Below are 55,893 nucleotides of genomic sequence, written 5' to 3'. Positions count from 1 at the left end.
GTCAGCGACGGTGCCGGATGCCGACGAGGAAGTATGCCGCGGGGCCGATCCAGTTCACGAGGATCGCCGGGATCCACGCCGGCTTCGGGCCGCGCACGTCGTCCTCGTCGCGCCAGGCGAGGTCCCAGAAGGCGAGGAACGCGAACGCGACCTGCACGATGCCGAGGATGCCCAGCCCTACCTTCGCGGGAGCCGAGAGGTGCGTCACGGTCTTGGCGGCCTCAGCGGCCTTCGCGACACCGGCGATCTTGGTCACGGTCTTGGCGCCCTCGACGAGGCGGTCACTGGTCTTGGTCATCTCGGTCCTCCGGTTGTACTAGAGCCATGAAGTGGGTCCCACGCTAGTGCGCCGTCCGGTCCGCCCGAAGGGGTTGCCGCAAGGAGCTGCGGTCCGGTTCAGACCCCCGGCCGGATCGACAGGTCGGTGATCTGGGCGTCGCGGGGCAGGTCCAGCACGGTCACGATGCTGGTGGCGACCGAATCCGCGTCGATGAACGCGGCGGCGTCGTACTCCTTGCCCTCCTGCTGATGGACACGCGCCTGCATCGGGGTGGCGGTCCGCCCCGGGTACACGGAGGACACCCGCACACCGTGGGGTGCCTCTTCTGCGCGCAGCGCGTCGGCGAGGGCCTTGAGTCCGTGCTTGGATGCCGCGTACGCCGCCCATTCCGGATTCGCACGGAGGCCTGCGCCGGAGTTCACGAAGACGATCTGTCCCTTCGACATCCGCACGAGCGGGAGGAGCAGCCGGGTCAGCTCGGCCGGCCCGACGAGGTTCACGCTGAGCTGCGATTCCCAGATCGCGGCCGGCAGATCCGCCACCGGCCCGAGGTCGACGACGCCGGCGACGTGGATGAGCGAATCGATCCGTGCCGGAAGCTGCTGCTTCGACAGTGCCCACGACAGTCGTCCCGGCGTGGCGAGGTCGGCGACGACTGTCTGGGCGCCTGGGAAGGCGGCTTCCATCTCACGCGCTCGGCCGGGGTTCCGGGCGAGGAGGACCAGGTCGTCACCGCGGGCGTGCAGCCGCGCGGCGAGCGCGGCTCCGATACCGGAACCGGCGCCGGTGAGCAGATGGAGGGGCATTCCCCCATCGTCGCACGAGGGGGCGGCGTCTCACCGCGTCCCCTCCGGGCGGGTGCCGGCGCGCGTGCCGCATCCGAAGCGCGCGGGTCCGGACCTCACCGTCCCTCGGCCCCCGGCCACCCACACGGCACGCCCCTGGGACAGGTCGTCGACGCGGGCCATCAGCGAGGCGGCCCGGTCCTCGGGCAGCTGAACCGTGAGCTCCACGTCCCCGCCGTGGCGCACGTCCTCCAGCGTCGCAGCGTGCGCCTCGAACTCGCGCCGGAGCGCCCCCTCGACCGCGTACGGCACCCTGACCCGAAGGGTCCGCATCCGGATGAGGGGCACCCGCTCGGCACCCAGCAGCGCCTGGGCCACGCAGTCCGTATAGGCGCGGACGAGCCCGCCGGCGCCGAGCTTCACGCCGCCGAAGTACCGGACCACGGTCGCCAGCACGCCCTCGAGCTCCTGGTGCCGAAGCACGTCCAGCATCGGACGGCCCGCCGTCCCGCTCGGTTCACCGTCGTCGTTCGCCGCGGAGTGTCCCCCGGCCATCAGTGCCCAGCAGACGTGCCGGGCCCCCGGATGCTCGGCGCGCAGTTCGGAGACCCTCGCGACGGCCTGCTCGCGCCCGGTGACCGGCTCCACGCATCCGAGGAAGCGGCTCTTCTTGATGACCTGTTCGCTGTGAACGGGTGCGGCGAGGGTGAAGGGCATGGATGCGGCGGCTCAGCGTGCGACCGGGCGTTCGGCGACCTGCGCCGCCCAGTGCCGGACCAGGTCGTGCACGGCATCCGGGGCGTCGATCTGGATGTTGTGGCCGGCGCGATCGAGCACCGCATAGGTGGCGCGGGGCAGGCGCTGTGCGAGCGCCCACTGATCCTGGTACCCGACGACGGCGTCCTGTCGGCCGGTGACGATGAGCACCGGCCGCTCCAGAGAGGCGAGCCGATCATCGGGCAGGGCGGGCAGGGCGTAGTCCTTCGCCAGGTGAGCCATCGCCCGGATGTCGGCGGCGCGCAGGCCGGGGAGCACCGAGCGGCGGAATCGTTCCCAGTTCTCCGGGGACTGCACCACCGCCAGTTCCGCGTAGGCGGCGGCGTCCTCCGTCGTCAGATCGGAGATGAGCGCGGCGTTTTCGACGAGCACGACGGACGGCGGCAGCGTCCGGTTCTGCTGCACCGGATCGACGACCGGAGCGAGAAGGGCGATGCCGAGGCACTGATGGGGACGTCGCGCGGCGAGCTCGCGCGCCAGGAGACCCCCGAGCGACGAGCCCACGACGGCGAAGGGCGTGGAGCCGAGGAGCTCACCGGTCATCCGGTCGAGCCAGTCGGCCAGCTCAGGCAGCCCGCCCGGCGCGTCGAGCCGGGGCGTCCGGCCGAAGCCGGGCAGGTCGAGGTAGACGCGTTCCCAGTCGGCGCCGTCGAACGCGTCGTCCAGCTCGAGCATCGAGCGATGGTCGACGCCGTTGCCGTGGACGAAGAGCACCGGCGTGCCGGCGCCACGGCGCTCGAGGTGTGGGGTCGGGGTCACGGTGCTTCCTCGTCGGGATGGTGGGACGCGCGGGATTCCACCTCCCAGGCTACGCCGACACCATCCGCCCCGGCGGGCGGTCCTCAGCTCCGGCCGGCGCGGCGAAGCGTCGTGCCGGAGACCAGGAAGAGCGCACCGAGCCCCGCCGCGAGCGCGCTCACGCCGTACGCGAGCACCGAGGTCATCAGCGAGGTGCGGAGGGATGCGGCGGTCGAGAGGGCGGAGCTCTGCCCGCGCAGTCGGCGCTCCTCGTCACTGCCGGACTCCACACTGCGCAGCGCGTCGCTGATGTCGGCGAAGGTGCGCCCGCCCGCACCCCGCTCGGCGTTGCGCTTGATCACGAGCGCCTCGACGTAGGCGGTGGCCGGACCCTGGACCGGCTTGCCCGCGAGGGCCGGCGCGTTGCCCGGCACGGTGATCTTCTCCTCGCGCAGCTGCTTCGTGACGGTGAGCCAGGCCGCGGTGCCCCCGGCGAGGAGAAGCGTCCCGGCGGCGGTGGCGAGGCGTCCGACGCGGACGACTGCGGATGCGCTCGGCAGGGAGGTCATGTGGGGTCCTTTCGGGTACGGAACAGCTCGACAGCATCCTGCTACAGATGACGCCCGGTCCGTTCACCGTGTGACGGGCGCGGGTCGTGTTCCGCCACCCCGCGGACGGCGCTGCTCACGCCCCGCGCAGTACTTTCTCCATCGCCTTTCCCCGGGCGAGCTCGTCGACGAGCTTGTCGAGGTACCGGATCTTCTGCATGAGCGGATCTTCGATCTCCTCGACGCGCATGCCGCAGATAACGCCCGTGATGCGGTCCGCCGCGGGGTTCAGGGTGGCCGCTGCGAAGAAGTCCGCGAACGTCGTCTGCGCGTCCAGGTGCCGCTGCAGTTCAGCGCGGTCGAAGCCCGTGAGCCACGCGATCACCTCGTCGAGCTCCTCCTGCGTGCGACCCTTCTTGGCGAGCTTGGTCACATACAGCGGGTAGACCGATGCCACGGGCATCCCGAAGATCCGGTGCATGCGCCCAGGTTACGCCCCCGTCCCCCCGTCCCCCCGTCCCCCCGTCCCCCCGTCCCCCCGTCGTTTCGCCGACCCACCCCTGTAGGGCCGAGCCATCCCTCTGGTGGCCGCTGCGAAAGGGGTGGCTGGGCGGTAACGGGGTGGTTCGGCGAGTGGGAAGGGGGGCGGGGGGCAGCACGTGGGGTGGGGGACGAGCGGGATGGTGAACCCTCCCGAGAACAGCACCGCGCCCAGGCCGACGACGGCCAACCCCACGAGCATCGCGTACGAGACCGTCCGTACCCATCCCACTGATCGACCCGCCCGCGCGATGAGGAGCAGAACCACGGTCGGCACGATCAGACCCCCGACCAGCGCGCAGGAGCGACCCGAACGTCAGGAGCGGGGCGCGGATTCGCCAGCGCGCACAGCGTCGGAACGCCCTGAGCGCGCCACATGAGCAGCCAGCAGCGGTTCGACGAGCAACCTGGGAGCATGGCCGCCGTTCGTCACGGGCGTGGTGCTGGAAGGATGAATCCATGGCTCTCCCCGACCGCTACGAACTGATCTGCGGAGCACCCGATGTGGATGCGTACCTCAGGCTGCGCGCAGACGCAGGGCTCTCACCCAAGACCGCCGAGCAGGGTGCGGCCGCCATCACCGGAACCTGGTTCTTCTGCCATGTCCGTGAGCGCACCACGGGGAGGGTGGTGGCGATGGGACGCGTGATCGGCGACGGGGGCTGGTACTTCCACATCGCGGACATCGCGACCCATCCGGAACACCAGGGTGCAGGCCTGGGACGCATGGTGTTGGACGCGCTGATCGAACGCATCCGCGCGGTGGCTCCGCCGGATCCGTACATCACCCTCATCGCGGACCCGCCCGGACGGCGACTGTACGAGAAGACCGGCTTCGTCGACACCGACCCGTCGGTGGGCATGCGCCTGGCTACCTCCGCCTGACGCCCGGCGCGCCACCCGCCACATCCGCCGACCCACCCCTGTCGCGCCGCCCCACCCCTCTAGCCGCCCCCGCGAAAGGGGTGGCTCGGCGACAAAGGGGTGGTTCGGCGGGAAGGGAGAGCAGGGCTACACGGTGAAGCGGAACTCGACCGGGTTACGTTCCGAGCAACCTCTGCCAGCGATGCCCACCAGTTGTGTCCCGACGTCGTGAGGTCGCTGCCTGACAAACTAGGTTCCATGCCGGCAGACCTCAAACAATGGGAAGCCTCCGTCACGGACCTCTGGGCCAACTTCGACTCCCTCAGCCGCGACGAAGGGGTCAAGGCCATGCGGGAGTTGGCTGACGCGTGCCCGGCGCGCGACGGCCGGGGCGCATTCGAGCTCGCGAGCATGTACGACTCGATGGGATTCGAGGCTGAGGCAGGCGCGGAGTATGAGCGCGCGCTCGAACTCACCCTCGATGACGCTCGGCATGCTCAACTCGCGGTGCAGTACGGATCCACTCTGCGCAACCTCGGCCGACTCGATGAAGCCATCGCCGTCTTGAGCGCCGCCCCGACCCACGAATCGACAGGCTCGGCACCTCGTGTCGTGCTGGCTCTGGCGCTGCATAGCGCGGGCCGCAAAGATGAGGCGCTCCGGGTAGCCATCGAGGCCCAAATCGAGGCATTGCCTCGATATCAGCGCTCGATGCGCAACTACGCCGCAGCGCTAACCGAGCCAGCGACTCCAGACGACCCGATTACACGTTGAAGCGGAACTCCACGACATTCCGTCACCGATGAGCATCATGCGCCAGGCTCTTTGAACCACGACATGCTGCCGAGTCGACGGGCGGAGTTGCACCCGGCCCGGGTCGTGATCGGACGGGGCGTATGGTTCGGCGCCAACGTGACGGTGTTGCCGGGAGTGACGATCGGCGACGGCGCGTGGTGGGCGCGGGTTCCGTCGTCACGACGGACGTACCGGCGGATGCCGTTGTCCTCGGGGTGCCGGCAAAGCAAGTGGGCACGGTTCCCGAGGGCTGACTCTCGGACATCTGCAAGAGTTGCACACTGGACTCATGACACCGAGGTGGGGAGATCTACCGATGACCTCCGGGGCGACGACGAGGATCGCCGATCCTGAGCTAGCGGACTGGCTTGCCAGCATCCAAAGCCAGGAATACGCCGCACCGTCGATTTCGCGGGCCCGTGAGAAGAGATCCCGTCCTGCAGGACCCGAGATCTCCGTGGTTCGAGATGAGGTGCTGGCTGCAGAAAACGCCGTTCCTGTCCCTGTCCGCGTCTACCGGCACGACGCCGAAAAGACCCGCACCACCTGTGTCTACGTACACGGCGGCGCATTCGTGTTCGGTGACCTCGACTCCCACGACCGCGCGTGCCGACGACTCGCCGCCCTCGGGAGAATCGACGTCGTCGCTGTCGATTACCGACGCGCGCCCGAGCACCCCTTCCCCGCAGCCATCGACGACGTCCGCACCGTCCTCGCTGCCGTGCGTCACAGCATTGGTAGCGATCAACCCCTGGGCCTCGCCGGAGATTCTGCGGGAGCCCTCATAGCTTTCTCGGCAGCGGAGGCGCCGGACATCGCCGTCGATCGCCTTCTCATGGTCAACCCCAACGTGGACCTCACTCTGTCGATGCCCAGCGTTGAAAGCTGGGGCACAGGATGGGGCCTGGACGCCCGGGATCTCGAGTGGTTCGTGTCAAAGTGGGCACCGACGTCCGCAATACGTGGAAGCTCGACACTCGACCCACTACGGCGCGCACCCCTCGCGACCCCGATGACGACGATCATCACCAGCGAGTACGACCCACTCCGCGACGAAGGGCTCGCGCTGGCCGAGCATCTGCAACGTGCGGGAAGGCTCACGAGACATCATCATCTGGATGGCATGGTCCACGGCGTGATCAATCTGGATACCGTCTCCCCCACAGCCCGACGCTGGGGCGACTGCTTCCTGACCGAGTTCGCAGAGGAACTCATCAACTCCAGAGGTTGAATCGGTGCGCGGCTAGACGTTGAACCGGAACTCGACCACGTCGCCGTCGAGCTTGAAGGTACCGTCGTCCGATCGAAAAGCGGGTTCGCGTGCGCCCGAACCCGGGCCCACTGACGTTCACCGGGGTTCTGCTGCCGGACCCACCTGGTACAGCATCACCTGCGCTGTGGAGTTCTTCCCGTCCGTCGATGGCAGTGTGACGGGGAACCCCAGTTCCGTGTCCCCCAAGAACGTCAACTCATGACCCTCGGCGCGCTCGGCAGCAAGCGTGTCCCCTATTCGCACCAACGCGAGCGTGAGCGCCTGGACCGCATCGACGCCGCCGACTCGACTGGACCAGATCACCTCATCGTCTTCGTCCACCAAGCGAACATCGACATACCAATCAGCGCCCGCATCGTCGAATGGCCGCGGGCGCAGGACGATCACGCGTGCAGGCTTCCCATCGCGCACGAGCACACGCCGCGCCACCATGTCGTCACCGAGGATCATCAATCACACTCCACACGGGCCATAAACCGACATTGCACCCCGACCCACGGCCAAGGCTATGTCGATCCGCCAGAGGCGTCACACGTTGAAGCGGAACTCCACCACGTCGCCGTCCTGCATGACGTAGTCCTTGCCCTCGAGGCGTGCCTTGCCGCGCGCGCGGGCCTCCTGCACCGAGCCCGCGGCGACCAGGTCGTCGAACGAGATGACCTCGGCCTTGATGAAGCCCTTCTCGAAGTCGGTGTGGATGACGCCGGCCGCCTGGGGAGCCTTCCAGCCCTTCCCGATCGTCCAGGCGCGCGCCTCCTTCGGGCCGGCCGTGAGGTAGGTCTGCAGTCCCAGCGTGTCGAACCCGATCCGGGCCAGCTGGTCGAGACCGGACTCCTCCTGACCCGTCGAGGCGAGCAGTTCGGCGGCATCCTCCGGGTCGAGGTCGATCAGCTCGGACTCGATCTTCGCGTCCAGGAACACCGCCTTGGCAGGGGCGACGAGCGCCTCCAGCTCGGCCTTCCGCGCGGGATCCGTCAGCACGGCCTCGTCGACGTTGAACACGAAGATGAAGGGCTTGGCGGTGAGCAGCCCGAGCTCCTTGATGGGCTCCAGATCGATGCCGGATGCCGAGAGCAGCACCCCGCGCTCCAGCGCATCCTTCGCGGCCACAGCCGCCTCGAGCACGGAGGGGTCGAGCTTCTTGCCGCGCACCTCCTTCTCGTACCGGGCGATGGCCCGCTCGAGCGTCTCGAGATCCGCGAGCTGGAGCTCTGCGTTGATGGTCTCCATGTCGTTCTTCGGGTCGACGGCGCCGTCGACGTGCACGACGTCGGAGTCGGCGAAGCCGCGCACGACCTGAGCGATCGCATCCGCCTCCCGGATGTTCGCGAGGAACTTGTTGCCCAGCCCTTCGCCCTCGCTGGCGCCGCGGACGATGCCCGCGATGTCGACGAACGAGACCGCGGCGGGCAGGATCCGCTCGCTGCCGAAGATCTCGGCGAGCGTGTCGAGGCGCGGGTCCGGCAGGTTCACGACCCCGACGTTCGGCTCGATCGTGGCGAACGGGTAGTTCGCGGCGAGCACTGAGTTCTTGGTCAGCGCGTTGAAGAGCGTCGACTTGCCGACGTTGGGAAGACCGACGATTCCGATGGTAAGAGCCACGGGAGACCAGTCTAGATGGCCGGGCCGGGGAGCACCGCCCGATACGCCCGGGTCACGTACGGCATCGCCACGGTCGCGTCGCCGGCCGCGCCGATCTCGTCGCAGAGGTCGGCGACGCCTCGCTCGATCCGCGCCCGCTCGGGTGCGTCCGCAGTGATCACGTAACTGCGGGAGCGCACCATGGCCAAGAGGTCCTCGCGCGTCATGGGACGCGACCACGACCAGTCGCCCGTCTCGAGCCCTCGGAACGGCTCCGCGACCGGCGGAGCGCCGGCGGCGAGCATCTTCTCCGCGTTGCTGCCGTGCATGATCCCGGTGAGACGGGCCACCCACGGCACGGTCTCGTCGCGGATGTTCCAGATCAGCCCCAGCACCCCGCCCGGCCTCAGCACCCGTCCCGCCTCGCGCGACGCGGCCACCGGATCCACCCAGTGCCAGGCCTGGCCGAGCACGACCGCGTCGCACTCGTCATCGGCCAGCGGCAGCTGCTCCGCGGTGCCCACCAGGGTCGGCACGCCGGGAACGGCGGCGGCGAGAGCGGCGAGCATGTCCGCATCCGGATCGACGGCGACGACGTCGGCTCCCCCGGCGGCGAGGATGCGGCTCAGCTTGCCGGTGCCCGCCCCCACGTCCGCGACACGCAGCCGCCGGCCGGCGCTCTGCGCCGGCGCGGTCAGCCATGCCACCGCAGCGGCCGGATAGTCCGGGCGGCCGCGCTCGTAGGCGCTCGCCTCGCGGCCGAAGGACGTGGACATCTCATGGTCGGAGGACATGCCCCGACCCTATGTGTCCGCCCCTCGATCGGCGCGCCTGTGCCGGGAACCGGAAGCGGCGGGCGAGGGTGGAAATCGTGCCATTGGAATTCACCGCGATCGATTTCGAGACGGCGAACGCCTCCAGCGCGTCCGCCTGCAGCGTGGGTCTGGCCCGGGTCCGTGACGGACGCGTGGTGGAGACCGCCGGATGGCTCATCCGTCCGCCGGCGGGGCACGACCGCTTCTTCGAGATCAACGTCGGCATCCACGGCATCGAGGAACACCACGTGGCGACGGCGAAGACCTGGAGCGAGCAGCTCCAGGACCTCGTGGCCTTCGCCGGAGACGACGTGCTGGTCGCGCACAACGCCGGATTCGACATGGCCGTGCTGCGCCGGGCGTGCGAAGCGACCGGCGATCCGTGCCCGCCGTACCGCTACGCCTGCAGCGTCCAGGTCGCCCGCCGCACCTATCAGTTGCCGTCGTACCGTCTGCCGATCGCGGCCGCCGCAGCCGGGTTCACCGACCTCGTGCACCACGAGGCGACGTCGGATGCCGTGGCCTCGGCGCACATCATGATCGACGCGGCCCGCCGGTGGGACGCGACCTCCATCCTGGACCTCGCCACGCTGAGCGGCGTGCGGATCGGCGAGATCGCCCCCGCCGAACTGGCCGTGACCGCCGCGGCGTGACCGGGATGTCGGTGGTCTGCGCGATGCTGGCCGGATGGACTTCCTGACCCTCGCGCTCGCCCTGCTGTGCCTCCTGGTCGGCGCCGCACTCGGATGGTTCGCCGCGCACTCCCGCGCCGCTGCCTCCCGTTCCGTCGTCTCGGCGCGCGCGGCCGCCGCCGAGTCCGCCGCCGCGGCCGCCCGCGCGGAGCTGGAACGTCAGGGCGACCTGTATCGCGAGTTCGTGGAACGCGACCGCGCTCAGCAACGAGCCCGGGACGAACGCGACCGTCGCGAGCAGTCCGTCCTCCAGGCCCTCTCCCCCGTGCGTGAGTCGCTGACCCAGATGCAGCAGAAGGTCGACGAGCTCGAACGCGAGCGGCACGCCCAGTACGGCGCCCTTGCGGAGCAGCTGCGGCGCGCGCAGCAGTCCGACGAGGCGCTGCGGGCCACGACCGAATCCCTCTCCAGCGCCCTGCGCTCCTCCAGCACCCGTGGGGTCTGGGGTGAGACGCAGCTGCGGCGCGTCGTCGAAGCGGCCGGTCTCACGCGGCACGTGGACTTCGACGTGCAGTCGTCGATCACCTCGGATGCCGGTGCCGGACGGCCGGACATGATCGTGCGGTTGCCGGGCGGCAAGGCCATCGCGGTCGACGCGAAAGTCCCTCTGGACGCCTATCTCGAAGCGAGCGCGATCCCGGAGTCGGCTCAGGGCGAAGAGGCCGCACGACGCCGCGCCCTCCGCGAACGCCATGTGAAGGCGCTCCGCGCGCACATCGACGCACTGGCGAAGAAGCGGTACTGGCACGGACTGGAGACCAGTCCCGAGTTCGTGGTCTGCTTCGTCCCCATCGAGTCGCTGCTGGCGTCTGCCCTCGACGACGACCCTGCGCTGCTCGACCACGCGTTCCGCCAGCGGGTCGCCCTCGCCTCACCGGTGAACCTCTGGGCGGTGCTCAAGACCGTCGCCTACACGTGGACCCAGCAGGCGGTGTCCGACGAGGCGCGGGAGCTGTTCACCCTCGGATCCCAGCTGTACGAACGGCTGAGCGGCCTGGCCGGGCACGTGGACGAGCTCCGTCGGGGGATCCAGCGCACCGTGGACGGTTACAACAAGTTCGTCGGGTCGCTCGAGTCCCGCGTGCTCGTCAGCGCACGACGCTTCCCCGGCATCGACGAGACCAAGCTCGACACGACCGCCGCGCCCGCGCTGGTCGAGGTGTCCCCGCGTGCGCTCAGCGCGCCGGAATTCACCGCGGCGCTCTCCGCGGTCCGTGCGGCGACCGACGGAAACTCCCCCGCGGAGGAGACCGACACGCCCACCACAACCCTCGCGGAACCGACCATGTCGGATCCCCGGGCCTGATCGGTCCGCCGCGGGACGGCGCTCGGAGCTACCGGATCAGGCCCCGCCGGGCACGAAGCTGAAGAGCACGAGCACGATCGCGGAGACACCGACGAACGCGCCGATCATCCACCAGGGACTGGTTTGCTGTCCCTCTTCCCGGCGGACCCGGAAGAGGACATCCGGGCGTCGCGCCGGATCGTTCGAGACGACCGCGTTCGCCACGACCGCCTGAGCGCCGGTGGGCGGATTCGAGCCGGATGCTGGAGAGGACATCGTTCATCCCTTTCGTTCTCGCTGAATGAGATCGACATCAACGGTGACTCGACGCCCCCATTGTGCCAGACCCCTCTGAGAACGACCGGGGCGACGCGGCGCCGTTCCGGTCAGTGTCCGGTCACAGCCACTTCGAGGTGAGGTGCTCCGACGTGATGCGGCGGAGGGTCCCCGACGCACCGCGGAGGACCACGCTCTCGGTGTACACGTACCCGCCTTCGCGACGCACGCCCGCAACCAGCTGACCGTCCGTGACCCCCGTGGCCACGAACAGCGTGTTGCTCCCGGTGACCAGCTCGTCCGCCTCGTACACGTGGCCGTCGAACTTGAGTCCGGCGTCGATGCCGCGCTGCTTCTCATCGTCGTCCAGGGGCGCGAGACGGCCCTGGATGTGACCGCCGAGCGCCTTGATCGCGCACGCCGTGACGATGCCCTCCGGGCTGCCACCGATGCCCACGCACATGTCGGTACGGGCGTTGTGCCGCGCGGCGTTGATCCCGCCGGCGACGTCGCCGTCGCTCATCAGGCGGGTACCGGCGCCGGCTTCGCGGATCTCCTCGATCAGCCGGTCGTGGCGGTCGCGGTGGAGCACCGAGACGACGAGCTCGTCGACGGGCTTGCCGAGCGCCTTAGCGAGACGCCGGATGTTCTCCCCGATGGGCAGGCGGATGTCGACGACGCCGACACCGGCCGGACCGGTGACGAGTTTGTCCATGTAGAAGACCGTCGAGGCGTCGAGCATCGTGCCGCGGTCGGAGACGGCGATCACGGACAGGGCGTTGTTCCGCCCGGCGGCGGTCAAGGACGTGCCGTCGATCGGGTCGACCGCGACGTCGCACTGCGGGCCGCGACCGGTTCCGACACGCTCTCCGTTGAAGAGCATGGGCGCGTTGTCTTTCTCGCCCTCGCCGATCACGATGACGCCGTCGAAGTTCACGGTGTCCAGGAACGCACGCATGGCGTCGACGGCGGCGCCATCCGCCTCTTCCTTGCGACCGCGGCCGATGAAGGGCACCGACCGGATCGCGGCCGCTTCGGTCGCGCGGACCAGTTCGAGTGCGAGGTTCCGGTCCGGATGCAGCGGACTCATGTCCGCGGTAAGGCTCACCATGCCCGCCAGCCTAGCCACGCTCCGAGAGGCAGACAGGAGATCACGGCGCGGCGCAGGCGAAGTTTTCCCCATTCTTTCCGGCCCGGAATTTCCAGGAGCCGGAAAGCCCCGCTCAGGCGGTCCGGACCTGCTGCGGGCGGGGCCGCTTCGCTAGAGTTGCGGAGAACCCCACGCATCGAGCAAGGAGCAGACAATGCCCGTCGCCACCCCAGATCAGTATGCCGACATGCTGGACCGCGCGAAGGCCGGCGGTTTCGCCTACCCGGCCATCAACGTGTCCAGCTCGCAGTCGATCAACGCCGTCCTGCAGGGGCTCACCGAGGCCGGATCCGACGGGATCATCCAGGTCACCACCGGCGGGGCGGACTACTTCGCCGGCCACACCGTGAAGGCGCGCGCCACCGGCGCCCTCGCATTCGCGCGGTTCGTCACCGAGGTCGCCAAGAGCTACCCGATCACCGTCGCGCTGCACACCGACCACTGCCCGAAGCCCGCGCTGGCCGACTTCGTGTACCCCCTCATCGAGGCCTCCGAGGAGCAGGTCCGCGCCGGCGGCGAGCCGATCTTCCAGTCCCACATGTGGGACGGTTCCGCCGTGCCCCTGGACGAGAACATCGAGATCGCAAAGGAGCTCCTCCCCCGCCTGAAGAACATCAACGCCATCCTCGAGATCGAGGTCGGCGTGGTGGGCGGCGAAGAGGACGGCGTTCAGCACGAGGGCAGCAACGAGGCCCTCTACACGACGGTCGGTGATGTGACGAAGGCCGTGGAGGCGCTCGGTCTCGGCGAGAACGGCCGCTACATCTCCGCACTCACCTTCGGCAACGTGCACGGCGTGTACAAGCCCGGCAACGTGAAGCTCCGCCCGGAGCTCCTGGGCGAGATCCAGGAGGGCATCGCGGCCAAGTTCGGCACCGGCCCGAAGCCCCTCGACCTCGTCTTCCACGGCGGCAGCGGCTCGACGTCCGAAGAGATCGCCCTCGCGGTCGCGAACGGCGTCGTGAAGATGAACATCGACACCGACACCCAGTACGCGTTCACGCGCTCGGTCGCCGGCTTCATGTTCAGCAACTACGACGGCGTGCTCAAGGTCGACGGCGAGGTCGGCAACAAGAAGGCGTACGACCCCCGCGCCTGGGGCAAGATCGCGGAATCGGCGATGGCCGCCCGTGTCGTGGAGGCCACGCAGCAGCTCGGCTCGGCGGGCAAGTCGCTCGGCGTCTGACCGATCGGATGACGGATGCCCCGGCCGATGGCCGGGGCATCCGTGTTCTCAGGACCAGCCCGCGAAGACGTCCAGGATTGTGGGCGCAGCCTCCGGACGCGAGAGGACGACGATCTCGTCGCCGGCCTGCGCGTCGCCGGAACGGACGACCCGGAAGTACGGGCCGAGCCGACGCTCGTCGGCGAACCGCTTGACCCAGCCGCGCTCATGCGGAGCGCCGAGCCAGCGTGCGAACGTCGCACAGGGGGTGCGCGGCGACGTCACCTCGAGGATCAGCCGCTCCCCCACCTGCCACTGCTCCCCCACGACGACCGCGTTCACGTCGATGCCCTCGGTCCGCAGGTTCTCGCCGAACAGGCCGGGCGGGACCGCGCGGCCCAGCTCCTGCTCCCAGAACTCGGCGTCCTCCTGTGCATAGGCGTAGACGGCCTTGTCCAGTCCGCCGTGATGCCTGCGACTCGCCTGCACGTCCGCGCGGACGCCGTATGGGCCCACGCGCACGGGTCCGTCGAGAGGACGCTTGTCGATCCCGGTCACCCCGACCGGCCCGGCGTCCGGATGCAGTTCGTGCACCGCGCAGACCGCGAGGACTCGAGGCATCGCGGTTATCAGCCGACCTGCGCGGTGAGCGCGTCCTGCAGCGCGGACCAGACGGCCGGATCCGACATCAGCGGCACGACGAGCAGAACGGAGGACACCATGTTGAAGACGATCCCGCCGACGAGAGGGATCCAGAAGCTGATCCGCCGGGCGCGCACGCTCATCCAGGACAGGCCGAAGGTGGCGACCCAGCCGATGCCGAGGACGAGCGCTGCGGCCAGTCCCCAGCCCCGCGCGCCGGCCGGATCGGCCAGCTCCTGGTCCACCCCGAAGACACCGAGGAAGGTCGAGGCGAACTGGGCGTAGTCGGTCGCCGCCGGGATGGAGCCCAGCACCGTGAAGAGTCCGTAACCGAGCAGGCCGAACGTGATGATCCGGTCGGCGAGGCGAGGCCCGGACATGGCCTTCACCGCGCTGGCGCGGCCGGCCGGCGCGGTCGGCGGCACGGATGCCGGGGCCGCGGCGGCCGGGACCGTCTCCGGCGTCACGGCGAACGCCGGATCCGGCTGGCGGATGCGCGCGCGCTGTTCCTCCGGCGTCGCGTACTCGCCGTACTGCGGGCGGGGGCGCTGCTGGCCGGTGGGGTCACTCATGCGCCGCTCCGATCCGTCGTCGAGCGACCGCCCCGACGGTCGGCGGTGTCCTGGCGGAGTTCCTTCGGCAGGGAGAAGATCAGATCCTCTTCGGCCGTGCGGACCTCTTCGATGTCGCGGTATCCGGCATCCGAGAGCGCCTCCAGGACCTCCTGGACGAGCACCTCCGGAACCGACGCCCCGCTCGTGACGCCCACCGTCTCGACGCCCTCGAGCCATTCCTGGCGGACCTCGTCGGCGTAGTCGACCCGATAGGCCGCCTTCGCTCCGTGCTCCAGCGCGACCTCGACGAGCCGAACGCTGTTGGACGAGTTCGCCGATCCGACCACGATCACGAGATCCGCGCCGACAGCGACCTTCTTGATCGCGACCTGGCGGTTCTGCGTGGCGTAGCAGATGTCGTCCGAGGGCGGATCCTGCAGGTGCGGGAAACGCAGCCGCAGGCGGCGCACCGTCTCCATGGTCTCGTCGACCGACAACGTCGTCTGCGACAGCCAGACGACCTTCTCCGGATCGCGGACCTCGACGGTGTCGGCATCCGCGGGTGAGTTCACGATCGTGACGTGGTCGGGCGCCTCGCCCGCGGTGCCTTCCACCTCTTCGTGCCCCAGGTGACCGATCAGCAGGATCTGGAAATCGTCCCGCGCGAACCGGACGGCCTCGCGGTGCACCTTCGTGACCAGCGGGCAGGTCGCATCGATCGCCTGCAGGCCACGGTCGGCCGCGGCGGAGACGACGGCCGGCGACACCCCGTGGGCGCTGAAGACGACGTGGGCGCCGGCCGGCACCTCATCGACCTCGTCGACGAAGACGGCCCCCTTGGCCTCGAGCTCGGTGACGACGTGGATGTTGTGCACGATCTGCTTGCGCACGTAGACGGGTGCCCCATAGCGGTCCAGAGCTTTCTCGACCGCGACGACGGCACGGTCCACCCCCGCGCAGTATCCCCGGGGAGCGGCGAGCAGGACCTTCTTGTGTCCGACCACGGGGATATCCTGGAGGCGGCCGCGGCGCCCCGGGATTCGGGGAACGGGCAGATGCACAGCGGTGGAGGTCACCCCCCGATTCTACGGGCGTACCCCTGGACACCGGCCGATGGCTCACGTGAGGAACAACGCATGACGAGGTTTGCACCGGATCCCGTTCCCGGACAGGCCCCGCCCGCCGACTCCGTGCACCCCCGGGAGGCCACGAAGGACGCCCCCACATCGGTCGCCCGATTCAACGAGACCATCCGCGCATTCGTCTCCGGATGGGGCTCGGTGTGGGTCGAGGGCGAGATCACCTCGTGGAACGTCCGCGGCGGCAACGTGTACGGGCGACTCAAGGACCTGACCGCCGACGCGAGCGTCGGGTTCCGCATCTGGTCCTCGACCGTGCAGCGCCTCCCCGACGACCTCAAGATCGGTGACCGCGTCATCGCGAGCGTCAAGTCCGACTACTTCGTGAAGACGGGGGACTTCACGGTCCTGGTCGCGGCGATGCGCCACACCGGGCTGGGCGACCAGCTGGAACGGCTGGAACGGTTGCGTGCCGCACTGCGCGCGGAGGGGCTCTTCTCCCCCGAGCGGAAGAAGCCCCTGCCGTTCCTGCCGCACGTGATCGGGCTCATCACGGGCGAGCGGTCGGACGCAGAGAAGGACGTGCACCGCAACGCCGAACTGCGCTGGCCGCATGTGGAGTTCCGCACGGTGCACGCCGCCGTGCAGGGCGATCGCTGCGTGCCGGAGACGATCGCCGCGCTGAAGACGCTCGACGAGGACCCGGACGTCGACGTGATCATCATCGCCCGCGGCGGCGGGGACCCGCAGCATCTGCTGGGTTTCAGTGACGAACGCCTCCTGCGCGCGGTGGCTGCCGCATCCACCCCGGTGGTCTCCGCGATCGGTCACGAGAACGACCACCCGCTGCTCGACGACGTCGCCGACCTGCGGGCATCCACGCCCACGGATGCCGCCAAGCGTGTCGTCCCGGACGTCTCGGAGCAGCGTGCGCTCGTGCGTCAGCTCCGCTCGCGGCTCGGCTCCCGTCTTGCGATGCGGGTGTCGCACGATATCGCCCAGCTCGAACAGCTCCGCTCGCGGCCCGTGCTCCGCACGCCCGAATCCACCGTCGAACGCCGCTCACACGAAGTCGAGCTCCTCGCCGCCCGAGGCCGCGACACCCTCGAGCGCCGACTCGCCCGCGCCTCCCGCGAGACCGCCGAGCTGCGCGCCTCCCTGCGCGCCCTCTCCCCCGGGGCGACGCTCGCCCGCGGTTACGCGATCGCGCATCTGTCGGGTGGCCTGATCATCCGGGATGCCGCCCAGGCCCCCGACGGGACGGAGGTCGTCGTCAGCGTGGGCCGCGGCTCCTTCGGTGCCCGTTCCGCCGGCGAGGTGTCCGAGGCGACGTCCGGCGACGCGTCGGAGCCCGCCTAGAATGGAAGCCATGTCCGCGCCGCAGGAGAACACCGCCGACGTGGCCTCCCTGTCCTTCGAACAGGCCCGCGACGAGCTCGTGACCGTCGTCGCGGAGCTCGAGCAAGGCTCGCCCACGCTTGAACACTCCCTCGCTCTCTGGGAGCGTGGGGAAGCCCTCGCCGCCCGCTGCGAGGAGTGGCTGCTCGGGGCCAAACGGCGCCTCGACGCCGCCCGCAGCGCGGTGGAGGGCGACGCCTGATGGCGAACCGTGCCCCGCGCGTCGTGGCTGAGCTCGGGCGCCCCGAGACGCCCAGCGAGACCGCCAGCCGCAAGGCGGAGTCCTCGCGCATCTATCGCTCCAGCCAGACCTTCCGGAACCTGATCGCCGCGCTGCTGGTCACCCTCGCCGTCGTCGCGGTGGTCGTCCTGGGCGTTCCCCGCGGAGACGTCGCCACGCCCCCCGACATCGACGTGGCCGAGGTGGCCGCCGGACTCGGCGAGGTCTATGGCCGCACCGTGATCTCCCCCGACGTCCCCGACGACTGGCGGGTCAACGCCGCGAAGATGGAGGGCGACAGCGTCAAGGCGTTCACCGCGGTCTACGTCCCCGACGACACGAGCTTCATCCGGGTGTCGCAGGCCTTCGATCCCGACCCGTCCTGGGCCTCACGCACCCTTTCCGGAGAGGTTCCCGACGGCACGGTGACCATCGATGGAATCACCTGGGACGAGTACCGCATCAGCGACTCCGCCCGCGCGGGGAACATCTCGTATGCGCTGGGCACCCAGGCCGGAACCGACCAGATCCTGATTTACGGCACGGCGGATGCCGAGACGGCCGCGACCGTGGCCGCCGGTCTGACCGACCAGATCACCATCCGCGCGAAGGAGACCCCGTGACCGACACCTCGCTGACCCCGCGCCGCGTGTGGGCGGAGATGCTCGAGGGGAACGCCCGCTTCGTCTCCGGCACTCCGCGCCACCCCCGCCAGGACGTCGAGCGACGGCACGAACTCGCCGGCGGACAGCGTCCGCGGGCTGCGCTGTTCGGATGCTCGGACTCGCGCCTCGCCGCGGAGATCATCTTCGACGAGGGGCTCGGCGACCTGTTCGTCGTGCGCAACGCCGGTCAGGTCATCTCGGACTCCGTGGTCGGAAGTCTCGAATACGCCGTCGAGGTCCTCGGCACGCCGCTCATCGTCGTGCTCGGTCACGACGAATGCGGAGCGGTCCGCGCCGCGATCGACAGCACCGACGTCGACTCGCCTCCGCTGCCCGCGCGCATCTGGCGGCAGATCGCCCCCATCGTGCCGGCCGTCCGCCGCGTCCAGGTGTCCGAGGGCACCGACGCGAAGACCGTGGACGCGGAGCACGTCGGACGTGAGCATCTGCGCGACACGGTCAACGAGCTGCTGCATTCGTCCGAGCTGATCAGCGCCGCCGTCGCCGACGGACGCGTCGCGATCGTCGGCGTGAACTACCGCCTCGCCGAGGGCACGGCCGTGCCCGACTTCATCGTGGGCGCCGCGACCGACGCGGACGCCTGACACCCCCCACCCGCCGACCCGTCAGAGGAGACACCCGTGGCTGAGATCGAATACCGCATCGAGCACGACACGATGGGCGAGGTGCGCGTCCCCGCGTCCGCGCTCTACAGCGCACAGACGCAGCGTGCCGTCGAGAACTTCCCGATCTCGGGCGACTCACTGGACCCGGCGCAGATCGTCGCGCTCGCGCGCATCAAGAAGGCGGCGGCGCTCGCGAACAAGGCGCTCGGCACCCTCGAGGGCCGCATCGCCGACGCGATCGCCGGCGCGGCCGACAAGATCATCGCCGGCGAGCACGCCGATCAGTTCCCCATCGACGTGTACCAGACCGGCAGCGGCACGTCCTCGAACATGAACATGAACGAGGTGCTCGCCACCCTCGCCACGACCGCCCTCGGCGACACGGTCCACCCCAACGACCACGTCAACGCCTCGCAGTCGTCGAACGACGTGTTCCCCACCTCCGTGCACATCGCCGTGACGCAGGAGCTCATCGACGATCTCATCCCGGCGCTCGATCACCTCGCCGTCGCGCTCGAGGAGAAGGCCGTCCTCTGGAAGGACGCGGTCAAGTCCGGACGCACCCACCTGATGGACGCCACCCCGGTCACACTCGGCCAGGAGTTCGGCGGATACGCCCGGCAGATCCGCCTCGGCATCGAGCGCGTACAGGCCGTCATCCCGCACGTCGCGGAGGTCCCGCTGGGCGGCACGGCCGTGGGCACCGGTATCAACACCCCGATCGGTTTCCCGCAGAAGGTGCTCGAACTCATCGTCGCCGAGACGGAGCTGCCCATCACCGAGGCGAAGGACCACTTCGAGGCCCAGGCCAACCGGGACGCCCTCGTGGAGACCTCCGGCGCTCTGCGCACCATCGCCGTCTCGCTCACGAAGATCAACAACGACCTGCGCTGGATGGGGTCGGGACCCAACACCGGGCTCGGCGAACTGCACATCCCGGACCTGCAGCCGGGCTCGTCGATCATGCCCGGCAAGGTCAACCCTGTCGTCCCGGAGGCGACGCTGATGGTCTGTGCGCGCGTCATCGGGAACGACGCGACGATCGCCTGGGCCGGCGCTTCCGGTTCGTTCGAACTGAACGTCGCCATCCCGGTCATGGGCACCGCCCTGCTCGAGTCGATCCGGCTGCTGGCCAACACGGTGCGCGTCCTCGCCGACAAGACCATCTCCGGCCTCGAGGCGAACCTCGAACGTGCCGCCGCCTACGCGGGCATGTCGCCGTCCATCGTCACCCCGCTGAACAAGCTGATCGGCTACGAGGCGGCCGCCAAGATCGCGAAGTACTCGGTCGCGAACGGTAAGACGATCCGCGAGTCCGTCGTCGAGATGGGCTACATCGAGCGCGGAGAGCTGACGGTGGAGCAGCTGGACGAGAAGCTGGACCTGCTGTCGATGACCCACCCGGGCTGAGCCGTACGGCAAACGGGCCCGATCAGGCGATAATCGGAGGGTGAAGCAAACGCCGAGAATGCTCTCGGCGCGCGTCAAGACACTGGGGGCGATCCTCCTTGTGGCGTGCGCCGGGCTGATCATCGCGGGCGCCATCACCTTCTCGATCCAGTACGCCCGCTCCATCGACGCGGTCGACGATCGCCTGCACTCCAAGGTCGAGTCGTTGCGCCCCCTTGCGGATGCGGAGTCGGTCGAGGCCTACCTCGACCTGATCGTCTCCGGATACCTCGGCGCACAGAACGAGGGCGTCGTCGGACTCGTCGACGGCGCCCCCGTCGTGCACCCTGACGCCGGCAACCAGTTCGTCGACATCGACGACCCGGCACTGGTCTCCGCAGCGCTCGCCTCCCTCGCGAGGTCGTCGGGCAGCGGACCGGTCCTCGGGACTGTTCCGACGGACACCGGCGACGTCCGCTACATCGCACAGGGCCTCCGGGTACCCGGGGATCCCGCCGAAGGGGTGTATCTGCGCGCCGTCGACCTGGACGTCGAACTCACCCCCGTCGCCGCCGCGATCACGACCTATGTGCTGTCCGCCGTCGCGGTGATGGCGGCACTCGGTTTCGCGAGCTGGTTCCTCACCGGACGGCTCCTCTCGCCGCTGCGCCAGCTGCGCGAGGCCGCGGACGCGGTCTCCTTCGACGACCTGGGCACCCGGGTACCGGAAGAGGGCGACCACGAGATCGCCGATCTGTCCCGGACGATGAACTCCATGCTCGACCGCTTGGAGACCTCCGTCAGCAGCCAGCGGCAGTTGCTGGACGACATCCGGCACGAACTCAAGACGCCCATCACCATCATCCGCGGACACCTGGAGATGATGGACGTCGAGGATCCCGCGGATGTCACCGGCATCCGCGAGATGGGGATCTCGGAACTCGACCGGCTCACCCGCCTGGTGGACGACATCGACCTCCTCTCCTCCGCCCAGGGCGACCAGTTCGAGATGCGACCGATCGACGTGGGCCTGCTGACCGAACGCGTCGGCGAGCTCACCGCGGGTCTGCCCGGCCATCCCTTCTCGATCGTGCATCGCGCCCGCGGCGTGTTCATCGGCGACGCCGATCGGCTCACGCAGGCCTGGCTCCAGCTCGCGGAGAACGCCGCGAAGTACACGCCGGCGGGCTCACCTGTGGAGATCGGCAGCGAGCTGGACGGGAACGAGGTGCGGCTGTGGGTGCGCGATCACGGCGCCGGCATCCCGCCCGCGTCGCGCCGACGCATCTTCCAGCGCTTCGCCCGGGTGGACACGAGCCGCAGCATCGGCGGCTCCGGTCTCGGCCTCGCAATCGTCGAGGCGATCGCGCATGCGCACGAAGGGTCCTGCGACGTCACGGACACCCCCGGCGGCGGTGCCACCTTCACGATCCACGTACCGGCGGGGCAGTATCCGGCCCCCGCCGTCCCCACCCCCGTGCGCGCCGGCGACGTCGTGCTCCAGCGAGAGGCCACCACATGACACTCATCCTGATCGCGGAGGACGAACCCCGGATCTCGTCCTTCGTGCGGCGGGGCCTGGAGTCCGCGGGATTCTCGGCGGAGGTCGTCGAGGACGGCGGGGTCGCCCTGGAGCGTGCCCTCGCCGGGGACGTCGATCTCCTGCTGCTCGATGTCGGTCTGCCCGGCCTCGACGGCTTCGAGGTGCTCCGGAACCTGCGCGGGCAGGGTTCCACCCTGCCGGTCATCATGCTCACCGCCCGCAGCAGCACGCGGGACACCGTCGACGGGCTGAACGCGGGCGCGAACGACTACGTGCCCAAGCCCTTCAAATTCGACGAGCTGCTGGCCCGGGTGCGTTCCCGGCTGCGTGAGAACACCACGGCGGGCAGTATCGCCATCGTGCACCGGGACGTCACCCTCGACGTGCTCTCCCGGCGGGCGACCGTCGCCGGCCGGGAAGTCGACCTCTCCGCCCGGGAGTTCGCCCTCGCCGAGCAGTTCCTGCGCCACCCGGGCCAGGTGCTCAGCCGCGAGCAGCTCCTCAGCCGCGTCTGGGGCCTCGACTTCGACCCGGGTTCGAACGTCGTCGACGTGTACGTGCGCTACCTGCGGGCAAAGTTCGGCGCCGATCGCATCTCGACCGTCCGCGGAGCCGGCTACCGCTGGGAGTGACCAGGCGCGTTCGCCCGCGTCCGAGACCATCCGTGCGGACGAAGAAGCCCCCGGCGCTGGGGGACGCCGGGGGCTGCAGAGAATCACGAGACCCGAACTCGTGACCGTCCTCGCATACCGGGGGGAATGGCGAGACGTTTTCTCTCTTCAACGCCCGTGTCGATCTGGGGGAATCGGACAGGCGGACGAGCGACATGTCCCGTCGCTCGTACGACCATCCTGCCGGGACCCGGCGAGAGCGCAAGGAACGACTCGTGAGAGATTTCTCATGCACTCACCGGGGTCCCCTCAGGACAGTTCCGCGGCCTCCAGCAGATCCGTGACCAGCGCGGCGATCGCCGACCGCTCCGAGCGGGTCAGCGTGACGTGCCCGAACAACCCGTGCCCGCGCAGCGTCTCGATGACGGAGGCGATACCGTCGTGGCGACCGACCCGCAGGTTGTCGCGCTGAGCCACGTCGTGGGTGAGGACGACCCGCGAGTTCTGACCGATCCGGCTGAGCACGGTCAGCAGGACGTTCCGCTCGAGGGACTGCGCCTCGTCCACGATCACGAAGGCGTCGTGCAGCGATCGGCCCCGGATGTGGGTCAACGGCAGTACCTCGAGCAGTCCCCGCTCCAGGACCTCCTCCAGGACGTTCCCGCTGACCACCGAGCCCAGCGTGTCGAACACCGCCTGGCCCCAGGGACTCATCTTCTCCTGCGCGTCCCCCGGCAGATACCCGAGCTCCTGCCCGCCTACCGCGAACAACGGGCGGAACACGATGATCTTCCGCTGCTGCTGCCGCTCCAGCACCGCCTCCAGACCCGCGCACAGGGCCAGCGCGGACTTACCCGTGCCCGCCCGCCCACCCAAGGACACGATGCCCACCTCGGGATCGAGCAGCAGGTCGATGGCGATACGCTGCTCAGCCGAGCGCCCGTGCAGTCCGAACACCTCGCGGTCGCCGCGGACGAGCCGGAACTGACCTTCACCGGTGATCCGGCCGAGGGCGGAGCCGCGTTCCGAGTGGATGATCAGCCCCGTGTTCACGGGCAGTCCCACGACGTCCGGGCTGATGGCCACCTCGCTCTCGTACAGGTCGCTGATCTCGTCGCCGGACAGATCCACGTTCGCGATGCCGGTCCAGCTCGAGTCCGCGGCCTGCTCGGCGAGGTACTCCTCGGCAACGATGCCCAGGGACGCGGCCTTCACCCGCATCGGCAGGTCCTTCGAGACCACCGTGACGGCGTGCCCCTCCCGCATCAGGTGCATCGCGACCGCGAGGATGCGGGTGTCGTTGTCGCCGAGCCGCATCCCGATCGGCAGCACGCTGGGATCGGTGTTGGTGAGCTCCACCCGGAGAGTCCCGCCCTCCCCGACGGGGACGGGGAAATCCAGCCGGCCGTACTCGACGCGCAACTCGTCCAGGTGACGCAGCGCCTGCCGTGCGAAGTAGCCGAGTTCGGGGTCGTGACGCTTCGCCTCGAGTTCTGTGATGACGACGACCGGGATCACTACGGAGTGCTCCGCGAAACGGAAGAACGCCCGGGGATCGCTCAGCAGCACCGACGTGTCCAAAACATAAGAGCGCAGGTCAGTCTCCTGATCTGCGCTCTCGAGGACGTCCGCCCGCTGCCGCTGCTGTGGTGCTCGTGTGGTCACAACCCGCTCCCACCCCGGGCTCTCACCCGGTGTCACTCGCGTCGACCGTGGGTTGCGAGTCGCTTCCTGAGGCCGACCCGACCGGGCGCCGTGCCCGATGTGATGAACGTACGACGCGGCGGGCGCGCCACGCCACCTTGCGGTCGGGCGTGTCGTGTTAACAACCCGTGAACGGTGGCGTCCGGCGCACTCAGCCGCCGAAGCGGCGGTCCCGCGATGCGTAATCGCGGATGGCGCGGAGGAAGTCGACCTCGCGCAGGTCGGGTCCGAGCGCCTCGACGAAGTAGAACTCGCTGTGCGCCGACTGCCACAGCAGGAAGTCGCTCAGCCGCTGCTCCCCCGAGGTCCGGATCACGAGATCGGGGTCGGGCAGCCCGCCGGTGTACAGATGCTCACCGATCTGCTCGGGGGTGAGGCTGGCGGCGAGCTCCTCCAGGGATCCGCCGCGCTCGTCGTGCTGCGTGATGATGCTGCGCACCGCATCGACGATCTCGCTGCGGCCGCCGTAGCCGACGGCGAGGTTCACGTGCATGCCCGTGTGCCCGGCGGTCCGGGCATCCGTGTCCGCCAGCACCCGCGCCAGATCCGCCGGTAGGAGGTCCGCCCGCCCGACGTGCTGGACGCGCCAGTCGCGTTCGTGCGAGAGCTCGTCGGCGAGTTCGGCGATGATCTGGATGAGGTCGGCGAGCTCCTGCGAGTCGCGCTTGCTGAGGTTGTCGGTGGACAGCAGGTACAGCGACACGACCCGCACACCCAGGTCGTCGCACCAGCGCAGGAACTCGCGCATCTTCGCCGCGCCGGCGCGGTGACCGTGCGCGGCCGTGTCGTACCCGAGCTGCCGGGCCCAGCGGCGGTTCCCGTCGATCATCATCGCGACGTGCCCGGGGACGTTCTCGGCGGGGATGCGGCGACGCAGCCGATTGCTGTACAGCCGGTAGAGGGGGCCCAGGCCCTCACTCGCACGTCCGCTGGTCACCCCCCTACGCTACTCCGCCGATGACTTCGCTCATGCTCCGGATCATGTCCACAGTCCGGAATATGTGCAGCCTGGGGCATGCCTCCCGCCCTACGCTGGACGTATGGCAGCCCGCTCACGCGACGAGGACGTTCCCTCACTCCCCCTGCTGCAAGAAGCGACCGACGACGCGCACGTCGATATCAAACCCACCTGGCGCGGCTGGATCCACGCCGGGACCTTCCCGGTCGCCATCGTGGCCGGGGTGGTCCTCATCGGCGTGGCGGACGGTACCGCCGCCAAATGGGCAGCGGCCGTGTTCATGACGACGTCTCTCCTGCTCTTCGGCAACTCGGCGCTCTACCACCGCTTCGACTGGGGCCCGCGTACGCTGGCGGTGCTCAAGCGCATCGACCACGCCAACATCATGCTGCTGATCGCGGGCACCTACACCCCGCTCGCGGTGCTCGCTCTGCCGCCGTCGAAATCCGTGCTCCTGCTCTCGCTCGTCTGGGGCGGGGCGCTGGTCGGCATCCTGTTCCGCGTGTTCTGGATCAACGCACCCCGGTGGCTGTACGTCGCGCTCTACCTCGCCTTGGGCTGGGCGGCTGTGATGTACATCGGTGACCTGCTCGCGGCGAATGTGGCGATGATGTTCCTCGTCATCGTCGGAGGCCTGCTCTACACCGGCGGGGCCATCGTGTACGCGATGAAGCGGCCGAACCCCTGGCCGGGCGTGTTCGGGTTCCACGAGATCTTCCACGTGTGCACCGTGCTCGCGTTCCTCTGCCACTGGGCCGCGTGCCTGCTCATCTGCCTGCACCCGGCCTACAACGGCTGACTCAGCGTCGGGGATCGTCCGCGGGATCGATGTCCTGGTCGTCCGTGTCCGAGTCGCGGGTCGCGGCAGCGCCCTGCTCGGCGGAGAGCTCCTCCGCGTCGAGCATCTCGCGCACCTCGGCGCGGTAGCGTCCCCGGCGGATGCGGCGCAGCATGTCCCAGACCAGGAGCGCGACGGCCACGCCGACGAGGGCGATCACCGCGAAACCCCAGGGGCCGGGCGTCACGAGGTTCGGGTCCACCGTGCCCTCCACCGGTGTCGGCGTCGTGCTCGCGGCCAGAAGCCACCACCCGTACTGCATCCGTGTCCCCTGTCCCGCGCGAGAGCGCATAGCCTGGAAGTACCAGCCTAATTCCCGATCAGAGACGTGATGACGACCCAGCAGATTCTCGATGACCGATACGGCCGTTCCACCCGTGTGCGGGGCACCCGGTTCTGGACGGTCGTGGCCACCATCGCCATCGCGGCCGCGGTCGGCGTCGCCGCCTGGTACGCCTTCGCTATCCCCGCCAACACCGTCAGCGTCGACACCACGGCGTACGAGTTGGTCGACGAGCACACCGTGTCCGTGTCGTTCCAGGTCTCGGCTCCGACCGGCGAGCCCCTGGCCTGCGCCCTGGAAGCACAGGACGAGGAACACGGCATCGTCGGCTGGCGGGTCGTCGAATACCCGGCGGGGGACGCCCACACGCGGGCGTTCCGGGAGACGATCCCGGTCACCGCGCCCGCCACGACAGGTTTTGTCAACACCTGCTGGGTGCCGTAGTCTGTCCGCACGAGATGACGCCCTGGCGAACTGCCGGGGCGTCTTGGCTTTGGCGCGCGGGTACCCCCACGCCCCGGATGAAGGAGACACCCATGTCCACTGACGCATCGGTGAGCTTCCTGACGCAGGAAGCATACGACCGGCTCGTGGCCGAACTGGAGCACCTGTCGACCACGGGTCGCGAGGAGATCGCCAAGCGCATCGAGGCCGCCCGCGAAGAGGGCGACCTCAAGGAGAACGGCGGCTACCACGCAGCCAAGGACGAGCAGGGCAAGCAGGAGGCGCGCATCCGCACCCTGCAGGCGATGCTGAAGACCGCGAAGGTCGGCGAGGCCCCCACGTCCACCGGCGTCGTCGAATCGGGCACCGTCGTGACCGCGATCGTCGCCGGGGGCGAAGAGGTCTTCCTGCTCGGCAACCGCGAGATCGCGGTGGGCAGCGACATCGACGTGTACAGCGAGGCGTCCCCGCTCGGGTCGGCCATCCTCGGCCTCAAGGAGGGCGAGAAGACCTCCTACACCGCTCCGAACGGCCGCGAGATCGCGGTCGAGGTCGTCAAGGTCGACACCTACACCGGACAGTGACCACCGAGCCGGGTCGCCCCGCCGTCAGTCTCGGACGACGGTCGGGGTGAACCCGGCGGCGGACAGCACCTGCATGACCTCCGCACGATGCTCCTCGCCGCGGGTCTCGACGCTCAGTTGCAGGATCACCTCGCTGATCTGCAGTCCCTGACCGTGACGGGTGTGCAGCACCTCGATGACGTTCGCCCCCACCTGCGCGAGCAGCTCGGACACCCGGGCGAGCTGTCCGGGACGGTCGGGCAGCGGGATCTTCAGGTTCATGAAGCGGCCGGACGCGGAGAGCCCGTGGGCGACGACGCGCTGCAGGAGCAGCGGGTCGATGTTACCCCCGGAGAGCACCGTGACCGTCGGCCCTGAGGCCTTCACCTGACCGGTGAGGATGGCTGCGACGCCGACCGCCCCGGCCGGTTCCACCACGAGCTTCGCCCGCTCGAGCAGCATCAGGATGGCTCGGGCGATGTCGTCGTCGGACACGGTCACGACCTCGTCGACGAGCTCGTTGATGATCTCGAACGGCAGGTCGCCCGGCCGCGCCACCGCGATGCCGTCGGCGATCGTGGGCGTCGTCGCGACCTCCATCGGGAAGCCGGCGGCGAGGGAACTCGGGTACGCGGCGGAGTTCGCGGCCTGCACCCCGATGATCCGCACCGTGCGCCCGACCGCGGCGGCGCGCGCCTTGATCGACGCGGCGACGCCCGCCATGAGACCCCCGCCCCCGATTCCCACGATCACGGTCTCGAGATCGGGTACGTCGTCGAACAGTTCCAGACCGAGCGTCCCCTGTCCGACGATGATGTCGCGGTGGTCGAAGGGGTGGATCAGTACCGCGCCGGTACGCTCGGCGTACTCCGCGGCGAGCCGAAGCGGGGTCTCGACCGTCGCGCCCTCCAGGATCACCTCGGCGCCGTAGCCGCGGGTCGCCAGGAGTTTCGGCACCGGCACCCCGAGCGGCATGAAGATCGTCGCCGGGATGCCGAGGCGCTGCGCGGCCAGGGCGACCCCCTGCGCGTGGTTGCCGGCGGATGCCGCGACCACGCCGCGCGCACGCTCCTCGGCCGTCAGACGGGAGAGCCGGTACGCGGCGCCGCGGATCTTGAACGACCCGGTGCGCTGCAGGTTCTCCATCTTCAGCATCACCGGAACGCCGAGCTTCTCGCTGAGCACGTGGGATTCGTCGATGGGCGTGCGGGTGATGAGGCCGGTCAGAGTATGCGCGGCATCCTCGAATTCGGCCAGCGTGGGCAGGTTCACGCCCGGTTCCTCCTCGGTCGGGGGACAGTACTCCAGATGAGATCGCCCGGCTCGGGTCTTCGCCCGGTCTCCCAGGCGCGTCGCGACAGGTAGACCGCCACGACGTTCACGAACGCGGCGAGCGGCACGGCGAACAGCGCCCCGGGGATACCGGCGATCACCGCTCCCCCGGCGACCACGAGGACGACGGCGAGCGGGTGCACCTTCACGGCGGAACCCATGAGCAGCGGCTGCAGGATGTGCCCCTCGATCTGCTGCACGGCCAGCACGACGATCAGCATCCAGAAGGCGATCCAGGGGCCGTTGTAGACGAGCGCGAGGAACACCGCGACCGCACCGGTGAGCACCGCGCCGACGAACGGGATGAACGCCCCCAGGAAGACCAGCACGCCGATCGGGATGGCCAGCGGCACGCCGAGCAGGAACGCCCCCAGGCCGATGCCGATCGCGTCGATCGTGGCGACGAGCAGCTGGGTGCGCGCGTAGTTGATGACGGTGACCCAGCCGGCACGGGCGGCGCCGTCGACCGCGGGGCGCGCCGCTGCGGGGAACAGCCGGGTCGTCCAGCGCCAGATGCCGCCGCCGTCCGCGAGGACGCACAGCAGGATGAAGAGGGTGAGGAGCGCGCCGGTGGCGACGTGGCCGACGGTCGAGCCGAGCGCGAGCGCGCCGGACAGGAGCAGCTCCGCCTGCTGTCGGGCCAGCTCGAACCCCTGACCGAGCAGGTCGTCGATCTGTTCGCCGGTGAGGTGCAGCGGCCCCTCGATGAGATAGTCGCGGAACTGTACGACCGCCTCCACCGTGCGGTCCTGGACCGACTGCCACTGACGCGTGATCTGCCAGATCGCGAGCCAGACCAGGCCCGTGATGATGGCGATCGTCCCCAGCACGGAGACGACGATCGCGAGCCAGCGCGGGACCCGGTGGCGCAGCATCCAGGTGAACGCCGGCCACACCAGCGCCGTGATGAGGATGGCGACCAGCAGCGGGATGACGAGGATCTTCAGCTGGATGACGATCCAGATGGCGACCCCTACCGCCGCGGCGATGACCAGGAAGCGCCAGGCGTACGCCGTGGCCGTGCGCAGCCCTCGGGGCAGGGTCCCGGCGATCTCCGTGGAGATGGTCCGATTCCGCAGGGCGTCGAGGAACGAACCGCGAGGCTTCTCGTCGGATTCGCTCATTCCGTCAGTCTAAGGCGCGCTGCGACCGGTGTCCGACGTCGCCGTTACGCTGGCGCGGTGCGAGAACGATTGAGCCGTGCCGAGGCGCGCAGGGTGGCGCTGCGGGCGCAGGGATTCGGTCCGGCGACCGCGGGGGCACCGTCCTCGCGGCGGATGGCGCACGAGATCCGCCGCATGGGCACGCTGCAGATCGACTCGGTCAACGTGTTCGCCAGATCGCACTACCTGCCGCTGTTCTCGCGGCTGGGCGACTACGACACGGCACGGCTGGACCGCCTGCTGTTCGCACCCCACGCCCCTTTCGTGGAGTTCTGGGCGCACCAGGCGTCGTTCATCCCGGTGGAGGACTGGCCACTGTTCGATTTCCGGATGCGGGCGAACCGGGACCGGCACGAACGCACCGGCTGGTTCGGGGTCGACCGCCCCACGGTCGAGTGGGTCCGTGCGGAACTGCGGGATCGCGGGCCCCTGCGCCCCGCCCAGATCGAGGACGACGCCGCGAAGGCGCAACGGGGGCCGTGGTGGGATTGGAGCGGGGTCAAGCGCGCGCTGGAGTACCTCTGGTTCACCGGGGACGTCGCGATCGCCGGGCGCCGCGGGTTCGAGCGGGTGTACGGGCTGAGCGAGCACGTCCTGCCGTCCCACGTGCTGGGTCGCGCGCTCCCGAAGGACGAGGCGGTGCGCCGCCTCGTGACCAAGGCGGCCCGCGCGTACGGGGTCGCCACTCTGGCGGACCTCGACGACTACTGGCGGTTGCGGGAGCAGCGGACGGTCGCCCGGGTCGTGCGCGAGCTCGAGGACGAGGGCGTGCTGGTGCCCGTCCGCGTCGAAGGCTGGGAGCGCGGCGGCCGGCCGATCCCCGCCTGGCTGCACCGCGACGCGGTCGTCCCGCGTGCGGTGGACGTCCAGGCGCTGCTGACGCCGTTCGACCCGGTGGTGTGGTTCCGCGACCGGGCGGAGCGGCTGTTCGACTTCGCGTACCGCATCGAGATCTACACCCCCGCCGCGCAACGACGGTTCGGGTACTACTCGCTGCCCGTCCTGCTGGGCGACGACGTGGTGGGCCGCGTCGATCTGAAGGCGGACCGTGCCGGATCGGTCTTGCGGGTGCAGTCCGCCTGGTGGGAGGAAGGCCGCCCGGTGGGCGCCCCCGCATCCGTCGCGGCCCTCCTCCGGCGCGCGGCAGAGTGGCAGGGACTGGCGGATGTCACGGTGTCGCGCTGGGGCGACGCGACGGATGGGATCGCCGCGGAACTGGGTGCGGCCCGGCACCGCTCCAGCGCCGAACCGGTGGCTACGACCGACGACGCGGTGCTCTAGCCGCCGTCAGAACTGGATGCGCGGCGGTTCGGCGATGGCGGCGCCGTCGACGACCTCGAAGAACTCCCGCTCGTGGAAGCCGAGCCGGCGGGCGAACAGGTTGTTGGGGAAGACCTTCACCTTGGTGTTCAGCTCGCGGACGCCGCCGTTGTAGAAACGCCGGGACGCCTGGATCTTGTCCTCGGTGTCGACGACCGACTGCTGCAGCTGCAGGAAGTTCTGGCTCGCCTGGAGCTGGGGGTAGGCCTCCGCGACCGCGAACAGGGACTTCAGCGCCTGCTGCATGTGGCCCTCGGCGATCCCCGCATCCGCCGGCCCCGATGCCGCGATCGTCTCGGCACGGGCCTGGGTCACGTTCTCGAACACGGCCTTCTCATGGCCGGCGTATCCCTTCACCGTCTCGATGAGGTTGGGCAGCAGATCCGCTCGGCGTTTGAGCTGGACCGTGATGTCGCTCCACGCCTCGTCCACGCGCACGTTGAGCTGGACCAGCGAGTTGTACGTCGCCCACAGGTAGATTCCGACGACCGCCACGAGGACGACAAGGATGAGGACCGGGATCAGCCATTCCCACATTGAAAGGTGCTCCGTTCGCGTTTTGCCTCATCTTAGTGCGACGGACATATCCGTCTCGGCTACTGCGCCGGACTCTCAGACACTCCTCATCCGAGGACCCGGTCCAGGTAGGTGTTGCGGAAGATCCGCTGCGGGTCCAGCCGATCGCGGACGGCGAGGAAGTCGTCGAAGCGCGGGTAGGCCTGCCGCAGCTGCGCGGAGTCCAGGGTGTGCATCTTGCCCCAGTGCGGTCGGCCGCCATGGGCGAGCATGATCTCCTCGACCGCCGCGAAGTAGGCGGTCGGATTCTCCCGCCAGTAGCGGTGGACGGCGATGTACCCGGTGGGCCGTTCGTGGGCCGTCGACATCCAGAGCGGGTCCGGTGCCGCGAACCTCACCTCGACCGGGAACGAGATCCGCCACCCCCTCTCGTCGATCAGCGCGCGGACCGCCTCGAACGCCGCGCCCACGCGGTCGGCCGGGACCGCGTATTCCATCTCGCGGAATCGCACCGTTCGGCGGTGGGTGAACACGCGGGGCGAGCGGTCGGTGAACTCCCGGTCGCCGACGGTGCGCGCACCGAGCCGGGAGATCGCGGGCACCGCTGCGGGGACCACCGTCCCCGCCATGCAGAGGGCGCGGTAGGCCGCGTTCGACAGCAGGGTGTCCTCCACCCAGCGCGACACCGGCGGCAGGGGCCGGCGGCGAGCGCTCTCCGGCAACCGCGTGTTCGTCATGGTGAGGGCGACGTCCGTGTGCGGGAACCAGTAGAACTCGAAGTGGTCGGCCTCCGCCGCGCGGTTCGGGAGCTCTTCGAGCACCTGCGCCAGGGGTTCGCGACGTTCCCGCGCGTGCAGGAGGAAGGCGGGGACGCACTGCAGCGTGACCTCCACCAGCACACCGAGCGCCCCCAGCCCGAGCGCGACGGCCGGGAGCAACTCGGCGTTCTCGCTCTCGTCGACGCGCAGCAGCTCGCCCTCCCCCGTCACGAGCGTGACGCCGACGACCTGCGTGGCGAGACCTCCGAAGCCGGCGCCGGTGCCGTGCGTCCCGGTGGAGATGGCCCCTGCGATCGACTGCCGGTCGATGTCCCCGAGGTTCGGCATCGCGAGGCCATAGGGTGCGAGCAGCCGTGGGATCCGGTGCAGCGGCGTGCCCGCGCGCAGACTCACCCGGGCGCGCTCCCGGTCCACCGCGACCAGGCCGCTGAGGTCCCGCAGATCCAGCAACGCCCCCGGCGCCACGGCGATGCCGGAGAAGCTGTGTCCCGCGCCGACGGGCTTGACCGCCATCCCCCGTGCCGCCGCGGACTGCACCGCACGCTGCACGGCGGCAGTGCTCGCGGGGAACTCCACCCGCTGCGGGCGCACTTTCGCGGTGCGCCCCCAGTTCTGCCACACTCCGCCGGGCCTGGTCATAGGAACGCCTTCCCCTCGCCGCGGTAGGTCGCTGTCTCGCCCACCCGTTCGCCGCCCTGGATGAGGTGGAACCGGTCCACCCGCTCCGAGAGCTCGCCGCTCTTGGCATGGCGGAACCACACCCGGTCCCCCGCGCCCATCGCACGCGCGCCCGATCCCTGCAGCGGTGTCTGCACTTCGCCGGCGCCCTCACGGGCGAGGGTGCGCAGTCCAGCGGGCCACACCGGGGCCGGCTGGCGGGACGCGACGGGCGGGCCGGACGCGATCCAGCCGCCGCCGAGGACCGTCACGATGTCATCGGTGGGCTTGCGCACCACATCCAGCGCGAAGGCCGCCGCCGGCGCCGGCTGGAACGAGCGGTAGCGGGAGAAGAGATGCCCGGCGAAGAGGCCGCTGCCGGCGGTCAGCTCGGTGACGGATTCGTCGGCCGCCGTCCGCTCGAGCGATCCCGTACCCCCGCCGTTGACGAACTCCAGCGCGGCGACCTCCCGGAGCGCGGCCACGATCGCGCCGCGGCGATCGGCGAGCTCCGCGGCGGATCGGCGCTGCATCCACCGGATCACGGAATCGCCGGGCCCCTCCGCATCCGGCTGGCCCGCGATCTGCGCCTCGTACATCATGAGGCCGACGAGCTCGAAGCCCGGGCGCGCAGCGACCATGCGAGCGAGCCGCACGACCTCGGTGACATCGTGCACGGGGGAACGGCGCACGCCCACGTGGCCGAGGCCCGCGGACCGCCACGAGGCGTCGGCGTCGATCGCGACCCGCAGCGTCGCCCGCTCGGCGGGTCGCGCGACCGCGTCGATGAGATCGAGCTGTGCCGGATCGTCGACCATCAGCGTGATGCGCGCGGCCGCCTGTTCGTCGCCGGCGAGCCGGGCGATGGCCGGACGGTCCGTGCTCGGATACCCCAGCACGATGTCGTCGTGCTGGTCGGCGAGCCAGAGCGCCTCGGGCAGGGTGAACGCGAGGATGCCGCGATAGCCCGGGATGGCGAGAAGGGCCGCCAGCGCCTCGCGCGAGCGCAGCGACTTGCTCGCCACGCGGATGGGGACCCCGCCGGCCCGCACCAGCATGTCCAGGGCGTTGAAGCGGAGGGCCTCCATGCCGAGGACCGCGACCGGCGCCGGGATGTCCCGCACGGCTCGGGTCATGGCTCCCCAGTACGAGCGCGGATCCGTCCACGGTTGTCCGGGCGGCACTGCCCGCAGGTCGATGGTCACGGCGTTCTCCCCCGGTACGCGCTCATGGGCTCAGCCTACGATGACCACCGGTCCGCCCCAGGACCGCCCGCTCCGCTCACGCGAGGCTCAGCGGGAGCGCTCGGATTCCTTGGCCTTGCTGTGGGAGCGGCCCCAGTTCGCCAACAGGAACAGCACGACACCCACCACGAGGAGGATGGCGGCGAACAACCACACGACCGGGCGCTGCTGGGTCATGAGGAGGATGCAGGAGGCGATCCCGAGGACCGGGATGAACGTCCAGACCCGGAAGTGCGGGTGATCCACCGAATCGCGGCGGAGCACGAGGACCGAGACGTTGGCACTCAGGAACACGAACAGCAGGAGGAGCACGACCGTCTCCGCGAGCGTGGCGAGGTCCCCGACCAGCGTCAGCAGCATCGCGACGACCGTGGTGGCCACGATCGCGACCCACGGTGTCTTCCTTCGCGGGAGCACCCGCGCCAGCACACCCGGCAGCAGCCCCTGCTCCGCCATCCCGTACGTCAGCCGGCTCGCCATGATCATCGTGAGCAGCGCCCCGTTGGCCACCGCGATCAGGGCGATGAGGCTGAACAGCCACGACGGGATGCCGACGCCACTGGCCTCGACGACGTCCAGCAGAGGCCCGCTGGATTCCTCGAGGTCCTCCGGAGCGACCGCGATCGCGCTCGCCAGCCCCACCAGCACGTACACCACGCCGGCTGTCGCGAGGGCGGCGAACAGCGCCCGCGGGTAGGTGCGGGACGGCTCCTTCACCTCTTCGATGATGTTGGCCGACGTCTCGAAGCCCACGAACGAGTAGTACGCGATGATGGCACCGGCGAGGACCGCACCGGCGACCGGCGCTCCCTCCGGCGGTTGCACGACCCGCGAGACGTCGCCGCCGCCGCCGGAGACGAGAACGGCGACGACCGCGATGACGATCACCAGACCGCTGAGTTCGATGACGGTCATGACCAGGTTGGCGCCCATGGATTCCCGGATGCCGCGGGCGTTGAGCAGCGCGATCACCGCCAGGAAGACCATCGCCACCGGGATGACCGGCAGGTCCACGAAGGTGCGGAAGTAGTCCCCCGCGAACGCGAGCGACAGTCCCGCGGCGCTGACCACGCCCGCCGCGAGCATGCTGAAGCCGACCAGGAACGACACCAGGCGGTTCTTGAACGCCCGCTCGGCGAACACCGCCGCCCCGCCGGCGCGCGGATACTTCGTCACCAGCTCGGCATACGATCCGGCCGTCAGCAGGGCGAGCAGCAGCGCCACCAGCAAAGGGGCCCACAGCAGGCCGCCCACGCGACCGGCCAGGACCCCCATGAGCGCGTAGACCCCCGCGCCGAGCACATCCCCCAGGATGAAAGCGAAGAGGAGCAGGCCGGTGATCCCGCGCCGAAGGCGTGTGGGCTCGTTCGTTCCAGTCGTCACGCGTTCACGTTAGGAGCCACGCCGGGTGCGAAGGGCGGGCTTGACAGCGCTACGCCGGGACGGGGAGGGAGAAGTAGAACGCCGCCCCGGAGGAGGGCACCCCCTCCGCCCGGATGGTCCCTCCGTGCAGCTCGACGATGCGCGCCACGGAGGCGAGGCCGAGTCCGGTGCCGGGGAAGTCCTCGGCCGAGTGCAGACGGGTCAGCGGCCGGAACAGCAGCTGCGCGTCCGACTGGTCGAAGCCGGCCCCGTTGTCGCGCACGACGAAGGTGGAGAGCGGGTGTCCGCTGTCCACGCGTCGCAGGGTGATGTGTGCGTCCGGGGTCTTCGCGGTGTACTTGACGGCGTTGCCGAGCAGGTTCTCCACGACGGTCTCGGTGAGGACGGGGTCCGCGACGACCTTGAGGCCGTCCTCGACATCGATCCGGAGTCTCCGTGCCCCCGCGCGTGCCACGAGCTCGTCGGCGCAGCGCCGGGCGACGGCGGTCAGATCCACCGGCCCCGGAACGATGGGGTTGTGCGTGATGCGGTAGATCGACAGCATCCGCTCGATCTGCGCCGACATCCGGTCGCCGGCGCGGAGGATGGTCTCCGCGTACCGTGCCGACTTCTCGGATTCCATGTTCTCGGCGATGAGGTCCGCGTAGCCGATCATGGCCCCGAGGGGGCTCCGGAGGTCGTGCACGAGCGAGTGGATGGCGGCCTCGAGCTCGTCCGCGCGCTGCGCGTGCCCGTCGCGCTCCGCCGCACGCCGGTCGAGGGCACCACGCAGTTCCAGGTTCTCCAGTGCCACGGCGGCCGTGTCGGCGAGGATCTCGAGCTGACGGACGGTGGCCGGCGCGGGTGTCCGTCCGTCGGACCAGTACGTGCCGATCGCTGCGATGGGGTCGTCGAGGCGCACCGGGACCATGCACATGCTCTTGACGAACGTCACCCGGTAGGCGTCGTGCGGCACGCGCGGATCGGCGAACACGTCGGGGATGACGACCGTCTCGCTGCGCGACATCGCCCACCCGCTCACGCAGGTGTCGAGGGGGAACCGCAGCCCCTTCCAGAGCGGGCCGATGGCCTTCTCGTCGGCGTAGAAGCAGGCCCCGTCCTCGCGCAGCACGAAGGTCGCGCCATCGGCGTCCGCGAGGTCGCGGGCAGCCTCCGCGACGACCGCGGTGACGTGGTCGAGCGTGCGGGCAGAAGACAGCGCCTCGACTGTACGGGTCAGGATCGAGCCGGCGTCCAGAGCAACGGGGATCATTCGGGTCGTCCATCCATGCAGAGGCGTCGACTGCACAGTATTACAACCGCGGCCCGCCGCGCATCTCCGGGCCGTCGCCTCGCGTCGCGCGGGTGGAGCCCCGCGGCACGTCGCGCCGCGGGGCTCCTCGGATCGCACTCAGCGTCGTCGGGCGGTGACGATGACGTATTCCCAGCGCATGACACCCTCGTCGAGGTGGCGGTCACCGAGGGCGGCGAGATCGGCGTCCAGGGCCGCGACCTTCGCGGGGTCGTCCGCGATGAACCGGTACACCGCGATCGTCGGGCCGTACGCGGCCTTGAAGAAGTCGCGGAACTGCGCGCCGCTGGCGAAACGGTCCACGCGCAGCGTCTGCTGCTGGGCGACCACGTCGTCGACCCGGTCGCCGAACAGCTCGCGCACGTGCGCCACATCCCCCCACAGCGGAGCGGGCGATGCGCCGGGCGGGGGCGGCGGGGCGTACGGCTTCATGGCCGCGAAGAGCTCACCGATGAATCCACTCGGCGTCCAGCTCAGCACGCCGATGGTGCCGCCCTGGCGGCACACTCGGACGACTTCGTCGGCCGCGGCGGAGTGGTGCGGGGCGAACATCACGCCGATGCTCGACATCACGACGTCGAACTCCGCGTCCGGGAACGGGAGGGCCTCCGCATCCGCCGTCTTCCAGGTGAGCGTCAACCCCTCGGTCTCGGCGTCCGCGCGCCCGACGGCGAGGAGCTCCGGCGTGAGGTCGGTGGCGAGGACCTCGGCCCCGCGGCGGGCGGCCGGCAGAGCGGACGTGCCGGTCCCGGCGGCGACGTCCAGGACGCGTTGCCCGGGGTGGACATCGAGTACCTCCACGAGGATCCCGCCGAGGGAGTGGACGACGTCGCGGACCACGGCGGGGTAGTCGCCGCTCGCCCACATGGCGGCGTGCTTCGCCTTCAGGGCGCGGTCCTCGTCGGTGGCGGTGAGGCTCGGATCGGTGCGAGTGAAAGATGACATCTGGTTCCTCCGATGGTGGGTGGTGATGTCCCCACGGTAGGAATCGGCGGCGCTCCCCCGCATCGGCGCCGACGCGCAATCCGGGTGCGCGATCCGGCGGTCGCTGGCGGCTGGCGCGTAGTCGTCAGGAGTGCGACAGGAGACGGGCGACCGCCGCCGTCCGGGCACTGCGCCCGCTCAGCCCCAGCTTCGCGTAGGCGTTCTGCAGATGCCGTTCGACCGTCCGGACGCTGAGGAACAGTTCCGCCGCGATCGCCTCGTTGTCGCGCCCTGCCGCGGCCAGGCGCAGGATGTCCAGCTCCCGCGGCGTGATCAGGGCGGCGACGTCGGGGTCGGCCGTGCCGGCAGCATCCGAGGGCCGGCGGTCGGGTTCGAGGAAGTCGGTGACCTCGCTGAGGAACACCTGCCAGGCCGGTTCATCGGCCAGGACGATGTGGTTGTTGCTCTCGAGGGCGACGAGGCGGGCGCCGCGGATGCCGGCGGCCAGATGCCGTGCGTGATGGAACTCGTTCATCTGGTCGCCGCGACTGTGGATCACCAGGGTCGGCAGGTCGAGCAGAGGCAGCCGCCAGGTCGAGTCCGCGACCTGGCGCTGGGCGCGCGAGATGACCGCGGTCTCGGTGTCGCACGCCCGCTGCTGCAGGTCATCGAGCCACCGCATCTGCTCCTCCGTGCCGCCGGGGATCATCATGCTGCTGAAGACGCGACGGAATTCGGATGTCGGGCGCGCCCAGCCGACCCGGATGAGCGCCTCGAACGCGGCGAGCAACTCGAGCTCCTCCGGCGTCGCGGCGGCCTCCGCCCCGGAGTAGCTGCCGTAGAACACGAGACGCGTCAGCCGCTCCGGATGCCGTGCGGCGTACTCGATGGCGACCGGCCCGCCCTGCGCCATCGCGAGGAGGGCGAACCGGCCGAAGCCCGCATCCTCGACCACCGCTTCGAGGTCGGCGACCCTGGCCTCCAGGCTGTGGTCGGTGACGTGGCGGTCGGAGAGGCCGTGGCCGCGCTCGTCGTACCGGATGACGGTGGCGACCTTGCCGAGGTCCGTCAGGTAGTGGCGCCAGACCGGGCTCTCCCAGTCGAACTGCAGGTGGCTCAGCCAGCACGCGTCGAGCAGGAGCGGTGGCCCGGACCCGTGCACGGCGTACGCGATCCCCACTCCGTCAGCCGATCGGGCGAAGCGGATCTCCTGGACGACATCGCCGCCGAGCGTGTCCACGACGCCATGATAGGGCGCCGCGGCGACGAGCACACCCGGGTCGGGCGAGCGCGGCATGCGGGGAGCCCGCCGGCGGCGCTACGCGGCCCAGATCGAGGCGACCAGGTCGGCGAGCAGGGTCTCACCATCGGTGTTCGTGGCCGACTGGTAGATCCACACGCCGTCCCGCACGTAGATCGTCTCGACCGTGTCTGCCGTTCCCGAGGCGCCCTGCATCGTGGACTGGCAGAGGAGGGCCCCGAGGTTCCCGTCACCGCACGAATACCCGCGCCCGGGGAGCGTCGACTCCGCGTAGGACCGCGCCGATGCGGCGTCGACCTCGCTGATCAGCAGCAGGTACCCGGCAACCTCGTCCAGGATCCAGTCGCACCCGAGCACCGGTTCCGCCCCGTCCGGCGCGGGCCGCTGGAAGCCCTCGCCGTCGCCCTGCAGCGTCATCTCATCGACAGTGGCGGCGCGGGTGGCCGCCGCGCCCACCGCACCGCAATCCGTGGGCAGCGAGGCCTCGGCGGACGGCGGCGCGGTCTCCACGACGGTCGTCTGCATCGGTTCCGGCGTCGGAGTCGCGACCACCGGCTCCGAGCTGCTGCATCCGACGAGCGCGGCCACCATCGCAAGGCCGGCGAGCATGGACATGATTCGTGAGCCTCGCATGTGCATCCCCCCGGGCAACGCGTCGTGTGGGAGCAGCCTAGTGGGCGTCCCCCCGCCGGCTGACGTCCATCGTCACCTGCGCCCCGGATTCTCCGCGGCAGAACCCGTGCCCCCACTGGGACTCGAACCCAGACTGAAGCGATTTTAAGTCGCCTGCCTCTGCCATTGGGCTACGGGGGCCCGCACCCACTTTATGCGGCTCCGACACGACGACGCCGCGGCATCCCGGAGGATGCCGCGGCGTCGTGACGGATCGCTGGTTACTTGGCCGCCGTGGCCGGCGCCTTCGCCTTCGGAGCGGGCGCCTTCGCCGCCGGAGCGGAAGCAGCCTCGGGCTGGACGGGCCGCGGGCGCGCCGCGAACTCCTCGAAGACGTAGCGCGGGTTCTGCACGGCCAGCAGCGAGACGTTGTCGCGTCCCAGCCAGAGGTTGTGCCACCAGTCGCCGATCACGCGCCACTTGCGCTCCCACGAGGGCATCGCCAGGCCGTGGTAGCCGCGGTGCGCGCACCACGCGATGAAGCCCTTCAGCGCGAAGTTCCCGGACTGGAACACGCCGTTGTAGAGGCCGAGGCCGGCGACCGCACCGAGGTTCTTGTGCACGTACTCCTTGGGCAGTTCGCCGCGCAGGACGGCGACGAGGTTCTTCGCGAGCAGCTTCGCCTGGCGCACCGCGTGCTGGGCGTTGGGCACGCAGTACCCGCCCACGCCGCCGCCGGACAGGTCCGGGACGGCCGCGACGTCACCGGCGGCCCAGGCGCCCTCGACGAACTCCTCGGCCGTGCCGACGCGCAGGTCGGCGCGGGCACGGATGCGGCCGCGCTCCTCGACCGGGAGATCGCCACCGCGCACGACGGTGGGGTTCGCCATGACGCCGGCGGTCCACACGATCAGGTCGGTCGGGATGGTCTCGCCCGTGGAGAGCTCCACGTTGCCGTCGACAGCGCCCTGCACCTGCGTGTCGAGGTGCACGAAGGCGCCGCGCTTGGCGAGGGTCTTGAGCACCCACTCGCTGGTCTTCAGGGAGACCTCGGGCATGATCCGGCCCATCGCCTCGATGAGGTGGAAGTGCGTCTCCTCGAACGAGATCGACGGGTACTGCTCGACCAGCGACGAGGCCAGGGCGCGGAGTTCCGCGAACACCTCGATGCCGGCGAATCCGCCGCCGACGACGACGACGGTGAGCAGCCGCTCCTTCTCCGGTCCGGGCGGGAGGTTCGCGGCCTGGTCGAAGTTGGCGAGGATGCGGTCGCGGATGGCGACGGCCTCCTCGATCGTCTTCAGCCCGATGGCGTTGTCGGCGATCCCGGGGATCGGGAAGGTGCGGGAGACCGCTCCGGCCGTCACGACGATCTGGTCGTACTCCATCTCCCACGGGTCTCCGAGGGAGGGCGTGATCGTGGCGACCTTGCGGGAGTGGTCGATCCCGGTCACCTTGGCGGTGACGACGTTGGTGCGCTTGAGGTGACGGCGGTGACCGACGACGACGTGACGCGCCTCGATCTCACCCGCCGCGACCTCCGGCAGGAACGGCTGATAGGTCATGTAGGGAAGCGGGTCCACCATGGTGACCTCGGCCTCGCCTTTTCGCAGGTGCTTCTCGAGCTTCCATGCGGTGTAGAAGCCGGCGTAGCCTCCGCCGACAATGAGGATCTTGGGCACGGTGCTGGTCACGAGGGAACGAACTCCTAGACGATTCAACGGCTGGACGCGCGATCTGCGCGACCCAATCGGATGCGACGGACAGCAGCACTGACGCCGAGCGATACAAGTATAGCCGCCACCGTCCCCGCCAGGAGAGGCAGTGAGCCGTAGAGCAGTGTATCGACCGTGGGGAGCAACGGGGAGACGGCGGTGCGCGCGGCATCCGCGGGCGGCAGCGCGGGCACTTCGACGACGCCCTGGCTGGGCTGCGGCACCGGATCCTCCGCCGCCGCGCGCCGGTGCACGCGGATCCACTCCGCCAGGTCGCCCATCGGGTTCTCGGTCACCGCGGGGACGGATGCCGTCACGGCGGCGGCCGCATCCACCAGCCCGTAGCCGTACAGGGGATCCGGCGCGGCCCCCATCCCGGCCGCGGGCTTCGTCGTCGAGATGATCCGGTTGATGACGTTCGCCGCGTCGAGTTCGGGATGCGCCGACCGCACGAGCGCGGCGATCCCGGCCACCAGCGGTGCGGCGCCGCTCGTGCCGTTCCACACCACGACCTGCCCGTCCGCGGACACCCCGAGGAGCCGCTCGCTGGGGGCGGCGACGCCGATCGTGATGCCCTGCGTGGACGCTTCGAGGCTCGCCGCGCCGCTCGGATCGACTCCGGCGACCGACAGGACTCCCGGCACGGTGGCGGGCGCTCCGACGCGGGCGGTACCGCTCCCCCGGTTGCCCGCGGCGACGATCACCACGACGTCGTTCTCGAAGGCGTAGAGGAAGGCGTCGTCCCAGCTCTTGTCCCAGTCGAGCGTGTTGGTCGTGAACGAGAGGTTGATGATGTCCGCACCGTTGTCGACCGACCAGCGGATGCCCTCCGCGATCTGCTGCGCGAAGGGGACCTGCGACGTCGCCCCGAACCCGACCGAGACGGAGAGCAACTCGGCCTCCGGAGCGACGCCGATCATCCCGGTCTCGTCCGGCAGGCCGCGCGACGCGGCGAGCGACGCCACCCAGCTGCCGTGATTGGCGTCGACGGCACCGACCGGGGTGCGGCCGTCCGGGCTGCCGGCGCCGGAGACGTCCGTGCCGCCCACCACGGCGCCGTCGAACTGGGGCGCGCGGCCGATGCCGGTGTCGATCACGGCGATGCGCGTCCCCTTGCCGCGGGTCGTCGCCCACGCCTCCCGCACGCCGGAGGATTCGAGCCAGTATTCCTGAGCGCGAACGGGGTCCACCCCGGGCGCGGCCTGACCCGGTGTCGGGGAGACACCCGGTGTCGGGGCGACGTCGGGTGCCGCGGCCGCAGCCGGCGTCACCGTCGTCAGCATGGCGAGGGCGAGGAGCACAGATCCCGCCCGCGCCGCGAGGCGCCTCACCCGATCCGGCCTTCCGGACGTGCCGCACCGGGCTCGGCGCAGACGCACCGCGCCGGCGACCAGGAGCTGCGCTCCAGCGCGGCATCCCCGATGGGATTGACGCCGGGTCCGGCAGCGAGGGCGTGCCCGGCCAGCGCGTGCAGGCACTTCACGCGGGTGGGCATGCCACCCGCGGAGATGCCGTCGATCTCGGGTACGTCGCCGTAGGCCGCCCGCGCCTCGAGGAACGCCTCGTGCGCGCGCTGGTAGGCCGCACGCACCTCCTCGTCCTCGTCGAGCAGGGCCGCGAGCTCCGGCATCACGTGCTCGGCTTCCAGGGTGGACATCGCCGCGGTGGCAGCCGGATGCGTCAGGTAGAAGAACGTGGGGAACGGGGTGCCGTCGTCCAGTCGCGGCGCGGTCGCGACGACCGTGGGGTTGCCGCACGCGCAGCGCGCAGCGATCCCTATCACCCCTCGAGCGGGACGGCCCAGCTGCGCCTGCAGCACAGCGAGCTCGGCATCGGTCACGGGCGGGTACGACGGGGAACTCACCCGGTCAGAGTACCGTCCGCCGCCGAGAGATCGCCGATGCTGAGGGACGTCGCGGCTCAGGGCGCTGCCGGGACGGCGGGATCGATCGGCGCCGTCACGGTCTGGGCGGCGCCGGCTTCGGTCAGCGAGCGCACGAACTGCGCCATCCAGTCGGTGCGCGTCTGCTCGACCTGGTCGCTGACCTGGCCCTGATCCCGGGGCTGGTCGGCTGCCGACAGGTCGTTGTCGACGAGGTACACCACCTCGCCGGGGCGCACGTAGTAGAGCCGCTCGCGCGCCTGGGTGGTGATGTACGCCGGGTCGTCCCAGCGCTCGCTCTGCGCCTGCAGCTCGTCGATCTCGTCCTGGGTGACCTGCACCGCATGCTCGAGGGCGCGGATGCGGCTCTGCTGGTCGAGGTAGGTGCCCACGGTGGGGACGAGGACGAGCACCCCCAGCACGACGAGCCCGAGCATGATGACCATGAACCCGGACATCCGGATGCCGCCGAGCCACTCGCGCACGTCGACCCGGCGCGTGCCCGCATCCGGCCGCCGGGAACGGGAAGAGGGAGCCGTTCGTCTGGACACGGCTCCCCCTTTCACGCGTTGTCGTTCTGTGCTCAGCCCTTGAAGCGCGGGAAGGCGGAACGCCCGGCGAACACCGCGGCGTCACCGAGCTCCTCTTCGATGCGCAGAAGCTGATTGTATTTCGCGACGCGCTCGCTGCGGGCAGGCGCACCGGTCTTGATCTGGCCGCAGTTGGTGGCGACGGCGAGATCGGCGATCGTGGTGTCCTCGGTCTCACCGGAGCGGTGCGAGAGCATGGCCGTGTACCCGGAGCGCTGTGCGAGGCTGACCGCGTCGAACGTCTCGGTCAGCGTGCCGATCTGGTTGACCTTCACCAGGAGCGAGTTCGCGACGCCGCGGGTGATGCCGTCCTGGAGGCGCGCCGGGTTCGTGACGAACAGGTCGTCGCCGACGAGCTGGACACGCGAGCCGAGGGCTTCGGTGAGGTGCTTCCAGTTGTCCCAGTCGTCCTCGGCGAGCGCGTCCTCGATCGTCACGATCGGGTAGTCGTTGACCAGGCCCACGTAGTACTCGGTCAGCTCGGCCGCGTTCCAGTCCTTGTTGTCGAGGCGGTAGACGCCGTCGTTGAAGAACTCGGTGGCGGCGACGTCGAGACCCAGGGCGATGTCGGTGCCGGGCGTGAAGCCGGCCTTCTCGATCGCGCGGATGAGGAAGTCCAGACCCTCGCGGTTGCTGGGCAGGTCGGGGGCGAAGCCGCCCTCGTCGCCGAGACCGGTGGCGTAGCCCGCGGCCTTCAGCTCGCTCTTGAGCACGTGGTAGGTCTCGACGCCCCAGCGGAGGGACTCCGCGTAGGTCTCCGCGCCGATGGGGGCGAGGAAGAACTCCTGCATGTCGATGCCGTTGTCGGCGTGCTCGCCGCCGTTGATCACGTTGAACAGCGGCACGGGCATGACGTGCGCGTTGGGTCCGCCGAGGTAGCGGAACAGGGGCAGGTCGGCACTGTCGGCGGCGGCCTTGGCGACCGCGAGGCTCACGCCGAGGATGGCGTTCGCGCCGACGCGCTCCTTGTTGGGCGTGCCGTCGGTCTCGTTCAGGATCTCGTCGACGATGCGCTGCTCGCTCGCCTCGACACCCTCGATGGCCGGGCCGAGCTCGTCGAGCACGGCGTTGACGGCCTTCAGGACGCCCTTGCCGCCGTAACGGCTCTTGTCTCCGTCGCGCAGTTCGTACGCCTCGAAGGCGCCGGTGGACGCGCCGGAGGGAACGGCTGCCCGCTGGACGACACCGTCGTCGAGGAGCACCTCCACTTCGACGGTCGGGTTACCGCGCGAGTCGAGAATCTCGCGCGCGCCTACAGCCTCGATCAGTGCCACGGGGGACTCCTTGAGTTGGGGTGGGCCCCTACCGCCGGAGGTCCGGCGCCGCGCGGCGGCGTCAGGAAGAGCGCTAGGGATGGTTCGGGGAGCGTCGTCGATCCGTCTCCGAGTCTAGTGACGCAGCCCGTCCGGCACAGCCGCTGTGTCGGTTTCCCTCCCCATCCGCCTACCCCGCCCCGCCTTCCCCGTCGACTCGCCGGCCCCACCCGGTCGACTCGCCAGCAAGTGCGCATGGCGGCGGGTCCGCATCCGCCGATCCTGGCGAGTCGACGGAGTGGGGGGTCAGGCGGGAGCGTCGGCGTCGGTCAGCAGGGCGACGGCGATGCCGTCCCACCCCTTCGCGTCCAGCGTCTGCAGGGCGGTCGCGTCGAACCGCGGGTCGGAGCCCAGCATCTCGAGGCCGCGGCGCACCCCCTCCACCTGCGCGTCGTGGACCGCGGGGTCGGCCACCCGGCCCGAACGCACGACGTTGTCGACGACCACGACGGTGCCCGGCCGGCCCAGACGTGCCGCGGCATCCAGGTAGATCGTGTTCGACTCCTTGTCGGCGTCGATGAAGACGAGGTCGAAGGGGCCGGTCAGCGTCGGCAGGACGTCCGCTCCCCGCCCGACGACGATCTCGACGCGATGCTCGACCCCGGCGCGGGCGAGATTGCGGCGGGCGACGTCGGCGTTCGCGGGCTCTGCCTCGATCGTGGTGACCCGGCCCCCCTCGGGGAGTGCACGCGCGAGCCAGATCGTGGAGTATCCGCCGAGGGTGCCGATCTCCAGCACGCGGCGTGCGCCGGCGATACGGGCGAGCAGGTGCAGGAACTTCGCGTTGACCGGGGCGACCTCGATCGAGGGCAGCCCCGCGGCATCCTGGTCGCGCAGCGCCTGCTCAAGCACGTGGTCGGGGCCGACGAGGAGGTCGGCCAGGTAAGTGTCGACGGCCCGCCATCCGTCGGGCGTGGGCGCCGGCATCGTGTCGTTCACCCGGCCCAGCCAACCGCCGGCCTTCGTGCCGGTCAACCCCTCCCCCTCCCGCGAGGCCTCCCGCAAGACGGCATGGCCGGCACGAGACCGGGCCCTTTTCGGTCCGTCTCGTGGTTCGCCTGCCCTCTCGCGGGGTGAAGGGACCAGAATCGCGGCATGGACGCACACGTGGACCGACCGATCCGGATCGTCGTCGCGCCGGATTCATTCAAAGGCAGCGCGACCGCGGCCCGGATCGCCGAGGCCATCGCGACCGGGATCGCCTCCGGCCTGGCCGGCATCCGTCCGGAACCGGTCGTCCGGACCCTGCCGCTGGCCGACGGCGGTGAGGGCTCGCTAGACGCGATCCTCGGAACGGGGACTGCGACGGAACACCGGATCGAGACGACGGATGCGGCGGGGCGCCCCGTGACCGCCCGCTACGCGATCTCCGTCGACGGCCGGACCGGCATCGTCGAGGCCGCGGAGGCGAACGGACTCCCCCTCGTGTCGGACCTCCCCCTGCAACCCCTGACCGCGAGCACCTTCGGTGTCGGCACGGTCCTGCGAGCCGTCCTCGACGCCGGAGTCGAGGAGGTCGTCCTCTTCCTCGGCGGCTCCGCGAGCACGGACGGCGGAGCCGGGATGCTGCAGGCCCTCGGTGCGGCACTGACCGACGCCGACGGCCGCGGACTCCCTCCCGGCGGCGCAGCCCTCCGGCACCTGAACGCGCTGGACACCGCCGGAGTGCACCCACGTGCCCGGTCCGTGCGCTGGCGCATCGCCTGCGACGTCACCCATCCGCTCGTCGGACCGCGGGGCACCGCGGTCGTCTTCGCCCCGCAGAAGGGCGCGAACGCGCACGAGGTGCGGGCGTTGGAGGAGGGGCTCGAGCGGATGGCGGCCGTCCTCGCCGACAGGTCCGGCATCGACATCCGCGGTCTGCCCGGAGCGGGAGCCGCCGGTGGCACGGCTGCTCCGCTCGTGGCTCTGTTCGGCGCGCAACTGGAACCGGGTTGGCGGGTGGTCGCCGCATCCGTCGGCGCCGAGGCGGTACTCGCCGACGCCGATCTCGTGATCACCGGAGAGGGCCGCTTCGACGCCGAGTCCCTCGCCGGCAAAGTCGTCTCCGGCGTCCGGGAGATGACTCCGGATGCGGTGCCGGTCGTCGTCCTCGCCGGGTCGGTCGCCCTGCCCCCCGCGCAGGCGCGGGCAGCCGGGATCGCCGCGGCGTTGCCGCTGGCCTCCGGCCCCGCCACGCTGGACGAGCTGCGCGCGAGCGTGCTCGCGGATGCCGAACGCACCGCGGCATCCGTCGCCCGGCTGTACGCGGCGGGACGCGGGCTTCCGCTCACGGAGTACTGACGCAGCGCGCGGCGTCGTTGTGGGCTCTCCACAAACGATTCCCACCCCGGCTTCGCCTCCCCGGCACACTGGTGCGCATGCGAATCACCCCACGCCGCCTCGCCCGGGGCATGAGTCTCTGGGCGCCCAACCTGTTCTCCGGCATCCGGGTGAAGCGGTTCGCCGAGGACTGGACCAGCGCCACGGTGGAACTGCACGTGAACCTGCTGACCCGCAACTACGTGAAGACCGCGTTCGGCGGGTCGATGTCGGCGATGACCGACCCGTACTTCTTCATGCTCGTGATGCATCAGCTCGGGCGCGACTACGTCGTGTGGGACACCCGCGGGGAGATCGAGTTCGTCAAGCCCGGCCGCGGCATCCTGACGGCGCAGTTCGTGGTCCCCCGGGAGAAAACGGAGGAGCTCCGTGAGCGTGCGCGCGGGGGCGCGAAGGTGCTCGAGTGGTTCGAGACAGCCATCACGGATGCGGACGGCGACGTAGTCGCGCGCGTGCGTCGCGAGGTGTACGTCCGCGAGAAGAAGCGGGTGACCGCCGCGACGCGGTGAGGCCGCCACCCGTCCCCCGGCGCTTCCGCCCGGCGCTTCCGCCCGCGAGACTGCATCGTGGCCACGAGACGGACGTCACCAGCCGCTGTCTCGTGCGGCCTATGCAGTCTCGCGGGAAGAGGACACCGGAGGCGCGGGGTCAGCCGAGGGGCTTGAGCTCCAGGTCCTCGGGCGCGGTTCCGGCGGAGACCGTCGCGAAGGCGGTGTAGCCGTCGGCGGTGGCCCGCTCCAGCAGCGCCTTCAGGTTCTTCGTGCGCTGCTCCAGCCGCACCCGGCGGCCGTCGCGCACGAGCGCCGACTTCAGCGCGACCAGCTCGGCGACCGGCACGTCCCTGTCGTGGACGAGGACGACCGCGGACGTCCCCGCATCCGTCGCCTGCTGCACGAGGTCGACGATCCGCTCGAAGCCGATCGAGAAGCCGACGGCGGGCACCTCCTGGCCGAGGAAACGCCCGATCATGCCGTCGTAGCGTCCGCCACCGCCGAGCGAGTACGACACGGAGGGGTGGGCGAGTTCGAAGATCGTGCCGGTGTAGTAGCCCATCCCGCGCACCAGGAACGGGTCGAACACGAGCGGCACGTCCGCGCCGGGACGGGCCGCCTGCACGGCCTCGCCGATGCCGACCAGGTGCGCGACGATCTCGTCGCCGACGCCGGCCGGCAGGCCGGCTCGGATCTGGTCCTCGCCGAAGACCGGGACGTCCGCTGCAGCGCGGTCGAGGAACGTCGCGAAGGCGTCGACGGCGGATGCGGTGACGCCGCGCTCGCGCAGCTCGGCCACGACGCCGGCCGGCCCGATCTTGTCCAGCTTGTCGATCGTGATCAGCACCCCGGGGCGCTCCTCGGCGGCGAAGCCGAACACGTCGAGCATGGCGTCGAGCGCGCGCCGGTCGTTGATCCGCACGCTCGCACCCTCGAGCCCGAGCGCGTCCAGCGTGTCGAGGGTCGCCGTGATGAGCTCCGCCTCGGCCCGCGCGGACGCGTCGCCGATGATGTCGATGTCGCACTGCACGAACTGGCGGTAGCGGCCCTTCTGCGGCCGCTCGGCCCGCCAGACCGGTGCGATCTGGATCGCGCGGAACACTCCGGGCAGCTCACCGCGATGAGAGGCGTAGAACCGGGCGAGGGGCACCGTCAGGTCGAAGCGCAGCCCGAGGTCGCTGAGCGCCGCGGGATCGTCCGCAGCGGCACGGATCGCCTCGGCATCCAGTCCCCGCTTCATGACGTTGAACGCGAGCTTCTCGTTGTCGCCGCCCATGCCGGCGTGCAGCCGGTCGTAGTCCTCCACGACCGGGGTCTCGATCTCGTCGAACCCGTGCGCGCGGTACCGCTCGCGGATGACGGCGAGCACCTGCTCTCGGCGGGCCTTCTCAGCGGGGAGGAAATCGCGCATTCCGCGCGGCGGGTTCACAGCTGCCACGGAACCATCATCCCAGGTCGGCGGACCCGCCCTCGGCGGTACGGATGTCGGACTCCAGTTCCCGGATGCGGGTGCGCATCGCCCGCTCGGCATCCCAGCCCTCGGCACGGGCGTGCGCGACCAGCGCCAGGAGGGCATCGCCGAGGTCCGCCTCGGTCGCGAGCTCCAGGGGCCGGACCGGATCCGCCGGCGCCCCGACCGCCTCGGCGCGTGCGAGCAGCTTCTGCGCGAGCGCCAGCGCCGGCATGGATCGCGGGACGCCCTCGAGCACGCTGCGCCGTTCCCGCTTCTCCGCGGCCTTCGCCGCGTTCCAGTGCACCAGCACCTCCTCGGGCGTCGTGGCCACCGCGTCGGCGAACACGTGCGGATGCCGGCGGACCATCTTCTCCGCGAGCGCGGCGGCCACGTCGTCGATGTCGAACGGGTCCTCCGCGTCCTCGGAGGCGATCTCGGCGTGGAACAGCACCTGCCAGAGCAGGTCGCCCAGCTCTTCCCGCAGCTCGGCGCGCGTGCCGGTCTCGACGGCCTCGATGACCTCGTGGCTCTCCTCGACGAGATAGGGAAGCAGGGCGCGGTGGTCGATCGCCTGCGTCCAGACGCAGCGCTCGCGCACCGCGTGCATGACCTCGGCGGCACGGCGCAGCCCGTCCCCCGTCTCTTCGGGGGCGGACTCGGCCGGGGAGGGATCGGTCATGGGCGGGTCTCCTCGACGGCGGATCGACGGTGGGGATGTCCCGGCAACGATACGAGATCGGCGGGCTCTGCGAGGGGTGTCCGCGACCGGGTCGGGCACCCCGGAGGACCCGGATGTGACGGGAAGCGCGTGAATCGGCGACTACCGTTGAAGGCATGCATGAGCCCACCCCCACCGAAGCTCTCGACCTCGTCGGACGTCACGAGGCGGGCCAGGAGATTCCCGAGCAGATGCGCGGCGATGTCCGCCTGCTGGGTTCTCTGCTCGGTCGGGTTCTGCGCGAGAGCGGGTCGCCGGGACTGTACGAGGACGTCGAGCGCCTCCGCACGGCGACGATCCAGGCGTACACCGACGAGAGCGACGAAGCGTTCGCCCGGGCGGCTGCCATCGCCGATTCGTTCTCGGTCGAGCGGGCCGACGAGGTCGCCCGCGCGTTCACCGTCTACTTCCACCTCGTGAACCTCGCCGAGGAGCACCAGCGGGTGCGGGTGCTGCGCGAGCGCGACGGCCGTCCCGAGCGCGAGGACGCGGCCGACTCGGTCGCGGCGGCGTTCGTCCGGCTCGCCGAGGAGGTCGGCGACGACACCGCGCTGAACCGCCTGCGCGCCCTCCGGTTCCACCCCGTCTTCACCGCTCATCCCACCGAGGCCCGCCGCCGCGCGATCTCGACGGGCATCCGCCGGCTCTCCGGGCTGCTCGAGGAGCACGACACCTCGGTGCAGGGCGGCGCGGAGCAGCGGCGCTCGCAGCGCCGGATGCTGGAGGAGATCGACACCCTCTGGCGGACCGCGCCCCTGCGGCCGGAGAAGCCCTCGCCCACCGACGAGGTGCGCTCGGTGATGGCCGCGTTCGACGACACGCTCTTCACCGCCGTCCCGCACGTGTACCGCCGCGTCGACGACGCACTCCAGGGGCCCGCCGCAGGCAGCCGCGCCCCCATCGTCCAGCCGTTCGTGCGCGTCGGGACCTGGGTAGGTGGGGACCGTGACGGCAACCCCTATGTGACCGCCAAGGTCACCCGGACGGCCGCGGGGATCGCGAGCGAGCACGTGCTCCTCGGCCTCGAGCGGGCCGCGAACCGGATCGGCCGGACGCTGACCCTGGATGCCGGGACGACGCCCCCGAGCGACGCCCTCCTGGCCCTGTGGACCAAGCTCCGCAGCGCCGACGAGGACGCCGCCGACGAGATCGCGCAGCGCTCCCCCAACGAGCCGCACCGGCGCATCATGCTGCTGCTCGCCCGTCGCATCGCCGCCACCCGCACCCGCAATGCCGACCTCGCGTACCGGGACCCCGAGCATCTGCTCGAGGACCTGCGCACCGTGCAGGCATCGCTGGCCGATGGAGGCGCGCCGCGTCAGGCGTACGGCCACCTGCAGCAGCTCATCTGGCAGGTGCAGACCTACGGCTTCCACCTGGCCGAGCTCGAGGTGCGTCAGCACTCCGCCGTGCACGCGAAGGTGCTCGCCGAACTCGACGCCGGTGGTGCGCGCAGCGAGCTCACGGAGGAGGTGCTCGAGGTCTTCCGCGCGATCGCCTACATCCAGGAGCGCTTCGGCCCCCGGGCCGCCGGCCGGTACATCGTCTCCTTCACCCGTTCCGCGCAGGACCTCGCGAACGTGCACCGGCTGGCGCGCTATGCGGTCGGGCCGGATGCGCAGCCCCCGGTCCTCGACGTCATCCCGCTGTTCGAGACCTTCAACGACCTCCAGGCCGCGCCCGGGATCCTCGCCGAGATCGTCGACGACCCCGACTTCGCCGCCCGCCTGGCGCAGACCGAACGGCGCCTCGAGGTGATGCTCGGCTACTCCGACTCCTCCAAGGACGTCGGCCCGGTCGCGGCGAATCTCGCCCTCTACGAGGCCCAGGCCGCGATCGCCGAGTGGGCGCAGCAGAACCGGATAGAGCTGACGCTGTTCCACGGCCGGGGCGGTGCGCTCGGGCGCGGTGGCGGCCCGGCCAACAGCGCGATCCTCGCGCAGCCGCCGCACTCGGTGGACGGCAGGTTCAAGCTCACCGAGCAGGGCGAGGTCATCTTCGCCCGCTATGGCGACCCGGCGATCGCGATGCGCCACATCGACCAGGTCGCCGCGGCGATCCTGATGGCCTCCGCCCCGTCCAACGAGGAGCGGAACCGCCGTGCGGCGGCCCGTTACGCGGACATCGCCCGGGTGATGGAGGAGTCGTCGCGGGAGCGGTTCTTCTCCCTCGTGAAGGCACCGGGCTTCGCGCCGTGGTTCGCCACCGTCACCCCCATGGAGGAGGTCGGCCTGCTGGCCCTCGGCTCCCGGCCCGCCCGCCGCGGCCTGTCGGTCGAGTCCCTCGAGGATCTGCGCGCCATCCCGTGGGTCTTCGCGTGGACGCAGGCGCGCATCAACCTGGCCGGCTGGTTCGGTCTGGGTACCGCGCTGTCGGCGGTGGGCGATGAGCAGATGCTGCGCGAGGCCTACGAGCAGTGGCCGCTCTTCCGGGCGATGATCGACAACGTCGGGATGAGCCTGGCCAAGGCCGACGACCGGATCGCCCGCAGGTACCTCGCCCTCGGCGACCGTGCCGACCTCGCCGAACTCGTCATGGACGAGATGACGCTCACGCGCGACTGGGTCATCCGGATCGCCGGTGGGGATGGACTCCTCGCGAACAAGCCCGTCCTGCAGCGCGCCGTGAAGCTGCGCAGCCCGTACGTGGACGCCCTGTCCCTGCTGCAGCTGCGTGCCCTGCGCGCCCTCCGGGACGCCCCGGAGGACGCCGCACCGGATGCCGGTCAGCAGCGACTGCTGCTGCTCTCCGTCTCGGGCGTCGCGGCCGGACTCCAGAACACGGGGTGATCGCCGCGCGCCGCCGGGTCAGGAGTCCAGGCGGCGGTCGGCGCGATGCCGTGCGAGGGACGAGCCGTACCGTTCGGTCAGCTGCGCCATGAGGTCCGGCGTCTCCCGATCGAGCCCGAACACGTAGCCCGGGAAATCGAGGTCGTGCTGCAACGCCCAGATCTCCTCGTGGCGGTCGGGAGAGAGCATCTGCACCGGATCCCCGACCGCGACCCAGGCGATCGGCACGATGGTCTCCGGCGGCAGCACGGTGCGCAGGTGCACGACCGCGTTGATGCGGACCTCGCAGCGTGTCCCGATCCGCGCACCGTTGAAAACGCGGACGCCGGTGGCCAGGAACACCTCGTCGGCGATCGTCGCGCCGGAGATGCTGGCCATCGGACCGACCAGCACATGCGAGCCGATCCGGACGGAGTTGACCGACGTCGCCCGGATGAGGGCGTTCTCCATCACGATCACGTGCTCGCCGAGGACCACCGGTCCGCCCTCCGCCGTGAGGACGGCGCCGTGGAGCACCTGGCATCCCGCCCCGATGGTCACGTCCCCGGAGATGACGGCGCTGGGCGCGATCACGGCGTCGGGATGGATGCGGGGCCGTGCCCCCAGGTGCTCGAACTGCATGGGTTCTCCTCGCGTTGCCGTCAGCGTAGGGCCGCTCCGGCGTCCCCGTCGAGGGCGGGTCAGCGGGGTTAGGGTGTGGTGCCATGACCGATCCCCGCCGCGATGCACCGCCCACCGCACGGGTCTCGATGCTGACCCTGTCGGCCTTCGTCGTGGGCTCGATGATCGGCGCGGGCGTGTTCTCCCTGCCCGGGGCCTTCGCGGCCGAGACCGGCGTCGCGGGCGCCCTCATCGCCTGGGGCATCGCCGGCGCCGGCATGCTCACCCTCGCCCTCGTGTTCAGCATCCTCGCCGTGCGCAAGCCCGCTCTGGACGCCGGCGTCTACAGCTACGCCCGGGCGGGCTTCGGGGACTTCGCCGGGTTCTTCTCCGCGTTCGGGTACTGGGCGAGCGCCTGCGCGGGGAACGTCTTCTACTGGGTGTTCATCATGTCGACCCTGGGCGCGGTCTTCCCCGCCCTGGGCGCCGGCGACACCGTAGCGGCGGTGCTGGTCGCCTCGGCGGGCCTGTGGCTGTTCTACCTGCTCATCCGGCAGGGCGTCCGGGAGGCCGCCGCGGCGAACCGGGTGGTGAGCATCGCCAAGACCGTGCCGATCGTCGTGTTCGTGGTGCTCTGCCTCACGGTGTTCGACCCGGTCGTATTCGCGGAGAACTGGACCGGCGGAGCGGGCGCCCCGCCGGTGTTCGAGCAGGTGCGCGCGACCATGCTGGTGAGCGTCTTCGTGTTCATCGGCATCGAGGGCGCGAGCGTGAACTCGCGGCACGCGCGCAGCAGGAAGGACGTGGGACGGGCGACGCTGCTCGGATTCCTCAGCGTCCTGGCCGTCTTCGCCTCGGTGACGATCGTCTCCTACGGGGTGCTCCCCCGCGCCGAGATCGCCGCCCTGCACGACCCCTCGATGGGTGGCGTGCTCGATGCCGCGGTCGGGCCGTGGGGGGCTGTGCTGGTCAGCGTCGCGCTCATCGTCGCGGTGCTCGGGGCGTACCTCGCCTGGACCCTCATGGCCGCGGAGGTCCTCCTCGTCGCCGCACGGGGCGGGGACCTGCCCCGTTTCCTCGCGCGGACCGACCGGCGGGACACGCCCATCGGCGCACTGACGATGTCGACCGGCCTCGTGCAGCTCATGCTCGTCGTCGCCCTGTTCGCCGAGAACGCCTTCGACGTGGCGCTCGACCTCACGAGTTCGCTCGTTCTGATCCCGTTCCTCCTGTCCGCCGCGTACGCGCTGAAACTCGCCGCCACCGGCGAGGGGTACCGGCGAGGTGAACGGGCCCGGCGCCGGGATCTGACGATCGCGGTGCTGGCGACGGGCTACACCGCGTTCCTGCTGTACGCCGCGGGGGTGGCGTACCTCCTGCTCTCCCTGCTGATCATCGTCCCGGGCACGATCCTGTTCGCCCTCGCGCGGCGGGAACGCGGCGCGCGCGTGTTCACCCGCGTCGAAGCGGTGGTGTTCGTCCTCGCCGCGGCGGGGGCGGTCGCGGCGATCGTGCTGCTGGCCACCGGCGTCATCGTGCTCTGACGCACGGGCGGCTGGCAGGGGACGAGGGCATCGCCGATGTCGGAACCCCCTCGTAAAATTCGAACATGTCTTCCCCTACGGTCATCGGATTCAGCGACGCGGATGCCGCGACGCTCGCCTCGATCGTGCAGGACATGCGGTCGGCTCAGGCCGAGGTCGAGGCCGCCCAGGCCCGAGTCATGCGCATCCTGGCCAGGGGCCATGAGCTGGCGGAGCGGCAGTCCCACGGCTCGTCGGCCCGGGTGAAGAGCCGGGACATGGCGTTGCGAGCGATCGCCGCGGAGATCGCCGGCGCGACCCGCAGCACGGACAGGTCGGTGCAGCGGCGCATCGGTGATGCGGTCGGCATCGTGGACGGACTCCCCGCGACGATGGATGCCTGGGCGTCGGGGCGGATCACGCGCGCCCACGTCCGCCTCATCGCCGATCTCGCCCTCACGCTGCCGCCGGGGACGCGGACCGCCTTCGAACGGATCGCGATCGAACGGTGCGAAGCAGAGACACCGGGCCGCCTGCGCGGCGAACTCGCGATCCTGGCGGACCGCATGCATCCGCGCACCCTCACCGAGCGGCATGCCGAGGCGCGTGACACGCGCTGCGTGCGGGTGTTCCCGCTCGGGGACGGCATGTCCGAACTGAACATCGTCGGCCCGACCCTGCTCGTCGAAGGCGTCTACGACCGCGCCACCCGGCAGGCCGCGGCGACCGCCGACGCCCGCAGCGCCGCTCAGGAACGGATCCGGGCGGGCGCGACATCCACCGGGGCAACCTCGGCCGCGGGCGCGGGCGGAGACCGTGACGGGTCGTCCCGCAGGGAACGGAAGGCCGCGACGGAGCGCGGTCACGGTGACACGCAGGACGAGATCCTCGCCTCGGACACCCGCACCATGGATCAGCTCCGCGCCGACCTCCT

At 70.5% G+C, this 55,893-nt stretch carries 58 protein-coding genes, 1 tRNA gene and 1 pseudogene (1 of these 60 running past the window's edge); 23 read left to right on the top strand and 37 right to left on the bottom strand.

The genetic code is table 11. The annotated features are described in order from the left end of the window. Nucleotide 1 precedes the first annotated feature (1 nt). From F6J84_RS05370 to F6J84_RS05345, 6 genes are all read right to left on the bottom strand, one after another. A complete protein-coding gene (locus F6J84_RS05370) occupies nt 2-298 on the bottom strand; it encodes a PLDc N-terminal domain-containing protein (RefSeq protein WP_150971989.1) in 297 nt (98 codons plus the stop codon). 98 nt (nt 299-396) lie between these two features. Further along, on the bottom strand, nt 397-1,086 hold the full coding sequence (locus F6J84_RS05365; protein ID WP_150971987.1) for an SDR family oxidoreductase: 690 nt from the start codon (nt 1,084-1,086) through the stop codon (nt 397-399). 30 nt (nt 1,087-1,116) lie between these two features. Next, on the bottom strand, nt 1,117-1,782 hold the full coding sequence (locus tag F6J84_RS05360; protein ID WP_150971985.1) for an IMPACT family protein: 666 nt from the start codon (nt 1,780-1,782) through the stop codon (nt 1,117-1,119). Nucleotides 1,783-1,794: 12 nt separating this feature from the next. Next, nucleotides 1,795-2,601 carry an alpha/beta fold hydrolase gene (locus F6J84_RS05355; protein ID WP_238702606.1) on the bottom strand — a complete coding sequence of 269 codons (807 nt, stop codon included), beginning with the start codon at nt 2,599-2,601 and terminating at the stop codon, nt 1,795-1,797. An 83-nt stretch (nt 2,602-2,684) separates the two neighbouring features. Further along, on the bottom strand, nt 2,685-3,149 hold the full coding sequence (locus tag F6J84_RS05350) for an aromatic ring-opening dioxygenase LigA (protein ID WP_150971983.1): 465 nt from the start codon (nt 3,147-3,149) through the stop codon (nt 2,685-2,687). Between the two features lie 115 nt (nt 3,150-3,264). Then, entirely contained in the window at nt 3,265-3,609 is a 345-nt protein-coding gene (locus tag F6J84_RS05345; protein WP_150971981.1) for a DUF2200 domain-containing protein, read from the bottom strand. A 518-nt stretch (nt 3,610-4,127) separates the two neighbouring features. Between F6J84_RS05345 and F6J84_RS05340 the strand changes: the two genes are divergently transcribed. From F6J84_RS05340 to F6J84_RS05325, 4 genes and pseudogenes are all read left to right on the top strand, one after another. Continuing rightward, on the top strand, nt 4,128-4,553 hold the full coding sequence (locus tag F6J84_RS05340; RefSeq protein WP_150971979.1) for a GNAT family N-acetyltransferase: 426 nt from the start codon (nt 4,128-4,130) through the stop codon (nt 4,551-4,553). A gap of 237 nt (nt 4,554-4,790) precedes the next feature. Next, nucleotides 4,791-5,306: a tetratricopeptide repeat protein gene (locus F6J84_RS05335; protein ID WP_150971977.1), complete on the top strand. Its 516-nt coding sequence runs from the start codon at nt 4,791-4,793 to the stop codon at nt 5,304-5,306. A gap of 105 nt (nt 5,307-5,411) precedes the next feature. Next, nucleotides 5,412-5,581, top strand: a pseudogene (locus tag F6J84_RS05330) (DapH/DapD/GlmU-related protein); the annotation flags it as partial. 62 nt (nt 5,582-5,643) lie between these two features. After that, entirely contained in the window at nt 5,644-6,558 is a 915-nt protein-coding gene (locus tag F6J84_RS05325) for an alpha/beta hydrolase (protein WP_191905762.1), read from the top strand. 117 nt (nt 6,559-6,675) lie between these two features. On the opposite strand, the gene F6J84_RS05320 is transcribed toward F6J84_RS05325, so the two are convergent. The 3 genes from F6J84_RS05320 to F6J84_RS05310 all read right to left on the bottom strand — a co-directional run bounded on the left by F6J84_RS05320 (nt 6,676) and on the right by F6J84_RS05310 (nt 8,975). Next, nucleotides 6,676-7,050: a DUF6968 family protein gene (locus F6J84_RS05320; RefSeq protein ID WP_150971973.1), complete on the bottom strand. Its 375-nt coding sequence runs from the start codon at nt 7,048-7,050 to the stop codon at nt 6,676-6,678. 78 nt (nt 7,051-7,128) lie between these two features. Next, nucleotides 7,129-8,202, bottom strand: coding sequence for a redox-regulated ATPase YchF (gene ychF, locus F6J84_RS05315; RefSeq protein WP_150971971.1), 1,074 nt, complete (start codon nt 8,200-8,202; stop codon nt 7,129-7,131). A gap of 11 nt (nt 8,203-8,213) precedes the next feature. Further along, nucleotides 8,214-8,975 carry a class I SAM-dependent methyltransferase gene (locus F6J84_RS05310; protein ID WP_150971969.1) on the bottom strand — a complete coding sequence of 254 codons (762 nt, stop codon included), beginning with the start codon at nt 8,973-8,975 and terminating at the stop codon, nt 8,214-8,216. Between the two features lie 77 nt (nt 8,976-9,052). Here F6J84_RS05310 and F6J84_RS05305 point away from each other — a divergent pair, with 77 nt between their 5' ends. Beyond that, on the top strand, nt 9,053-9,649 hold the full coding sequence (locus tag F6J84_RS05305; RefSeq protein WP_150971967.1) for an exonuclease domain-containing protein: 597 nt from the start codon (nt 9,053-9,055) through the stop codon (nt 9,647-9,649). A gap of 34 nt (nt 9,650-9,683) precedes the next feature. Then, nucleotides 9,684-10,994, top strand: a complete 1,311-nt coding sequence (locus tag F6J84_RS05300; protein ID WP_150971965.1) for a DNA recombination protein RmuC — start codon at nt 9,684-9,686, stop codon at nt 10,992-10,994. A 36-nt stretch (nt 10,995-11,030) separates the two neighbouring features. On the opposite strand, the gene F6J84_RS05295 is transcribed toward F6J84_RS05300, so the two are convergent. Both F6J84_RS05295 and glpX read right to left on the bottom strand, forming a co-directional pair. Further along, nucleotides 11,031-11,249 carry a UDP-N-acetylmuramyl pentapeptide phosphotransferase gene (locus F6J84_RS05295; protein ID WP_150971962.1) on the bottom strand — a complete coding sequence of 73 codons (219 nt, stop codon included), beginning with the start codon at nt 11,247-11,249 and terminating at the stop codon, nt 11,031-11,033. Between the two features lie 121 nt (nt 11,250-11,370). Beyond that, entirely contained in the window at nt 11,371-12,360 is a 990-nt protein-coding gene (gene glpX, locus F6J84_RS05290) for a class II fructose-bisphosphatase (protein ID WP_150971960.1), read from the bottom strand. Between the two features lie 193 nt (nt 12,361-12,553). Here glpX and fbaA point away from each other — a divergent pair, with 193 nt between their 5' ends. Continuing rightward, nucleotides 12,554-13,585, top strand: a complete 1,032-nt coding sequence (gene fbaA / locus F6J84_RS05285) for a class II fructose-bisphosphate aldolase (RefSeq protein ID WP_150971958.1) — start codon at nt 12,554-12,556, stop codon at nt 13,583-13,585. Between the two features lie 48 nt (nt 13,586-13,633). Here the strand turns inward: fbaA and F6J84_RS05280 are convergent, their stop codons facing one another. From F6J84_RS05280 to F6J84_RS05270, 3 genes are read right to left on the bottom strand one after another with little or no spacing between them, the layout of a single operon-like run. Beyond that, nucleotides 13,634-14,185 carry an MOSC domain-containing protein gene (locus F6J84_RS05280; protein ID WP_191905761.1) on the bottom strand — a complete coding sequence of 184 codons (552 nt, stop codon included), beginning with the start codon at nt 14,183-14,185 and terminating at the stop codon, nt 13,634-13,636. 8 nt (nt 14,186-14,193) lie between these two features. Further along, nucleotides 14,194-14,778 carry a DUF6264 family protein gene (locus F6J84_RS05275; protein WP_150971953.1) on the bottom strand — a complete coding sequence of 195 codons (585 nt, stop codon included), beginning with the start codon at nt 14,776-14,778 and terminating at the stop codon, nt 14,194-14,196. After that, on the bottom strand, nt 14,775-15,764 hold the full coding sequence (locus F6J84_RS05270; RefSeq protein ID WP_150974699.1) for a 4-hydroxy-3-methylbut-2-enyl diphosphate reductase: 990 nt from the start codon (nt 15,762-15,764) through the stop codon (nt 14,775-14,777). The genes F6J84_RS05275 and F6J84_RS05270 overlap by 4 nt, the downstream gene beginning before the upstream one ends. A gap of 132 nt (nt 15,765-15,896) precedes the next feature. Between F6J84_RS05270 and xseA the strand changes: the two genes are divergently transcribed. Genes xseA through F6J84_RS05235 form a run of 7 tightly spaced genes read left to right on the top strand, consistent with a single transcriptional unit; the run spans nt 15,897 to nt 22,312 of the window. Next, nucleotides 15,897-17,198: an exodeoxyribonuclease VII large subunit gene (gene xseA, locus F6J84_RS05265; RefSeq protein WP_150971952.1), complete on the top strand. Its 1,302-nt coding sequence runs from the start codon at nt 15,897-15,899 to the stop codon at nt 17,196-17,198. 10 nt (nt 17,199-17,208) lie between these two features. Next, complete coding sequence (locus tag F6J84_RS05260) at nt 17,209-17,439, top strand: exodeoxyribonuclease VII small subunit (protein WP_396652360.1); 231 nt, start codon at nt 17,209-17,211, stop codon at nt 17,437-17,439. Then, nucleotides 17,439-18,080 (top strand): DUF4245 family protein, encoded by a 642-nt coding sequence (locus tag F6J84_RS05255; protein ID WP_150971949.1) that lies wholly within the window; start codon nt 17,439-17,441, stop codon nt 18,078-18,080. The genes F6J84_RS05260 and F6J84_RS05255 overlap by 1 nt, the downstream gene beginning before the upstream one ends. 38 nt (nt 18,081-18,118) lie before the next feature. After that, a complete protein-coding gene (locus tag F6J84_RS05250; protein ID WP_150974698.1) occupies nt 18,119-18,727 on the top strand; it encodes a carbonic anhydrase in 609 nt (202 codons plus the stop codon). Between the two features lie 36 nt (nt 18,728-18,763). Next, a complete protein-coding gene (locus tag F6J84_RS05245; protein ID WP_150971947.1) occupies nt 18,764-20,158 on the top strand; it encodes a class II fumarate hydratase in 1,395 nt (464 codons plus the stop codon). 40 nt (nt 20,159-20,198) lie between these two features. Further along, nucleotides 20,199-21,659 (top strand): sensor histidine kinase, encoded by a 1,461-nt coding sequence (locus F6J84_RS05240; RefSeq protein ID WP_191905760.1) that lies wholly within the window; start codon nt 20,199-20,201, stop codon nt 21,657-21,659. Then, on the top strand, nt 21,656-22,312 hold the full coding sequence (locus tag F6J84_RS05235; RefSeq protein WP_150894861.1) for a response regulator transcription factor: 657 nt from the start codon (nt 21,656-21,658) through the stop codon (nt 22,310-22,312). Before F6J84_RS05240 ends, F6J84_RS05235 begins: the two co-directional genes overlap by 4 nt. Before the next feature lie 288 nt (nt 22,313-22,600). Here the strand turns inward: F6J84_RS05235 and F6J84_RS05230 are convergent, their stop codons facing one another. Together F6J84_RS05230 and F6J84_RS05225 are read right to left on the bottom strand one after the other, a co-directional pair. Further along, nucleotides 22,601-23,956, bottom strand: coding sequence for a PhoH family protein (locus tag F6J84_RS05230; RefSeq protein ID WP_150894863.1), 1,356 nt, complete (start codon nt 23,954-23,956; stop codon nt 22,601-22,603). A gap of 190 nt (nt 23,957-24,146) precedes the next feature. Then, on the bottom strand, nt 24,147-24,932 hold the full coding sequence (locus F6J84_RS05225) for an isoprenyl transferase (RefSeq protein WP_150971945.1): 786 nt from the start codon (nt 24,930-24,932) through the stop codon (nt 24,147-24,149). Nucleotides 24,933-25,035: 103 nt separating this feature from the next. Between F6J84_RS05225 and trhA the strand changes: the two genes are divergently transcribed. Next, nucleotides 25,036-25,752 (top strand): PAQR family membrane homeostasis protein TrhA, encoded by a 717-nt coding sequence (gene trhA, locus F6J84_RS05220; RefSeq protein ID WP_150971943.1) that lies wholly within the window; start codon nt 25,036-25,038, stop codon nt 25,750-25,752. 1 nt (nt 25,753) lies between these two features. Here the strand turns inward: trhA and F6J84_RS05215 are convergent, their stop codons facing one another. After that, a complete protein-coding gene (locus F6J84_RS05215) occupies nt 25,754-26,053 on the bottom strand; it encodes a hypothetical protein (RefSeq protein WP_150971941.1) in 300 nt (99 codons plus the stop codon). 69 nt (nt 26,054-26,122) lie between these two features. Between F6J84_RS05215 and F6J84_RS05210 the strand changes: the two genes are divergently transcribed. Beyond that, nucleotides 26,123-26,518, top strand: coding sequence for a DUF4307 domain-containing protein (locus tag F6J84_RS05210; RefSeq protein ID WP_150894869.1), 396 nt, complete (start codon nt 26,123-26,125; stop codon nt 26,516-26,518). Between the two features lie 92 nt (nt 26,519-26,610). Next, nucleotides 26,611-27,102: a transcription elongation factor GreA gene (greA, locus tag F6J84_RS05205; RefSeq protein ID WP_150894871.1), complete on the top strand. Its 492-nt coding sequence runs from the start codon at nt 26,611-26,613 to the stop codon at nt 27,100-27,102. A 24-nt stretch (nt 27,103-27,126) separates the two neighbouring features. On the opposite strand, the gene ilvA is transcribed toward greA, so the two are convergent. Both ilvA and F6J84_RS05195 read right to left on the bottom strand, forming a co-directional pair. Further along, entirely contained in the window at nt 27,127-28,353 is a 1,227-nt protein-coding gene (gene ilvA / locus F6J84_RS05200) for a threonine ammonia-lyase (RefSeq protein ID WP_150894873.1), read from the bottom strand. Further along, nucleotides 28,350-29,537, bottom strand: coding sequence for an AI-2E family transporter (locus F6J84_RS05195; RefSeq protein ID WP_150971938.1), 1,188 nt, complete (start codon nt 29,535-29,537; stop codon nt 28,350-28,352). The genes ilvA and F6J84_RS05195 overlap by 4 nt, the downstream gene beginning before the upstream one ends. 57 nt (nt 29,538-29,594) lie before the next feature. On the opposite strand from F6J84_RS05195, the gene F6J84_RS05190 reads away from it, so the two are divergent. Next, entirely contained in the window at nt 29,595-30,857 is a 1,263-nt protein-coding gene (locus F6J84_RS05190) for a winged helix-turn-helix domain-containing protein (RefSeq protein WP_191905759.1), read from the top strand. Nucleotides 30,858-30,863: 6 nt separating this feature from the next. Here F6J84_RS05190 and F6J84_RS05185 read toward each other — a convergent pair whose 3' ends face one another. The 15 genes from F6J84_RS05185 to F6J84_RS05115 form a co-directional block, all read right to left on the bottom strand. Continuing rightward, a complete protein-coding gene (locus F6J84_RS05185; protein ID WP_150894877.1) occupies nt 30,864-31,433 on the bottom strand; it encodes a LemA family protein in 570 nt (189 codons plus the stop codon). An 86-nt stretch (nt 31,434-31,519) separates the two neighbouring features. Further along, entirely contained in the window at nt 31,520-32,830 is a 1,311-nt protein-coding gene (locus F6J84_RS05180) for a D-arabinono-1,4-lactone oxidase (RefSeq protein WP_150971936.1), read from the bottom strand. Beyond that, entirely contained in the window at nt 32,827-34,053 is a 1,227-nt protein-coding gene (locus tag F6J84_RS05175) for an alanine racemase (RefSeq protein ID WP_238702603.1), read from the bottom strand. The genes F6J84_RS05180 and F6J84_RS05175 overlap by 4 nt, the downstream gene beginning before the upstream one ends. Before the next feature lie 87 nt (nt 34,054-34,140). Continuing rightward, nucleotides 34,141-35,475 carry an APC family permease gene (locus F6J84_RS05170; RefSeq protein WP_150971934.1) on the bottom strand — a complete coding sequence of 445 codons (1,335 nt, stop codon included), beginning with the start codon at nt 35,473-35,475 and terminating at the stop codon, nt 34,141-34,143. Nucleotides 35,476-35,524: 49 nt separating this feature from the next. Next, on the bottom strand, nt 35,525-36,727 hold the full coding sequence (locus F6J84_RS05165; protein WP_150971932.1) for a sensor histidine kinase: 1,203 nt from the start codon (nt 36,725-36,727) through the stop codon (nt 35,525-35,527). Nucleotides 36,728-36,865: 138 nt separating this feature from the next. After that, the gene (locus tag F6J84_RS05160) at nt 36,866-37,711 is read right to left on the bottom strand and encodes a class I SAM-dependent methyltransferase (RefSeq protein WP_150971930.1); all 846 of its coding nucleotides are present in this window, start codon (nt 37,709-37,711) and stop codon (nt 36,866-36,868) included. A gap of 124 nt (nt 37,712-37,835) precedes the next feature. Further along, on the bottom strand, nt 37,836-38,987 hold the full coding sequence (locus F6J84_RS05155) for an alpha/beta fold hydrolase (RefSeq protein WP_150971928.1): 1,152 nt from the start codon (nt 38,985-38,987) through the stop codon (nt 37,836-37,838). Nucleotides 38,988-39,008: 21 nt separating this feature from the next. After that, nucleotides 39,009-39,566, bottom strand: coding sequence for a hypothetical protein (locus F6J84_RS05150; RefSeq protein ID WP_150971926.1), 558 nt, complete (start codon nt 39,564-39,566; stop codon nt 39,009-39,011). Between the two features lie 125 nt (nt 39,567-39,691). After that, a tRNA-Leu gene (locus tag F6J84_RS05145) sits at nt 39,692-39,764 on the bottom strand. A gap of 80 nt (nt 39,765-39,844) precedes the next feature. Further along, a complete protein-coding gene (locus F6J84_RS05140; protein ID WP_420846175.1) occupies nt 39,845-41,257 on the bottom strand; it encodes an NAD(P)/FAD-dependent oxidoreductase in 1,413 nt (470 codons plus the stop codon). A 23-nt stretch (nt 41,258-41,280) separates the two neighbouring features. After that, nucleotides 41,281-42,609, bottom strand: a complete 1,329-nt coding sequence (locus tag F6J84_RS05135; RefSeq protein WP_238702602.1) for a S8 family serine peptidase — start codon at nt 42,607-42,609, stop codon at nt 41,281-41,283. Next, entirely contained in the window at nt 42,606-43,142 is a 537-nt protein-coding gene (locus tag F6J84_RS05130) for a DUF501 domain-containing protein (protein ID WP_191905758.1), read from the bottom strand. Before F6J84_RS05130 ends, F6J84_RS05135 begins: the two co-directional genes overlap by 4 nt. Nucleotides 43,143-43,198: 56 nt before the next feature. Continuing rightward, a complete protein-coding gene (locus tag F6J84_RS05125; protein WP_238702601.1) occupies nt 43,199-43,711 on the bottom strand; it encodes an FtsB family cell division protein in 513 nt (170 codons plus the stop codon). A gap of 32 nt (nt 43,712-43,743) precedes the next feature. Continuing rightward, nucleotides 43,744-45,024 (bottom strand): phosphopyruvate hydratase, encoded by a 1,281-nt coding sequence (gene eno, locus F6J84_RS05120; protein WP_150894894.1) that lies wholly within the window; start codon nt 45,022-45,024, stop codon nt 43,744-43,746. A 285-nt stretch (nt 45,025-45,309) separates the two neighbouring features. After that, nucleotides 45,310-45,990: an O-methyltransferase gene (locus tag F6J84_RS05115; RefSeq protein ID WP_150974690.1), complete on the bottom strand. Its 681-nt coding sequence runs from the start codon at nt 45,988-45,990 to the stop codon at nt 45,310-45,312. A gap of 168 nt (nt 45,991-46,158) precedes the next feature. Between F6J84_RS05115 and F6J84_RS05110 the strand changes: the two genes are divergently transcribed. Together F6J84_RS05110 and F6J84_RS05105 are read left to right on the top strand one after the other, a co-directional pair. Beyond that, a complete protein-coding gene (locus tag F6J84_RS05110; RefSeq protein ID WP_150971924.1) occupies nt 46,159-47,346 on the top strand; it encodes a glycerate kinase in 1,188 nt (395 codons plus the stop codon). Between the two features lie 77 nt (nt 47,347-47,423). After that, nucleotides 47,424-47,894 carry a DUF4442 domain-containing protein gene (locus F6J84_RS05105; protein WP_150971922.1) on the top strand — a complete coding sequence of 157 codons (471 nt, stop codon included), beginning with the start codon at nt 47,424-47,426 and terminating at the stop codon, nt 47,892-47,894. A 139-nt stretch (nt 47,895-48,033) separates the two neighbouring features. Here F6J84_RS05105 and hisS read toward each other — a convergent pair whose 3' ends face one another. Both hisS and F6J84_RS05095 read right to left on the bottom strand, forming a co-directional pair. After that, nucleotides 48,034-49,287 carry a histidine--tRNA ligase gene (gene hisS / locus F6J84_RS05100; RefSeq protein WP_238702659.1) on the bottom strand — a complete coding sequence of 418 codons (1,254 nt, stop codon included), beginning with the start codon at nt 49,285-49,287 and terminating at the stop codon, nt 48,034-48,036. A 34-nt stretch (nt 49,288-49,321) separates the two neighbouring features. Next, nucleotides 49,322-50,008, bottom strand: coding sequence for a nucleoside triphosphate pyrophosphohydrolase (locus F6J84_RS05095; protein ID WP_150971918.1), 687 nt, complete (start codon nt 50,006-50,008; stop codon nt 49,322-49,324). Nucleotides 50,009-50,163: 155 nt separating this feature from the next. Here F6J84_RS05095 and F6J84_RS05090 point away from each other — a divergent pair, with 155 nt between their 5' ends. After that, on the top strand, nt 50,164-52,836 hold the full coding sequence (locus tag F6J84_RS05090; RefSeq protein ID WP_150971916.1) for a phosphoenolpyruvate carboxylase: 2,673 nt from the start codon (nt 50,164-50,166) through the stop codon (nt 52,834-52,836). 18 nt (nt 52,837-52,854) lie between these two features. Here F6J84_RS05090 and F6J84_RS05085 read toward each other — a convergent pair whose 3' ends face one another. Further along, nucleotides 52,855-53,457, bottom strand: a complete 603-nt coding sequence (locus tag F6J84_RS05085) for a gamma carbonic anhydrase family protein (protein ID WP_150971914.1) — start codon at nt 53,455-53,457, stop codon at nt 52,855-52,857. 83 nt (nt 53,458-53,540) lie between these two features. Between F6J84_RS05085 and F6J84_RS05080 the strand changes: the two genes are divergently transcribed. Beyond that, nucleotides 53,541-54,980 carry a basic amino acid/polyamine antiporter gene (locus tag F6J84_RS05080; RefSeq protein WP_150971912.1) on the top strand — a complete coding sequence of 480 codons (1,440 nt, stop codon included), beginning with the start codon at nt 53,541-53,543 and terminating at the stop codon, nt 54,978-54,980. 65 nt (nt 54,981-55,045) lie between these two features. Beyond that, nucleotides 55,046-55,893: the 5' portion of an HNH endonuclease signature motif containing protein gene (locus tag F6J84_RS05075; RefSeq protein WP_150971910.1), read on the top strand. It continues 631 nt past the right edge of the window; only the first 848 of its 1,479 coding nucleotides appear in the window; the start codon lies at nt 55,046-55,048; the stop codon falls past the right edge of the window.

Source organism: Microbacterium caowuchunii (assembly GCF_008727755.1).
Taxonomy (GTDB): Bacteria; Actinomycetota; Actinomycetes; order Actinomycetales; family Microbacteriaceae; genus Microbacterium; species Microbacterium caowuchunii.
The sequence above is the reverse complement of the archived record's forward strand: the minus strand, read 5'-3'. Positions and strand labels throughout refer to the sequence as shown.

Coding starts and splice junctions, on each gene's coding strand:
- F6J84_RS05210 (WP_150894869.1), top strand. CDS start 26,123: ATGACGACCCAGCAGATTCTCGATGACCGATACGGCCGTTCCACCCGT.
- F6J84_RS05235 (WP_150894861.1), top strand. CDS start 21,656: ATGACACTCATCCTGATCGCGGAGGACGAACCCCGGATCTCGTCCTTC.
- F6J84_RS05365 (WP_150971987.1), bottom strand. CDS start 1,086: ATGCCCCTCCATCTGCTCACCGGCGCCGGTTCCGGTATCGGAGCCGCG.
- F6J84_RS05255 (WP_150971949.1), top strand. CDS start 17,439: ATGGCGAACCGTGCCCCGCGCGTCGTGGCTGAGCTCGGGCGCCCCGAG.
- hisS (WP_238702659.1), bottom strand. CDS start 49,287: ATGCGCGATTTCCTCCCCGCTGAGAAGGCCCGCCGAGAGCAGGTGCTC.
- F6J84_RS05325 (WP_191905762.1), top strand. CDS start 5,644: ATGACCTCCGGGGCGACGACGAGGATCGCCGATCCTGAGCTAGCGGAC.
- F6J84_RS05335 (WP_150971977.1), top strand. CDS start 4,791: ATGCCGGCAGACCTCAAACAATGGGAAGCCTCCGTCACGGACCTCTGG.
- F6J84_RS05275 (WP_150971953.1), bottom strand. CDS start 14,778: ATGAGTGACCCCACCGGCCAGCAGCGCCCCCGCCCGCAGTACGGCGAG.
- F6J84_RS05295 (WP_150971962.1), bottom strand. CDS start 11,249: ATGTCCTCTCCAGCATCCGGCTCGAATCCGCCCACCGGCGCTCAGGCG.
- F6J84_RS05300 (WP_150971965.1), top strand. CDS start 9,684: ATGGACTTCCTGACCCTCGCGCTCGCCCTGCTGTGCCTCCTGGTCGGC.
- F6J84_RS05345 (WP_150971981.1), bottom strand. CDS start 3,609: ATGCACCGGATCTTCGGGATGCCCGTGGCATCGGTCTACCCGCTGTAT.
- F6J84_RS05215 (WP_150971941.1), bottom strand. CDS start 26,053: ATGCAGTACGGGTGGTGGCTTCTGGCCGCGAGCACGACGCCGACACCG.
- F6J84_RS05165 (WP_150971932.1), bottom strand. CDS start 36,727: ATGATCCCCGTTGCTCTGGACGCCGGCTCGATCCTGACCCGTACAGTC.
- glpX (WP_150971960.1), bottom strand. CDS start 12,360: ATGGTGAGCCTTACCGCGGACATGAGTCCGCTGCATCCGGACCGGAAC.
- F6J84_RS05115 (WP_150974690.1), bottom strand. CDS start 45,990: ATGCCGGCGCCCACGCCCGACGGATGGCGGGCCGTCGACACTTACCTG.
- trhA (WP_150971943.1), top strand. CDS start 25,036: ATGGCAGCCCGCTCACGCGACGAGGACGTTCCCTCACTCCCCCTGCTG.
- F6J84_RS05180 (WP_150971936.1), bottom strand. CDS start 32,830: ATGACCAGGCCCGGCGGAGTGTGGCAGAACTGGGGGCGCACCGCGAAA.
- F6J84_RS05360 (WP_150971985.1), bottom strand. CDS start 1,782: ATGCCCTTCACCCTCGCCGCACCCGTTCACAGCGAACAGGTCATCAAG.
- F6J84_RS05250 (WP_150974698.1), top strand. CDS start 18,119: ATGCTCGAGGGGAACGCCCGCTTCGTCTCCGGCACTCCGCGCCACCCC.
- F6J84_RS05320 (WP_150971973.1), bottom strand. CDS start 7,050: ATGATCCTCGGTGACGACATGGTGGCGCGGCGTGTGCTCGTGCGCGAT.
- F6J84_RS05185 (WP_150894877.1), bottom strand. CDS start 31,433: ATGTGGGAATGGCTGATCCCGGTCCTCATCCTTGTCGTCCTCGTGGCG.
- F6J84_RS05095 (WP_150971918.1), bottom strand. CDS start 50,008: ATGACCGATCCCTCCCCGGCCGAGTCCGCCCCCGAAGAGACGGGGGAC.
- greA (WP_150894871.1), top strand. CDS start 26,611: ATGTCCACTGACGCATCGGTGAGCTTCCTGACGCAGGAAGCATACGAC.
- F6J84_RS05080 (WP_150971912.1), top strand. CDS start 53,541: ATGACCGATCCCCGCCGCGATGCACCGCCCACCGCACGGGTCTCGATG.
- fbaA (WP_150971958.1), top strand. CDS start 12,554: ATGCCCGTCGCCACCCCAGATCAGTATGCCGACATGCTGGACCGCGCG.
- F6J84_RS05340 (WP_150971979.1), top strand. CDS start 4,128: ATGGCTCTCCCCGACCGCTACGAACTGATCTGCGGAGCACCCGATGTG.
- F6J84_RS05085 (WP_150971914.1), bottom strand. CDS start 53,457: ATGCAGTTCGAGCACCTGGGGGCACGGCCCCGCATCCATCCCGACGCC.
- F6J84_RS05195 (WP_150971938.1), bottom strand. CDS start 29,537: ATGAGCGAATCCGACGAGAAGCCTCGCGGTTCGTTCCTCGACGCCCTG.
- F6J84_RS05280 (WP_191905761.1), bottom strand. CDS start 14,185: ATGCCTCGAGTCCTCGCGGTCTGCGCGGTGCACGAACTGCATCCGGAC.
- F6J84_RS05105 (WP_150971922.1), top strand. CDS start 47,424: ATGCGAATCACCCCACGCCGCCTCGCCCGGGGCATGAGTCTCTGGGCG.
- F6J84_RS05370 (WP_150971989.1), bottom strand. CDS start 298: ATGACCAAGACCAGTGACCGCCTCGTCGAGGGCGCCAAGACCGTGACC.
- F6J84_RS05090 (WP_150971916.1), top strand. CDS start 50,164: ATGCATGAGCCCACCCCCACCGAAGCTCTCGACCTCGTCGGACGTCAC.
- F6J84_RS05110 (WP_150971924.1), top strand. CDS start 46,159: ATGGACGCACACGTGGACCGACCGATCCGGATCGTCGTCGCGCCGGAT.
- F6J84_RS05260 (WP_396652360.1), top strand. CDS start 17,209: ATGTCCGCGCCGCAGGAGAACACCGCCGACGTGGCCTCCCTGTCCTTC.
- F6J84_RS05160 (WP_150971930.1), bottom strand. CDS start 37,711: ATGTCATCTTTCACTCGCACCGATCCGAGCCTCACCGCCACCGACGAG.
- F6J84_RS05155 (WP_150971928.1), bottom strand. CDS start 38,987: ATGCCGCGCTCGCCCGACCCGGGTGTGCTCGTCGCCGCGGCGCCCTAT.
- xseA (WP_150971952.1), top strand. CDS start 15,897: ATGACGAGGTTTGCACCGGATCCCGTTCCCGGACAGGCCCCGCCCGCC.
- F6J84_RS05310 (WP_150971969.1), bottom strand. CDS start 8,975: ATGTCCTCCGACCATGAGATGTCCACGTCCTTCGGCCGCGAGGCGAGC.
- F6J84_RS05350 (WP_150971983.1), bottom strand. CDS start 3,149: ATGACCTCCCTGCCGAGCGCATCCGCAGTCGTCCGCGTCGGACGCCTC.
- F6J84_RS05150 (WP_150971926.1), bottom strand. CDS start 39,566: ATGTCCATGCTCGCCGGCCTTGCGATGGTGGCCGCGCTCGTCGGATGC.